General features: G+C 32.7%; 53 protein-coding genes (2 of these 53 only partly in view). 21 read left to right on the top strand and 32 right to left on the bottom strand.

Annotated features, from left to right (window positions below):
- On the top strand, window positions 1-37 hold the final stretch of the coding sequence (locus IHE43_RS19185) for an ABC transporter substrate-binding protein (RefSeq protein ID WP_192185394.1). The gene continues 764 nt to the left of window position 1, outside the view; 37 of the gene's 801 nt are visible here — the last part of the coding sequence; the start codon falls outside the window, past its left edge; the stop codon is at window positions 35-37.
- On the opposite strand, the gene IHE43_RS19180 is transcribed toward IHE43_RS19185, so the two are convergent.
- The 3 genes from IHE43_RS19180 to IHE43_RS19175 all read right to left on the bottom strand — a co-directional run bounded on the left by IHE43_RS19180 (window position 34) and on the right by IHE43_RS19175 (window position 2,084).
- Window positions 34-954, bottom strand: coding sequence for an AraC family transcriptional regulator (locus IHE43_RS19180; protein ID WP_192185393.1), 921 nt, complete (start codon window positions 952-954; stop codon window positions 34-36). The two genes, IHE43_RS19185 and IHE43_RS19180, sit on opposite strands and share 4 nt — an antisense overlap.
- A gap of 118 nt (window positions 955-1,072) precedes the next feature.
- Window positions 1,073-1,327, bottom strand: a complete 255-nt coding sequence (locus IHE43_RS23900) for an aldo/keto reductase (RefSeq protein ID WP_255513807.1) — start codon at window positions 1,325-1,327, stop codon at window positions 1,073-1,075.
- Window position 1,328: 1 nt separating this feature from the next.
- Window positions 1,329-2,084 (bottom strand): aldo/keto reductase, encoded by a 756-nt coding sequence (locus IHE43_RS19175; RefSeq protein WP_255513806.1) that lies wholly within the window; start codon window positions 2,082-2,084, stop codon window positions 1,329-1,331.
- 697 nt (window positions 2,085-2,781) lie between these two features.
- Here IHE43_RS19175 and IHE43_RS19170 point away from each other — a divergent pair.
- The gene (locus IHE43_RS19170) at window positions 2,782-4,275 is read left to right on the top strand and encodes a catalase (protein ID WP_192185392.1); all 1,494 of its coding nucleotides are present in this window, start codon (window positions 2,782-2,784) and stop codon (window positions 4,273-4,275) included.
- A 314-nt stretch (window positions 4,276-4,589) separates the two neighbouring features.
- Here IHE43_RS19170 and purU read toward each other — a convergent pair whose 3' ends face one another.
- The 4 genes from purU to IHE43_RS19150 all read right to left on the bottom strand — a co-directional run bounded on the left by purU (window position 4,590) and on the right by IHE43_RS19150 (window position 8,630).
- Complete coding sequence (gene purU, locus IHE43_RS19165) at window positions 4,590-5,444, bottom strand: formyltetrahydrofolate deformylase (protein WP_192185391.1); 855 nt, start codon at window positions 5,442-5,444, stop codon at window positions 4,590-4,592.
- Between the two features lie 91 nt (window positions 5,445-5,535).
- Entirely contained in the window at window positions 5,536-6,255 is a 720-nt protein-coding gene (locus IHE43_RS19160; protein ID WP_192185390.1) for a DUF4197 domain-containing protein, read from the bottom strand.
- 248 nt (window positions 6,256-6,503) lie between these two features.
- Window positions 6,504-6,923 (bottom strand): cytochrome c oxidase assembly factor Coa1 family protein, encoded by a 420-nt coding sequence (locus IHE43_RS19155; protein ID WP_192185389.1) that lies wholly within the window; start codon window positions 6,921-6,923, stop codon window positions 6,504-6,506.
- A gap of 108 nt (window positions 6,924-7,031) precedes the next feature.
- On the bottom strand, window positions 7,032-8,630 hold the full coding sequence (locus IHE43_RS19150; RefSeq protein ID WP_192185388.1) for a murein L,D-transpeptidase: 1,599 nt from the start codon (window positions 8,628-8,630) through the stop codon (window positions 7,032-7,034).
- Between the two features lie 293 nt (window positions 8,631-8,923).
- Here IHE43_RS19150 and IHE43_RS19145 point away from each other — a divergent pair, with 293 nt between their 5' ends.
- The 3 genes from IHE43_RS19145 to IHE43_RS19135 all read left to right on the top strand — a co-directional run bounded on the left by IHE43_RS19145 (window position 8,924) and on the right by IHE43_RS19135 (window position 14,358).
- On the top strand, window positions 8,924-12,364 hold the full coding sequence (locus IHE43_RS19145) for a methylmalonyl-CoA mutase family protein (RefSeq protein ID WP_192185387.1): 3,441 nt from the start codon (window positions 8,924-8,926) through the stop codon (window positions 12,362-12,364).
- A 260-nt stretch (window positions 12,365-12,624) separates the two neighbouring features.
- The gene (locus tag IHE43_RS19140) at window positions 12,625-13,998 is read left to right on the top strand and encodes a hypothetical protein (protein WP_192185386.1); all 1,374 of its coding nucleotides are present in this window, start codon (window positions 12,625-12,627) and stop codon (window positions 13,996-13,998) included.
- Window positions 13,999-14,358 (top strand): hypothetical protein, encoded by a 360-nt coding sequence (locus tag IHE43_RS19135; protein ID WP_192185385.1) that lies wholly within the window; start codon window positions 13,999-14,001, stop codon window positions 14,356-14,358.
- Between the two features lie 1,693 nt (window positions 14,359-16,051).
- Here IHE43_RS19135 and IHE43_RS19130 read toward each other — a convergent pair.
- Entirely contained in the window at window positions 16,052-16,375 is a 324-nt protein-coding gene (locus IHE43_RS19130; protein ID WP_192185384.1) for a hypothetical protein, read from the bottom strand.
- Window positions 16,376-16,587: 212 nt separating this feature from the next.
- Here IHE43_RS19130 and IHE43_RS19125 point away from each other — a divergent pair, with 212 nt between their 5' ends.
- The 5 genes from IHE43_RS19125 (at window position 16,588) to IHE43_RS19105 (ending at window position 21,088) form a co-directional block, all read left to right on the top strand.
- On the top strand, window positions 16,588-17,001 hold the full coding sequence (locus IHE43_RS19125) for a helix-turn-helix domain-containing protein (RefSeq protein WP_192185383.1): 414 nt from the start codon (window positions 16,588-16,590) through the stop codon (window positions 16,999-17,001).
- 201 nt (window positions 17,002-17,202) lie between these two features.
- On the top strand, window positions 17,203-18,573 hold the full coding sequence (locus IHE43_RS19120) for a hypothetical protein (RefSeq protein ID WP_192185382.1): 1,371 nt from the start codon (window positions 17,203-17,205) through the stop codon (window positions 18,571-18,573).
- Between the two features lies 1 nt (window position 18,574).
- A complete protein-coding gene (locus IHE43_RS19115; RefSeq protein ID WP_192185381.1) occupies window positions 18,575-19,030 on the top strand; it encodes a hypothetical protein in 456 nt (151 codons plus the stop codon).
- A 290-nt stretch (window positions 19,031-19,320) separates the two neighbouring features.
- Complete coding sequence (locus IHE43_RS19110; protein ID WP_192185380.1) at window positions 19,321-19,881, top strand: hypothetical protein; 561 nt, start codon at window positions 19,321-19,323, stop codon at window positions 19,879-19,881.
- Between the two features lie 4 nt (window positions 19,882-19,885).
- Complete coding sequence (locus tag IHE43_RS19105; protein ID WP_192185379.1) at window positions 19,886-21,088, top strand: hypothetical protein; 1,203 nt, start codon at window positions 19,886-19,888, stop codon at window positions 21,086-21,088.
- A gap of 78 nt (window positions 21,089-21,166) precedes the next feature.
- On the opposite strand, the gene IHE43_RS19100 is transcribed toward IHE43_RS19105, so the two are convergent.
- From IHE43_RS19100 to IHE43_RS19080, 5 genes are all read right to left on the bottom strand, one after another.
- Entirely contained in the window at window positions 21,167-21,547 is a 381-nt protein-coding gene (locus IHE43_RS19100) for a flagellar motor protein MotB (RefSeq protein ID WP_192185378.1), read from the bottom strand.
- 211 nt (window positions 21,548-21,758) lie between these two features.
- Window positions 21,759-22,145 carry a secretion protein gene (locus IHE43_RS19095; RefSeq protein WP_192185377.1) on the bottom strand — a complete coding sequence of 129 codons (387 nt, stop codon included), beginning with the start codon at window positions 22,143-22,145 and terminating at the stop codon, window positions 21,759-21,761.
- A 369-nt stretch (window positions 22,146-22,514) separates the two neighbouring features.
- Window positions 22,515-22,922, bottom strand: a complete 408-nt coding sequence (locus IHE43_RS19090; RefSeq protein WP_192185376.1) for a secretion protein — start codon at window positions 22,920-22,922, stop codon at window positions 22,515-22,517.
- A gap of 465 nt (window positions 22,923-23,387) precedes the next feature.
- Window positions 23,388-23,792 (bottom strand): secretion protein, encoded by a 405-nt coding sequence (locus tag IHE43_RS19085; RefSeq protein WP_192185375.1) that lies wholly within the window; start codon window positions 23,790-23,792, stop codon window positions 23,388-23,390.
- A 490-nt stretch (window positions 23,793-24,282) separates the two neighbouring features.
- Window positions 24,283-24,690: a T9SS type A sorting domain-containing protein gene (locus IHE43_RS19080; protein ID WP_192185374.1), complete on the bottom strand. Its 408-nt coding sequence runs from the start codon at window positions 24,688-24,690 to the stop codon at window positions 24,283-24,285.
- 450 nt (window positions 24,691-25,140) lie between these two features.
- On the opposite strand from IHE43_RS19080, the gene IHE43_RS19075 reads away from it, so the two are divergent.
- The 4 genes from IHE43_RS19075 (at window position 25,141) to IHE43_RS19060 (ending at window position 30,211) form a co-directional block, all read left to right on the top strand.
- Window positions 25,141-26,013: an AraC family transcriptional regulator gene (locus IHE43_RS19075; protein WP_192185373.1), complete on the top strand. Its 873-nt coding sequence runs from the start codon at window positions 25,141-25,143 to the stop codon at window positions 26,011-26,013.
- Window positions 26,014-26,124: 111 nt separating this feature from the next.
- Window positions 26,125-28,161 (top strand): M13 family metallopeptidase, encoded by a 2,037-nt coding sequence (locus tag IHE43_RS19070; protein ID WP_192185372.1) that lies wholly within the window; start codon window positions 26,125-26,127, stop codon window positions 28,159-28,161.
- A gap of 575 nt (window positions 28,162-28,736) precedes the next feature.
- Entirely contained in the window at window positions 28,737-29,606 is an 870-nt protein-coding gene (locus IHE43_RS19065) for an alpha/beta hydrolase family protein (protein ID WP_192185371.1), read from the top strand.
- An 89-nt stretch (window positions 29,607-29,695) separates the two neighbouring features.
- Window positions 29,696-30,211, top strand: coding sequence for a hypothetical protein (locus IHE43_RS19060; RefSeq protein ID WP_192185370.1), 516 nt, complete (start codon window positions 29,696-29,698; stop codon window positions 30,209-30,211).
- A 75-nt stretch (window positions 30,212-30,286) separates the two neighbouring features.
- On the opposite strand, the gene IHE43_RS19055 is transcribed toward IHE43_RS19060, so the two are convergent.
- Both IHE43_RS19055 and IHE43_RS19050 read right to left on the bottom strand, forming a co-directional pair.
- The gene (locus IHE43_RS19055) at window positions 30,287-31,255 is read right to left on the bottom strand and encodes a TerC family protein (protein ID WP_192188255.1); all 969 of its coding nucleotides are present in this window, start codon (window positions 31,253-31,255) and stop codon (window positions 30,287-30,289) included.
- 215 nt (window positions 31,256-31,470) lie between these two features.
- Entirely contained in the window at window positions 31,471-32,484 is a 1,014-nt protein-coding gene (locus IHE43_RS19050) for a glutamine synthetase beta-grasp domain-containing protein (protein WP_026981957.1), read from the bottom strand.
- A 428-nt stretch (window positions 32,485-32,912) separates the two neighbouring features.
- Between IHE43_RS19050 and IHE43_RS19045 the strand changes: the two genes are divergently transcribed.
- The 3 genes from IHE43_RS19045 (at window position 32,913) to IHE43_RS19035 (ending at window position 37,447) form a co-directional block, all read left to right on the top strand.
- The gene (locus tag IHE43_RS19045; protein WP_192185369.1) at window positions 32,913-35,102 is read left to right on the top strand and encodes a glutamine synthetase III; all 2,190 of its coding nucleotides are present in this window, start codon (window positions 32,913-32,915) and stop codon (window positions 35,100-35,102) included.
- 632 nt (window positions 35,103-35,734) lie between these two features.
- On the top strand, window positions 35,735-36,913 hold the full coding sequence (locus tag IHE43_RS19040; protein WP_192185368.1) for an AIR synthase related protein: 1,179 nt from the start codon (window positions 35,735-35,737) through the stop codon (window positions 36,911-36,913).
- A gap of 177 nt (window positions 36,914-37,090) precedes the next feature.
- Complete coding sequence (locus IHE43_RS19035) at window positions 37,091-37,447, top strand: hypothetical protein (protein ID WP_192185367.1); 357 nt, start codon at window positions 37,091-37,093, stop codon at window positions 37,445-37,447.
- A 160-nt stretch (window positions 37,448-37,607) separates the two neighbouring features.
- Here the strand turns inward: IHE43_RS19035 and IHE43_RS19030 are convergent, their stop codons facing one another.
- A complete protein-coding gene (locus IHE43_RS19030) occupies window positions 37,608-38,189 on the bottom strand; it encodes a hypothetical protein (RefSeq protein ID WP_192185366.1) in 582 nt (193 codons plus the stop codon).
- A gap of 189 nt (window positions 38,190-38,378) precedes the next feature.
- Between IHE43_RS19030 and IHE43_RS19025 the strand changes: the two genes are divergently transcribed.
- Window positions 38,379-38,987, top strand: coding sequence for a GNAT family N-acetyltransferase (locus IHE43_RS19025; protein ID WP_192185365.1), 609 nt, complete (start codon window positions 38,379-38,381; stop codon window positions 38,985-38,987).
- A gap of 136 nt (window positions 38,988-39,123) precedes the next feature.
- Here the strand turns inward: IHE43_RS19025 and IHE43_RS19020 are convergent, their stop codons facing one another.
- A complete protein-coding gene (locus IHE43_RS19020; protein ID WP_192185364.1) occupies window positions 39,124-39,747 on the bottom strand; it encodes a M949_RS01915 family surface polysaccharide biosynthesis protein in 624 nt (207 codons plus the stop codon).
- Window positions 39,748-39,924: 177 nt separating this feature from the next.
- Between IHE43_RS19020 and IHE43_RS19015 the strand changes: the two genes are divergently transcribed.
- The 3 genes from IHE43_RS19015 (at window position 39,925) to IHE43_RS19005 (ending at window position 43,149) form a co-directional block, all read left to right on the top strand.
- Complete coding sequence (locus IHE43_RS19015; RefSeq protein WP_192185363.1) at window positions 39,925-42,261, top strand: GH92 family glycosyl hydrolase; 2,337 nt, start codon at window positions 39,925-39,927, stop codon at window positions 42,259-42,261.
- A gap of 6 nt (window positions 42,262-42,267) precedes the next feature.
- Window positions 42,268-42,630 carry a hypothetical protein gene (locus IHE43_RS19010; protein WP_192185362.1) on the top strand — a complete coding sequence of 121 codons (363 nt, stop codon included), beginning with the start codon at window positions 42,268-42,270 and terminating at the stop codon, window positions 42,628-42,630.
- Between the two features lie 75 nt (window positions 42,631-42,705).
- On the top strand, window positions 42,706-43,149 hold the full coding sequence (locus IHE43_RS19005) for a hypothetical protein (RefSeq protein ID WP_192185361.1): 444 nt from the start codon (window positions 42,706-42,708) through the stop codon (window positions 43,147-43,149).
- 125 nt (window positions 43,150-43,274) lie between these two features.
- Here IHE43_RS19005 and IHE43_RS19000 read toward each other — a convergent pair whose 3' ends face one another.
- The 15 genes from IHE43_RS19000 to IHE43_RS18930 form a co-directional block, all read right to left on the bottom strand.
- Window positions 43,275-45,134, bottom strand: coding sequence for a peptidase M61 (locus tag IHE43_RS19000; RefSeq protein WP_192185360.1), 1,860 nt, complete (start codon window positions 45,132-45,134; stop codon window positions 43,275-43,277).
- 101 nt (window positions 45,135-45,235) lie between these two features.
- Window positions 45,236-45,514, bottom strand: a complete 279-nt coding sequence (locus tag IHE43_RS18995) for a DUF2805 domain-containing protein (RefSeq protein WP_192185359.1) — start codon at window positions 45,512-45,514, stop codon at window positions 45,236-45,238.
- A gap of 120 nt (window positions 45,515-45,634) precedes the next feature.
- Window positions 45,635-46,462: a sterol desaturase family protein gene (locus IHE43_RS18990; protein ID WP_192185358.1), complete on the bottom strand. Its 828-nt coding sequence runs from the start codon at window positions 46,460-46,462 to the stop codon at window positions 45,635-45,637.
- A gap of 96 nt (window positions 46,463-46,558) precedes the next feature.
- Entirely contained in the window at window positions 46,559-47,266 is a 708-nt protein-coding gene (gene aqpZ, locus IHE43_RS18985) for an aquaporin Z (RefSeq protein WP_192185357.1), read from the bottom strand.
- 24 nt (window positions 47,267-47,290) lie between these two features.
- Entirely contained in the window at window positions 47,291-47,647 is a 357-nt protein-coding gene (locus tag IHE43_RS18980) for a DoxX family protein (protein WP_192185356.1), read from the bottom strand.
- An 85-nt stretch (window positions 47,648-47,732) separates the two neighbouring features.
- Window positions 47,733-48,629, bottom strand: coding sequence for a DMT family transporter (locus IHE43_RS18975; protein ID WP_192185355.1), 897 nt, complete (start codon window positions 48,627-48,629; stop codon window positions 47,733-47,735).
- A 222-nt stretch (window positions 48,630-48,851) separates the two neighbouring features.
- Entirely contained in the window at window positions 48,852-49,982 is a 1,131-nt protein-coding gene (locus IHE43_RS18970) for a peptidylprolyl isomerase (RefSeq protein ID WP_192185354.1), read from the bottom strand.
- A 41-nt stretch (window positions 49,983-50,023) separates the two neighbouring features.
- A complete protein-coding gene (locus IHE43_RS18965; RefSeq protein WP_192185353.1) occupies window positions 50,024-51,100 on the bottom strand; it encodes a peptidylprolyl isomerase in 1,077 nt (358 codons plus the stop codon).
- A 16-nt stretch (window positions 51,101-51,116) separates the two neighbouring features.
- Window positions 51,117-51,824 (bottom strand): gliding motility-associated peptidyl-prolyl isomerase GldI, encoded by a 708-nt coding sequence (gene gldI / locus IHE43_RS18960; protein WP_192185352.1) that lies wholly within the window; start codon window positions 51,822-51,824, stop codon window positions 51,117-51,119.
- A gap of 6 nt (window positions 51,825-51,830) precedes the next feature.
- Window positions 51,831-52,835: a bifunctional oligoribonuclease/PAP phosphatase NrnA gene (locus tag IHE43_RS18955; protein WP_192185351.1), complete on the bottom strand. Its 1,005-nt coding sequence runs from the start codon at window positions 52,833-52,835 to the stop codon at window positions 51,831-51,833.
- 185 nt (window positions 52,836-53,020) lie between these two features.
- Window positions 53,021-54,502, bottom strand: coding sequence for a rhomboid family intramembrane serine protease (locus IHE43_RS18950; RefSeq protein ID WP_192185350.1), 1,482 nt, complete (start codon window positions 54,500-54,502; stop codon window positions 53,021-53,023).
- Between the two features lie 68 nt (window positions 54,503-54,570).
- The gene (locus IHE43_RS18945) at window positions 54,571-55,827 is read right to left on the bottom strand and encodes a chloride channel protein (protein WP_192185349.1); all 1,257 of its coding nucleotides are present in this window, start codon (window positions 55,825-55,827) and stop codon (window positions 54,571-54,573) included.
- 155 nt (window positions 55,828-55,982) lie between these two features.
- Complete coding sequence (locus IHE43_RS18940; RefSeq protein WP_056186290.1) at window positions 55,983-56,366, bottom strand: RidA family protein; 384 nt, start codon at window positions 56,364-56,366, stop codon at window positions 55,983-55,985.
- Between the two features lie 167 nt (window positions 56,367-56,533).
- Complete coding sequence (locus tag IHE43_RS18935; RefSeq protein WP_192185348.1) at window positions 56,534-56,839, bottom strand: chaperone modulator CbpM; 306 nt, start codon at window positions 56,837-56,839, stop codon at window positions 56,534-56,536.
- Window positions 56,832-57,671, bottom strand: partial view of a DnaJ C-terminal domain-containing protein gene (locus IHE43_RS18930; protein ID WP_192185347.1) — the 3' portion only. The gene runs 81 nt beyond the window's last position; 840 of the gene's 921 nt are visible here — the last part of the coding sequence; the start codon falls outside the window, past its right edge; the stop codon is at window positions 56,832-56,834. The genes IHE43_RS18935 and IHE43_RS18930 overlap by 8 nt, the downstream gene beginning before the upstream one ends.

Here is a 57,671-nt window from a genome sequence, read left to right as displayed (position 1 = left end):
TTATTTTAAAATTCTTCATGAAAGATTGAAAAATTAATTGAATGAACTCCTGAACTCTAAAGGGGAAACATTGGTTTTGCTTTTGAATAATTTATTAAAGGACTGTGGATATTCAAAACCCAATTGAAAAGCTGTTTCGCTAACACTTAAAGAAGTCGTTGTAAGCAGCTCTTTTGCTTTTTCTATTATTTTATTGTGTATATGATGCTGTGTGCTTTGACCTGTAAGCGCCCGTAGCATATCACTTAAATAATTAGGAGAAACATGCAATTCATCAGAAAGATATGCGACGGTGGGAAGTCCCAATTTTTGAACTTTATCTCCTTCAAAGTAATCAGATAAAATATTTTCAAGTTGACCTAACAGCGTACTATTGGCATTTTTTCGAGTAATAAATTGTCGGTTGTAAAATCGGTTGCAATAATTAAGAAGCAACTCGATATGAGAAATCATTACATCCTGACTAAAAGCATCAATTGAAGAACAATATTCCTGCTCAATATTTTTCATAATTCCCGTAATCATTATTTCTTCTTTTTCAGAAAGGTGTAAAGCTTCGTTCACAGCGTAGGAAAAATAACCATACTCTTTAATTTTTTTAGACAAAGCATAATTCTGGATAAAATCAGGATGAATTACTAACATTGCACCATAAACAGCACTGTCTACAGTTACCTCGGTTGAAATTACTTGCCCAGGCGACATAAACGTCATTACACCTTCATCAAAGTCATAAAAATTTTGGCCGTATTTCATTTTTCCTTTAAAGCCTTTTTTGATACATACCGTATAAAACGAATATACAACACTCTTAAGGTTATCATCAAAATGACATGTTATTTTACTTAAGTCTACAAAACTAACCAAAGGATGTTCCGGTTTTGGAATCTTTAATAAAGAATGCAATTCGGAAATAGACTGAATTTGATGTGGAATATAAACTTCTTTTTTCATTGTAAAAATATTTAAGAAAAAGTATATCAATTAAATATATCAGGAAATATATTTAGGAAAAGCTATCGTAAAGATAACTTTTCCTGTGGATTAATGATTTTCAAAAAGCCGATCCTGATTATTGATCAATACCAGCCATATTTGCTTCGTCATATCTGGCCCCGGTTGACGTGCCAAGAGGAATAATTTCTTCAAGTCGATTCATTTCTGCTTCACTTAAAACCATTTGCGCAGCAGCTATGTTTTGTTCTACATATTTGACACGTTTTGTTCCGGGAATTGCTAATATGTTTTTTGTAGCAATCCAGGAAAGTGCTAATTGAGAAGCGGTGATTTGTTTTTCATCTGCTAATTTTTTGATTTCATTTACCAATTCAATATTTTTTTTGAAATTGCTCTCCCTGAAAACGCGGAATCGTTTTTCTGAAATCATTATCAGGAAAGTCGTCAGGAGTTTTTATCTCTCCCGAAATAAAACCCCTGCCAAGTGGAGAATAAGCCACAAAACCAATCCCCAATTCTTTTAATGTATCTAAAATTCCAGATTCCTCTACATCTCTTTCGAATAAGGAATATTCCGTTTGTACTGCGGTTAAAGGATGTACTTTATGTGCTTTACGAATCGTTTCAGAGGAAACTTCAGATAAACCTATATAACCTACTTTTCCTTCCTTAACCAAATCAGCCATCGCTTGCACGGTTTCTTCAATAGGCGTTTTAGGATCCAGACGGTGTAAATAATACAAATCAATATAATCAGTTCCTAAGTTTTTTAAAGAACGTTCCACCGCTTTTTTTACATATTCTTTTCTGCCATTAAATTGCCAGGTAAGTTGTTCGCTATCGTCAATTTCATAACCGAACTTGGTAGCAATAGTATAAGCATTGCGATTGCCTTGTATGGCTTTGGCGATTAATCGTTCATTATATAACGGTCCATATAGATCGGCTGTGTCTAAAAAGTTGCCTCCTAATTCAAGAGAACGATGTATAGTTGCAATTGCTTCTTTTTCATCGGCTTTGCCATAAATATCCATTCCGGCAATTTGAGTCATACCCATACAGCCTAAACCAATATTGGGAACTATAAGTCCCTGATTTCCTAATTTAATTTCTTGTATCGTACTCATAATTTCTTTTTTAATTTTAGTTTGAAAATTATAAGGCAAAGTTCTGTTAATAATATTTTTGCAACGTATCTAAATCTCGTGTAGTTGTATCCAAAATGAGGTTTTGTTCAGATTTTCTGTGAACATAGTTTTAACACAGAGGTACACAAAGTTTACCACAGAGTTCCACAAAGTTTTTATTAAATAGCTCCGTGTCTCTCTGTGGAAGAAAACCTTAAAACTTAAACTTGAAACAAAGAGCGCAAAGTTTTTTTTTCCTGTAGAGTTGTCGTAAAACACACAGTTCACAAAGCTATCAGTTGATCTGGCTTTGCGAACTTTACCTTTCTTCTGAACATACAGTTATATAAAAAATCTTTGCGCACTTTGCGGTAAATTTATGTTCAAAGTAAAGTAAATTTGAAACAAAAAAAGAATGCCGGCATCTCGAAGACGCCGGCATCATTTAACTAACCAAAACCAAAATAATAAATAACCAGTTTATTACATGACAAAGATCTAACATATATCAATGTTTTGCTGTTAAGGTTTTGTTATTACTTTGTTGGACATAAGTTAAGATTTTTTAAGAGGTCATTTTGAGGATTTTATAGCTATATATTGATTTTGGTTATTAAAATATAATAACAATCAATTTTACTTATGAATATGCTAAGTGTTAGTTTGTATATTTGATAAAATATTAAATATCAGCAAGATGGATTCAAACAAAAAATTAACAACTGCAACCGGAACTCCGGTTCCGGACAATCAAAACATTCAAACAGCCGGGCCTCGCGGACCTGTTTTATTACAAGATTTTTGGTTTTTAGAAAAAATGGCGCATTTTGATCGTGAAGTAATTCCGGAACGACGAATGCACGCTAAAGGTTCTGGTGCATATGGGACATTTACGGTAACTCATGATATTACAAAATATACGAGAGCCGACTTATTTTCGGAAATTGGTAAAAAGACTGATATGTTTGTACGTTTTTCAACTGTTGCAGGAGAAAGAGGTGCCGCTGATGCCGAAAGAGATATTCGTGGTTTTGCCATGAAGTTTTATACCAATGAAGGAAACTGGGATTTGGTGGGAAATAATACGCCCGTTTTCTTTTTCCGGGACCCAATGAAATTTCCCGATTTGAATCATGCTGTAAAACGTGATCCAAGGACCAATTTGAGAAGTGCTGATAACAATTGGGATTTTTGGACTTTATTGCCGGAAGCCTTACACCAAATTACGATCGTTATGAGCGACAGAGGTATTCCGAGATCGTACAGACAAATGCATGGATTTGGTAGTCATACTTTTAGTTTCATAAATCATCAAAATGAAAGACATTATGTGAAATTTCATTTTGTAACACAGCAAGGAATTGATAATCTTTCTGATGAAGAGGCTGCTAAATTAGTTGGTGGTGACAGAGAAAGCCATCAAAGAGATTTATATGATGCGATCGAAGAAGGAAACTTTCCAAAATGGAAAATGTTCGTTCAGATCATGACAGAAGAACAAGCTGAGAATTATCGTTTTCATCCTTTCGATCTAACTAAAGTTTGGTTAAAAGGTGATTTTCCTTTGATTCCGGTTGGTGAGTTCGAATTAAATAAAAATCCGGAAAACTATTTTGCCGAAGTAGAACAAGCTGCTTTTAATCCGGCGCATGTACCCCCAGGCATTAGTTTTTCACCGGACAAAATGCTTCAAGCCCGCTTATTCTCTTATGGAGATGCGCACCGTTATCGTTTAGGTGTAAATAATTATCAGATTCCGGTAAATTTATCAAGATGTCCTTATAATACTTTTCATCGCGATGGCGCAATGCGTGTAGACGGAAATAACGGAAGCCGCAAACATTATGAGCCAAACAGTTTTGGAGAATGGCAGGAGCAACCTGAATTTAAAGAACCGCCTTTAAAACTTCATGGTGATGCCTACGCACATAATTTTAGGGAAGATGATAATGATTATTTTACCCAACCAGGCCTGTTGTTCCGTTTACTAACAGAAGAAAAAAAGCAATTACTGTTCAAAAATACTGCAGGACAAGTAGGAGGGGCGCAACCTTTTATTCAGATCCGCCACATTAGAAATTGCTACAAAGCCGATCCCGCATACGGAGAAGGTGTAGCACATGCGTTGGGATTAACAATGGAACAGGTAAATAACTTTAACGATCCAAGATTGTCGATTGTTGTTAGGTAAAGATTCTGAGGTTCTAAGCTTTTTTACTCAGAATAAAATAACAAACCCGACAGGTTTTAAAACCTGTCGGGTTTGTTCTGTGATATAAAAACAACTTAATTTATAAATCGTTAAATATTTTGTGTAAACCGGACTGAAGTCCAGTTTAATTTTTTAGGTCCTGAGTGAAAACCAGTGAAAACAGTTCAATCATTAAAATCCACCGTCAAATTATAATAGACAACAGCCTTTGCGAACTTTTTAAAGTTTAGGTAAAAACAAAAAGAATAACCTTCGCGCACTTTGCGGTAAAAAACTTTCGCGGTTAATAACGTCTAAGAAAAAACAACTGTTTTGTTACTATATACCATCGTCTTACGTTCAGCATGCAATTTGATAGCGCGAGCCAAAACAATACGCTCCAGATCACGTCCCTTCATGATGAAATCATCAACAGAATGAATGTGTGAAACCCTTGCAATATCCTGCTCAATAATTGGTCCTTCGTCTAATTCTGCTGTAACATAATGACTGGTAGCACCAATAATTTTAACTCCGCGCTTAAAAGCCGAATGATAAGGTTTTGCCCCCGGAAAAGCCGGTAAAAACGAATGGTGAATATTAATAATTTTATTCTCGTAAAGGGAAATCAATTTAGGCGTAATAATCTGCATATAGCGCGCCAGAACAATAAAATTGATTTGATATTTTTTCAGTAATTCAATTTGTTTGGCTTCACCTTCTTCTTTATTGTCTTTAGTAAAAGGTACGCAGTGATACGGAATATCAAAGCGTTCTGCAATAGATCGTAAATCGTTGTGATTGCTAATAATTACCGGAATTTCAACATTCAGTTCACCTGCGCTGTAACGCCCCAAAATATCAAACAAACAATGATCGTATTTCGATACAAACAAGGCCATTTTTGGTTTTTGTTCCTGATTGTACAAATCCCACGACATATTAAAGTCGGCTGCAATAGTTTGGTCAAAATCAGCTTTTAGTTCATCAATAGTGATGTGGCTATTGGTTAATTCGCATTCCAATCGCATAAAAAATACATTTTGCTCCACATCAACGTGCTGATCGATATAGGTGATATTTCCTTCTACTTTGGCTATAAAAGTGGTCACTGCAGCTATAATTCCTTTTTGGTCTTTACAGTGAATCAGAATAGTGATTTTTTGCATTTCGTTTTGTTGGTTAATCGGTTAATTGTTTTGTTGTTTAATCGTTTAAAAGCCTGACCGATAATTTCGATTAAACAGTAAAACATCAAATCTATTTTCCGTCCTGCATGGCAAAAACACTTTTCAATAAAGGAGTTGTTCTTGCACTGATATTATTACGGATTTCTTTTTCTTCAACGGCAATCATTTTAAAAACACCAGCCAAAGCCTGATTCGTTGTGTAATCAGTTAAATCTGGATTAACTTTTTTTACTAACGGAATAGTGTTGTATTTGGTTATGATTTTTGTCCAGACAGCATCGGCACCCACTTTTGCAAAAGAATTTTTAATCACGGGATTAAATTTTCCATACAAAGCCGTAGTCGTACTTCCTTGTAAATAACTTGTTGCAGCGCTGTCGTTTCCTAGCAAAATATTTTTAGCATCAGTAAAAGACATGTTCTTTACTGCCGAAACAAAAATCGGAGTCGCTTCTTTTACAGCATCTTCTGCGGCGCGGTTCAATACTTTGATTCCTTCATCAGCAAGAGAGCTTAATCCTATTTTTCTCAATGTAGCATCTACCTTTTGCAATTCGGAAGGCAATAAAATCTTTACGGCTTCATTTCTATAAAAACCATCAACAGCAGTTAGTTTACTTACTTGTTGGGTAATTCCTTTATTTAGGGCTTCCTTCAATCCGCCAGCAATATCTACACCGCCAACTCCCGGAATTTGAGATGAAATTTGTGGGAACTGATTTAATGTTTGTTGCATCTCAGCGCAAGATGTAAGCGAGAATGTAAGGGCTAATAATAAAATCTTTTTCATGATTTGGGTTTTATGAGTTTCAAAAATACTACTTATTCAAAAACAAAGCCACAATTTTATTTGGGGAGCAGTAACAATTTGTTTCAGAAATAACTTTTTTAAAAGGTTGTGAGGTTTTTAGATTTTTAGAATATAGAATATAGATTTTAGAATATAGAAAAAAGAGCAAAGAAGAAGGAAAATAAAAAATCGGCGTTTAATCTGCTAGAATCCGCGCAAATCTGCGTGAAAAAAATCTAGATGCAAACTTACTTAGCCAACAAATCAATTTGTTCCTCCGTAGCATTAATGTAAACCGACAGTTCACTGTATTCCCATTTTCCTTTTTTCTCGGCAACCACAAACACGGTTCCTTTGCCTTTAGATCCTTTTATCGGAATTTGTAAATCACAGTTTCCTGTATCATTATTGATGCTGATATTTCCACTCACCATCCCGTCAGACTCAATAGGAGTTCCAAGTCGGTCATTTACTAATTTATCGTGTTGTGCTATAGTCATTGCTCCTTTGTAGGCATCAGAATCTTTCATCATCGAAGTGACTCCGAAAAATATTCCTGCTATAAACAATCCAAAAAGAACTAAAAGACCTAAGCATCCCGTTGGTACAAACCATTTCCAGTTTCTGTCCCACCAGTTTTTTCTAACTTCTGTGTAATTATCTTCCATAATAAAAGGGTAATTTTAGATTTGAGTTTAACGTTTGAAAGATATTGTTTTTCTTCCAAATTCTAAATCAAATTCTAAGATTACCCTAATTCTAAAAAAGGTATTTTATTAATTGCTTACAAGAGTTTCCTGAGGGAAAAGGATTTTATTTAAATCTGCATCTTTATCATAGACATCCTGAAAGAAGCTTACTTCGCCAGATTCTTTTACCCATGTTGTAAAATAAGTAATATAGATCGGCACTTTAGTTGGCAGTTTAAAAGTTGTTTCTGCCTGGCCATCCATAGCTTTGTCGATTCGATCAGCAGTCCATTCCGGATAATCTTTCAACATTGCAATGGCAAGTTCTTTGGCTTTGCTTACATTAATACAACCGTGGCTAAAAGTTCTTTGTTCAAAATCAAATAATGTTTTGGCAGGCGTATCGTGCATATAGATATCATCTGGATTTGGGAAAATAAATTTTACTAAACCTAATGAGTTATCAGGACCTGGTTTTTGTCTTACCTGACCATTTACCATTTCCATATTATGTTCTGCCAAATAATTAGGATCTGACGCAATTTTAGATTTCAATTCGTTGTCAACTATACTTTGCGGAACTGTCCAGTAAGGACTAAAAACCACTTTTTCAATGTTTCCGTTAAAAATAGTAGTTTTAGTTAACGGAGAACCAACAAAAACTTTTGATTCCAATTCGATTTTACCGTTTTTTACATAAACTAACTCATAAGAAGGAACATTAATCATTATATATTCTGTATCCGTTAATAATGTTGGATAAATCTCTTTGCAACGCTCCATGTTAATGGTGATTTTTTTTATTTTTTCCTGTATTGACTCGTTCATATCTTTAATGTTAGCTTCAGAGATAATGTAATTTGGTTTTAAACCGTTACGTAATTTATATTTCATTACGCCATCCATTAATTCCTGATCATAAAAATCACTTTTAGAGTCATTTTGTAAATCTCCCATTACAAATAATCGGTTTCTGATCTGGGCCACAGTAACTGATTTTGCATCAGGTCTGATATCTTTATAAGGAGTTTCTACTTTTATAGGTGTCCAGGTGTTGTCTTGCTCTATTTTTTTATATTTTTTTAAAACATCCTGAAGTTTGTAGTATTGATCAAATTGTACTACTCTGGTTTTCTGCGCTTCTGGTTTTGTTTTTGCAGAAGCGGCTAAAGTATCACGTGATATTTTTTTCTTAGGTAATAACCATTCTGATTTTTTAACTGTTTCAATATCAACTCCTTCAAATGCATGATTAGCGTATATTATGTAAGCTGCACTTAAAAGCATATCAGAGTCTGTTTTTGAAGGTTTTTCTGTTGCTGTTTTATCGAAAATTTGATCAATCTCATTTTTATACGGAATTCCTACACCTTCATAACTAGCGTTATTCAATTTTGTATACAATAATTGTCCATATTGAGTCATTTTTCCATTTTCAAACCAAATAGTTCCATATGATCTGTTTTTATACAAGGAGATTACGTCGTTTTGATATTTTTTCAATTCAGTATATCTTTTGAAAAAATCACTTAAATGTTCACTATCTACTACATCATCATTTTTAGTAGAAGTGTAATTAGGAGTTAAAGTTTCTTTTTTGTTTAAATCACTTATATCAAGGTTATTAAAAGATGAAATAAAGAAACTCGTAACTAGAATTACGGCGATTGGAAATATTGTTTTCATTTTTTTAATTTTTACGTTATTACTTTAATAAGTAAGTTTTTTGGTAAAAATTTGGGGGCTTTCTACGATGCTAAATTACTTTAGTGTGCTGGTAAACATGTTGTTATATTTTATTTTAAAGTTGCGAAATTGCCATGTTTTGTAGGTTTATATAAATTATATAAGATAGTGTACCAAATTGTTACCCTCTGGAAGAAAAAACTATTCATTTTTTTGTTAACATAAAGCTATGAGAGTAATCAAATATTAAAATATTTTGTAAATTGCTCCCTTAAAATTATCATATTCATAAAATGGAACAACAAATACCATATATTCCTAAAAATAAAGTAAGAATTGTCACCGCAGCGTCTCTTTTTGACGGACACGATGCCGCGATCAATATTATGCGTCGTATTATTCAGTCCACCGGAGTGGAAGTAATTCATTTAGGTCACGATCGAAGCGTTGAAGAAGTGGTTAATACCGCTATTCAGGAAGATGCCAATGCTATTGCAATGACTTCTTACCAGGGCGGGCATAATGAATACTTTAAATATATGTATGATTTGCTTCATGAAAAAGGAGCGGGACATATAAAGATTTTTGGCGGCGGCGGCGGCGTAATTTTGCCAAGCGAGATTTCAGAATTACATGAATATGGTATTACCAGAATTTATTCTCCTGATGATGGTCGTTCTTTAGGACTACAGGGAATGATAAATGATTTGGTGCAACAGTCAGATTATCCAATTGGAGATAAACTAAATGGAGAAATCGATCACATCGAAAATAAAATTCCAACAGCAATTGCACGTTTGATTTCAGCGGCAGAGAATTTCCCTGAAATTGCAAAACCTGTTTTTGATAAAATTCACGAAAATAATACCGATTCTAAAATTCCGGTTTTGGGAATTACAGGAACGGGCGGAGCAGGAAAATCATCTTTGGTAGATGAATTGGTTCGTCGTTTTTTAATTGATTTCCCTGAAAAGACAATCGGATTGATTTCTGTCGATCCTTCGAAAAGAAAAACAGGAGGAGCTTTGTTAGGAGACAGAATCCGAATGAATGCTATTAATAACCCTCGTGTTTATATGCGTTCATTAGCGACTCGTCAATCTAATCTGGCGTTGTCTAAATATGTTGCCGAAGCGATTCAGGTTCTAAAAGCAGCAAAATACGATTTAATTATTTTAGAAACTTCGGGAATCGGACAATCAGATACAGAGATTATGGATCATTCTGATGTATCCTTATATGTAATGACTCCTGAATTTGGAGCGGCAACTCAATTAGAAAAAATCGACATGCTTGATTTTGCTGATTTGGTAGCTTTAAATAAATTTGATAAAAGAGGTGCTTTAGATGCCATTCGTGACGTTAAAAAACAATATCAGCGCAATCATAATTTATGGGATAAGAATCCGGATGATATGCCGGTTTTCGGTACAATTGCTTCGCAGTTTAACGATCCGGGAATGAATACGCTTTACAAAGCGATCATGGATAAAATTGTCGAAAAAACAGAGTCAGAATTACATTCTACTTTTGAAATTACCCGTGAAATGAGCGAGAAAATTTTCGTAATTCCTCCACACAGAACACGTTATTTGTCTGAAATTGCAGAAAGCAACCGAAGTTATGATGAAAGTGCGCTTTCACAGCAAAAAGTAGCACAGAAATTATACGGAATCTTCAAAACGATAGAATCAGTTTCTGGTAAAATTCCAGAAATCAATAAAGCCGGAATCGATGATGCAACTGTTTTACCTAGCGCAACCGAAGCACATGACGAAAACAGAATCTTTTTAAACCTTTTACTAAATCAATTTGATAAAGTAAAAATGGATTTAGATCCGTACAATTGGGAAATTATCCTGAATTGGGACGAGAAAGTAAACAAATATAAAAATCCGGTTTACACCTTTAAGGTCCGCGATAAAGAAATAAAAATCGCAACACATACAGAGAGTTTATCACATATACAAATCCCGAAAATTGCTTTACCTAAATATGAGGCCTGGGGCGATATTTTACGTTGGAATTTACAGGAAAATGTTCCTGGTGAATTTCCGTTTGCTTCAGGATTATACCCGTTTAAACGTGAAGGCGAAGACCCTTCAAGAATGTTTGCAGGAGAAGGCGGACCTGAGAGAACCAATAAACGTTTTCATTATGTGAGTGCAGGATTGCCGGCAAAACGACTTTCGACCGCTTTTGATAGTGTGACTTTATACGGAAACGATCCGGATATTCGTCCGGATATTTACGGAAAAATTGGAAATGCCGGAGTTTCGATCTGTTGTTTAGATGATGCCAAGAAACTGTATTCAGGTTTTGATTTAGTACATGCTTTAACATCAGTAAGTATGACCATCAACGGTCCAGCGCCAATGTTGTTAGGTTTCTTTATGAATGCGGCAATTGATCAGCAATGTGAATATTACATCAAAGCCAACGATCTTGAAAAAGAAGTTGAAGCTAAAATCAACAAAATATACAAGGAAAAAGGAACAGAACGTCCAAGATACCAAGGCGATTTACCGGAAGGAAACAACGGTTTAGGATTAATGCTTTTGGGTGTTACCGGAGATGAGGTTTTGCCTTTGGAAGTATATAATGAAATAAAAGTTAAAACATTATCACAAGTTCGTGGTACGGTTCAGGCCGATATTTTGAAAGAAGATCAGGCGCAAAATACCTGTATTTTCTCTACTGAATTTGCTCTAAGATTAATGGGTGACGTTCAGGAATATTTTATTACCAAAAACGTTCGTAATTTTTATTCGGTTTCGATTTCAGGATATCATATTGCAGAGGCAGGAGCGAACCCAATTACGCAGTTGGCTTTCACGCTTTCAAATGGTTTCACTTACGTGGAATATTATTTGAGCCGTGGTATGAGCATCAACGATTTTGGACCGAATTTATCATTCTTCTTCTCCAACGGAGTAGATCCTGAATATTCAGTGATTGGTCGTGTGGCACGTAAAATTTGGGCGAAAGCCATGAAAAACAAATACGGAGCCAACGAAAGAGCACAAATGTTGAAATACCATATTCAGACTTCTGGTCGTTCTTTACACGCTCAGGAAATTGATTTTAATGATATCAGAACCACTTTACAGGCTTTGTATGCGATTTACGATAACTGTAATTCATTGCATACGAATGCTTACGATGAAGCAATTACAACTCCAACAGAAGAATCAGTTCGTAGAGCAATGGCGATTCAGTTGATTATCAATAAAGAATTAGGTTTAGCGAAAAATGAAAACCCAATTCAGGGATCGTTTATCATTGAAGAATTAACAGATTTAGTTGAAGCTGCGGTTTTACAAGAATTCGACAGAATTACAGAAAGAGGCGGAGTTCTTGGTGCAATGGAAACCATGTATCAACGTTCTAAAATTCAGGAAGAAAGTTTGTATTATGAAACGTTGAAACACAATGGCGATTTCCCAATTGTCGGTGTAAACACTTTCCTAAGCTCAAAAGGTTCTCCAACGGTAATTCCGGCAGAAGTAATTCGCGCCACCGAAGAAGAAAAACAATATCAAATCACCATGCTTGAGAATTTGCATCAATTTCACGAAGCAAAAGTTAATGAGCATTTAAATAAACTACAGGAAGCCGCGATTAAAAACGAAAACTTATTCGACCATTTGATGGAAGCTACAAAGGTTTGTTCTTTAGGTCAGATTACTTCGGCGTTGTTTGAAGTTGGTGGGCAGTATAGAAGGAATATGTAAGTTTTACTGTTTTATAGATTTAAGAAACCTCTCAGAAATGGGAGGTTTTTTTGTTTAAATTATGTCAAGATATTTCTATACTGGTTTAAAATCGTAAATAAATTATTGTTAAATAAAATGTCTGATCTTGATGTTTTTTAAACTTTTAATGTCAAGTGTTTGGTTTTTAGAGTGATAATTTGGTTTTAATTAATTTAAAACCTTAAAATTATGAACCTTAAAATTAAATTTTAAAGAGAATAGCACTTTTCTTGTGTATTATGTTGCTTTCTACTAATTGTACAAATGATGAAAACTTAGAAAGACAAGGCGGGAATTCAAATGCTAAATTAAAAGAAACACAAAAGTGGTTTAACAAATATAAATCCGAAGGTAAGAATTATTTTTTGTTAGATAGTTTACAGTACAACTGGGATGAAGCAAAAATCACAAATTCAGAAGATGGCACAGAAACAACAATTGTACCTATAATTGAATCTAAAAAAGATGACAGGGAATTTTGGGAGCAAAGATTGTATATTTACAAGACAGGCAAGGAAGATTACAAGGCGTTAGTTTACGAAATTGCTACTAATAAATATGTTCCGTTAAGCAGTCATTCTATTGATGGCGGTAACTTTACTGGTTTTATTAGTGTTTGGGATTTAAAGACTGGTTTTGTTAGAGCAGCCAGATTTGAGAACAATCAAGTTATAGAAACTGGTGTTGTAGAAGTTATAGATTATACTAAGAGAAATTCAACAAATAAAGCTCCAATTGAAGCACCTTGTGTTTATGCTGATTTTGGTGATGGTGGATGTGGTGGTAAGTCAGGTGGTGATAATTCAGCACCAAATCTTCCTGGAACTGTATTAAGAGAAGTTCCTGTAAATGCTCCAAGTAAAGGGAATCCAGTTGAATATTACGGGCCACGTGGTCCTGTAATTGGTGGGGGTGATACAGGTGGCTATACTTCGCCTGGTGGTGGGGCAAGTAGTGGTTCAGCCACAACTATTCCAAACCTAGTAATCCAAGACCCTTCTTTTTCTAAGAACCCTTGTTTGTCTGGATTATTTGCTAAATTAGGAGGTTCCTCAATCTTTCAGAGTTATTTGAAAAAGTTTGATAATGATTTTTCAATAGCAGATTTAAAATTAGCAGCAACCAGCAATTTACCTGTCGATGTCAATGCTAAAACTGACCCGCCAATAAATTACCTTATTACAATAACTTTCAATGAAAACACCTTAAATAATAAGCCTGCTTTAGAAATTGCAAGAACTTTTATTCATGAAATGATTCATGCTGAAATGTTCAAAAAACTCTTATATATAGCATCAACTAAAGGCGAAATTGATAGCGATAAATTATATCAAGCTTTAACCAATAATGATTATCCAGAATTATATCGTTACTATGCAACATATGGTATAGACGGTATGCAGCATGAACAAATGGCAAATCAATATAGAGCAACGATAATATCATTTTTAAAAGGATGTGATAATAGTTTGACACAAGAACAATATGAGGCTATGGCTTGGATTGGGTTACAAGGAACCGAGGCATGGCAAACAAAGAGTACATTGGAAAAAATGATTATTTTAGATACTTATAATAGATGGTTATCCAAAGCTCCTAAAAATTGTCAATAAATGAAAAAGCTATTTTTATTAATCCTTGCATTAACAAGTTTAACTATTTTTTCTCAACAAAAAGATGATATTTATGTTTTTAAATTTAACAGAAAGATGGATGAAATTACGTACAGGGTAAAAGGTGATGAGCAAGAAATATCAGGTTTTAGAATATTAATAAATAAAAGAAAAATATTTTTTAGTTCTAGTTCTCTTATTGTTGGTAACGGAAAATTAGAAGTAAACATTGACAGAAATGATTTGAATAATATCATCAAAAATGATAATCCAAATAAACAAAATGTTTTTTATGTTTTTTTAGAAGACCAAAACCAATATTATCGTGTTGCATATATTTTTAGAACAATTTATGATTAAATCCCCCCTCTGGCGCGCGAGTCTCGCTCGTGCAGATTGTTAATCCAGAATATTAATATATTAGAGGATATTGAATGATTTTCTAATCCTTTAAACTAAAGTGGATTAACTGAAAACAAAAAACCTCTCAGAAATGGGAGGTTTTTTTGTTTAAACTATGTCAAGATGTTTCTATACTGATTAAAAATTGTAAATAATTTATTGTTAAAAAAAAAATATCTTATTTTAATGTTTTTTAAATTTTTAGTGTCAAAGTGATAATTTAGTTTTAATTAATTTAAAACCTTAAAATTATGAACCAAAAATTAAAATTTTAGGGAATAGAGTAAAATAAAATTGTATTTATGGAAATGGTAATAATAGACGATTTTAATATTATGCTATTTATATGGCAGATATTATGTATTATATTTTGGATAGCAGTAATATATTTATTGTATAAAATTTATAAAAAAAGTAAATAGATTTGAACTTTAAAATGGGAATATACACTCCAATTTTTGCTTTTATTTTATTGACCCCTGCTGTCGTGTGTCCAGCGCTAGCGGAGGATTTTACTTTTTTTAATGCATTCTTTTTGCATGAATATTATACAAGATTATGAAATACTTTATTTACACTTTTTTAATTTTAGGTATAGGACTGTTAATTTACGGCTATATTTATCCAACAGAATTTATGTTAGATATCAATATACATGACACCTATTATGCATTCACTTATACAGCAGTTGCAACATTTTTAATATTATTTTCTTTGTGCTTTTTGCAATAGATTTTTTATACAAATTAGTAAGGAATCATCAAAATAAATATTAGACCAATTCCCTCGTGTTGAGCATGCACTGTTGCGGAGTTTCTTCAGCTAGCATGAGTATTACTGGCACACAACTGCAGCAAATAATAAATTTATCTTAGACATACCAAAATGCAACATATGATTTAAGTTTTAATAATTGTTTTGATTTTGCTACTCATGTATTGAATATAGCCGGTATTTCAACTTCAGGATATATTGACACTCCAAACACTGTGGTAAATATATTAAACACTCTTCCAAATCATACTTCAGCATCCAATAACGCATCTAAATAAAAAAAATATGTCCTTAATAAAAATTCTAAAAATAGTAGCAATAATTTCATTTTTAATGCTACCAAGACTTAGTGAAAATGGAATTCCATATTTTGCTTTTTTATTATATTGTTTATGGCTATTCATTATGAGCATATTTGGTCATTTAGATCCGATATTTTGGCAAGGACTTTTTGTTGTACCTATATTGGCTACTTTAGTTGTTTTTTTTATTAGTAAAAACAATAAAATTTTACTTTTTTGCTTTTTAGGTTTATTAATAATACAGATACCTAGTTTAATAATTAATTATAAAAGAATCGATTTTTTGTTTTTATTTCTTTTTTTGACTTTTATAATATCATCAATAGGGGTTATAAAACTAAATCAAAAAAGATAAATCAAAAATTTTCGAAAAGTTTATTAATAATTAAAATATAGTATACAATAAGTATGATTGTTATTTTTGTTATAATTTAACTGTAAAACCTGTTCGTTAACTCGAGCAGGTTTTTTTGTTTCTAAATTAACATGCTGGTTTTAAAATATTTGTAAATTTATGATCCCCGCTAGCGCGAGCGTCCCGCTCGCGCCAGCCAATGAATATACGGTTATATAATTTAAGACTTTTCACCAACCATCTCCCCAACATAACTCAAAAACTCCATTTCATCCAAAGGAAACAGCTGTAAAACAGTTTCTAAAATCAAACTCACATTAATAGATTGTTTTTTCTTTTCTCCAACATTATGCATATCGTGATCGAGTGCCAAAATGCATAATTTTATCATATCGCTGATGATGCAACCCAACTCATAATAATTTAAAACATTAATTTGGGCGGTATAGGTTTTAGATTCGTCATTGGCAGGTTTTAAGGTGCGGAAATGTAAGGCAGTTAATGTTCTTAGTCTTTCTAAAGTTTCTGTTTCATTGGTTTTCATAAGGCGTATATTTTTAATTTGTATCTTGTTAAACGTTTTACAACTTGACTTTTATAATTTTATCGAAAGAAAAATCGTACTTTTGTTTAGCCCGGCGAAGAAAGCAATAGATGGTGCTGTACCCAATCATTTTTAGCCGTATTGTACAGTACTAAATATGTTTTTTACATTTTGCCGCTGAGGTTATTATACTTAATTATTATCTTTGAATTATGAGCACACTAACAAAACCAAACCATATAGGGCGAAAAATAAGCCGTATTCGTGAACTTCGTGATATGAAACAGGAAGCTTTGGCACAAGCTTTAGGAACAAACCAACAAGCTATATCAGCTCTGGAAAATAGCGAGACTATCGATGAGGCAAAATTGATTGAAGTGGCAAAAGCACTTGGTGTAACGGTAGAAGCAATTAAGAATTTTTCGGAAGAAGGAGTTATTAATTATTTCAATAGTTTTCATGAAGCTGTGAATAATAGCCATTTTGGAAATAATAATAATTGCACTTTTAATCCATTAGATAAGTTAATGGAAACAGTAGAAGAAAATAAAAAGCTCTACGAACGTTTACTTCAGGCTGAAAAAGACAAAATCGAATATTTAGAGAAATTACTAAAGCAGAAATAAAGATATTAATTCATAAACCTCTCAGAAATGGGAGGTTTTTTTATTTAAAATTATGTCAGGATATTTCAAAATTGGCTAAATATTGTAAATAATTTAGCGTTAAAAAAAATGTCTTATATTAATATTCGTTAATCTTTAAGTGTCAAGTGTTTGATTTTTAGTGTCATAATTTGGTTTTAATTAATCTAAAACCTTAAAATTATGAACCAAAAAATTAAATTTTTAAAGAGAATTACACTTTTCTTGTGCATTCTTATGCTGTCTGCTAATTGTGCCAGCGATGAGAACTTAGAAAAACAAGGCGGGAATTCAAACGGTAAATTAAAAGAAACACAAAAGTGGTTTGACAAATATGAATCCGAAGGTGAGAATTATTTTTTGTTAGATAGTTTACAGTACAACTGGGATGAAGCAAAAATCACAAATTCAGAAGATGGCACAGAAACAACAATTGTACCTATAATTGAATCTAAAAAAGATGACAGGGAATTTTGGGAGCAAAGATTGTATATTTACAAGACAGGCAAGGAAGATTACAAGGCGTTAGTTTACGAAATTGCTACTAATAAATATGTTCCGTTAAGCAGTCATTCTATTGATGGCGGTAACTTTACTGGTTTTATTAGTGTTTGGGATTTAAAGACTGGTTTTGTTAGAGCAGCCAGATTTGAGAACAATCAAGTTATAGAAACTGGTGTTGTAGAAGTTATAGATTATACTAAGAGAAATTCAACAAATAAAGCTCCAATTGAAGCTCCTTGTGTTTACGCTGATTTTGGCGATGGTGGATGTGGTGGTAAGTCAGGAGGCGATTCTTCAACATCAATAAATCTTCCAGGAACAGTATTAAGAGAAGTTCCTGTAAATGCTCCAAGTAAAGGAAGTCCAGTTGAATATTATGGGCCGCGTTCTCCTGTAAGTGGTGGTGGTGATACAGGTGGTTATACTTCGCCAAACGGTGGTGGGGCGAGTAGTGGTGGAAGTGGAACGGCAACTTCCATTGTTATTAACATAGAGGGACAGAAAGTTGACCCTAAAGAAGAAACAAAATGTTTTGATAAAACTAAACCTGCTGTATTAACTATTTATGTTCAACAGCCAAATGAGAACACAAGGGATAAAATGGGAGAAAACAGAGTTGGTCATGCCTTTATTGGTATTCAACAAGGGACAATACAACGTGTTTTGGGATTTTACCCAGACAGCCCAAACGCTTCACTTATATCTTCTCAAAACAGTGAACTACACGACAATAATAGTACTTTGTACCATGTAAGTATTTCGGTTGAAATTGATGCTGCTAAATTGGCAAATGTGATTAATTATATTAATAATTACTCTAAAACATATGACCTAAATAATTATAATTGTAGCGATTTTGCAATTGGAGCAGCTGAAAAAGGAGGCTTAAATTTACCAAAAACTACAGGTTCTTATAATGCTGTTATTGTAAATTTTAAAGGCCGAAATCCGGGGGATTTAGGTCAGGATATAAGAAATATGAGTGCTCCAAATGGAGTGAGTAAAAATATAACTAGAGGGAATGCCCCAAAAAAGAAAGGAGGATGTTAAAATGAAAAAATATAAATTTATTTTACTAGTCATAATGTTTTTATTAAAAACAATTGTTGCTGAAAGTCAGAACAAAACGAATGAAATGGTCATAAATCATTTTGTAAAAGCCGTTTTTTTTGAAAAGAATAATACAAAATTTATTGCCGATAACTATATATATTTTGAACCCATTAATAATACAAAATATAGTACTGAAGATAGAATAAAAATTCTTGATAAGCATTTAAAGAAAATAAAAAAGGAAAAAAGTTCTTTGATTAATCCAGCAAATTTTTCTGTCGTGCCGTATAATGAGTACAAAGGTGTTAAAGCTGTTTTTTCTAAAACATCTGATAATATTTTTATTTTGATAAGTAAAAATAATCCTGTAATGTATTTTTCTGTGATAAATGATAAGATATTTTCTTTTGATTATATTACTAAGGGAGATGAAAGTTTATTTATAACGTACTAATCTAAATATTCGAAAGTATTGAATAATTTTCGTCCTGCTGGCGCGAGCATGCCGCTTGTTCTGATCATTGCGTTCACGAACGGGACGCTCGCGTCAACGGTGTATTGTTTATTTGAAACTGATATTATTAATATCTATAACAGGAAAGAAGTAATAATTGATTTCTACTTGGCTATAAATGATAGGCCTATGTTTGATTGTACCACTGGTTGGTCTCATGATCAAATGCAGAAAGAACTCAATAACTTGAAATAGTTTGTTTCATGTTAAATTCGAAATAAATATTATCTATGAAAAGATATACTTTTATACTATTGATTGTTTGCTTGTTTGTTTTAGCTGGATGTTCTTCTCTTAAAAGGAAGTTACCAACTAATAACAAAGGGAGATATATGGTGATAGTAGGTAAAAATCGATCAAAATGCGAAAATGAAACTGTTAATTTCCGCGGACAAGTTTTTGATGTAGTTACTATACGCGGACATGTTTTTGACCTGAAAACACGTAAACCATTACAGTATGCAGTAGCAGAAGCAGGTTGTTTTAAATTTCTCACTACAGCCGATGGAGAATACTCTTTTAAAACTAGAAATCTTGAAGGAAAGTCTTTTCAAATAGATTTAGCCGCTATGTATTATCATACAATTGAGACGGATTTTATCGATATCCATAATAAAAAGGAAATTATTATTGATTTTTATTTAGCAGAAGATACCAGATCTTTTCCCGACTGGCGTGAGCATCCTATTTGTGCAAGCAAAGTTTGGTTTCGAGTATACAAGAAATATGTAATTTTGTTTTTTAAATTATATAGAAACCTCTCAGAAATGGGAGGTTTTTTTATATTTTAGTATTATGAAAAATACCATCTATTACATTCTGTTTCTTTTTGTTACGTTTTTGGGTTATGCTCAAAATAAGCAATTATTACAAACGGAAGTTATTATCGATTCGGTGAAAATTGCAACTGCTCCAACGGAATCTTATGCAATATATTTTCCTAAAAAATACGATGCTAAAACCCCATTGGCAGTTGTCTTTATTTTTGAACCTGCCGGGAGAGGTAAAAAAGGAATTGAGCCATTTATTCTGGCTGCAGAAACGTACAATTATATTTTGGTATGCTCTAATACTTCAAGAAATGGATCAACCCAAACTAATGTTGCTATTGCCAATAGATTATTTGATGAGGTATTGCAAACCTATGCTATTGATACTTCACAACTTTACATAGCAGGTTTTTCGGGTGGAGCAAGATTAGCTAGTTTTTTTGGCATATCCACGGGTGCTTTTCAAGGGGTTATTGCTTGTAGCGCTTCTTTTAATGGTATGGATAAGTTTATACCTCCTTCTAATAATTTCTCCTATGTAGGTATGGTTGGAGACAGAGATATGAATTATCAGGAAATGATAGAAAATAAAGATTGGCTGGATAATGTAAAGATTGTAAACACACTTTTTATTTCTCATGAAAACCATGTTTGGTCTAAACAATCTGAAATGCTTCGCGCATTTGACTGGTTGGAAATTCAGGCCTATAGAAAAAATATAAGACCAAAGAACGATACAATTATTAAAAGAATTTATCATGCCAATTTGAGAATAGCTGATAGTTTAAAGGCGAATAAAGAAATGATCCTTTCGGTGAATGCCTACGAAAAAGGAATTACATTTTTTAATACAAATGAAGACAATTTTCTAAGAGCTAAGATTGCCGAAATCAAAAAATCCAGAGTGTATAAAGATGAAATAGCAACAATGGAGAAAATAAAGATTTGGGAAAATGAAATTTTAGATAAACTTTCGCTTCGCTTTGACCAGGAATTAAAATCAGTTAAGAGTAATACTAATTTTAAGTTTTGGAAATCTGAAATTAAGGATTTGAATGCTATGAAGTTAGACAACAAAAATCTTTTAACCCGTAATATGGCTATTAGGGTATTATTTTGGTTTCAGGTTTCGGTTTACGAAACTGGGCAGGAAAATAAAAGAACCCAGCAAAATGACAAGTTTACTTATTGTGAAGAATTGTATAGAATTATTACTGAAACAAATTAAAGAAAAAACAAAAAATAAAAAGCAGGGCTTGAGCTGCTTTTATTTTTAGGAGAAGATATTCTGGAGTTTATACCAATTCTATTTTTTGTTAACCAACACTTTAGATTTTCGTTTCAATCTTTCAATTAGCGCATCGGCTTTTTCATTTTGAGAAATAAACCGCAAAGACTCTGCATATCGGTAATAATACATTTGATCTAAATCATAAGTCATGGCAAATAACTCGCCATACCATTTCGCTGCTTTATCCAGATTGCAAATAGCGTACGAAGAATTTCCTAATTTTTGGAATAGATCTATAGACTTATAGCCTTTTGCGGCAACTTTTTCATATGTTTTGGTTACATCAACATAAGCATATTTCTCGCCTATTCTTTTGGTTACGTAATTCTCATTTTGAGCAGAAAGCTCTAAACAAAAAAGGGTCAGTAGTAATAAAATGGCTTGCTTTTTTTTCATAAGTATATCAGGATAAATAACTTAGTTGTACAAATGTATTTAAATCTATTCATGTTTGATTGTTCTAACGGTTAAATTTTAGTTTAACTTGCCTAGTAACAGTTTGTTAAGATGATAATGATAAAACGAAAAAATTACATTATATTGTATGTAAACAAAAAAAGCAGCTCCTGATTTGAGCTGCTTTTAACTTTTTGGACAAAAAGAGTGATTAACGACGAAAAGCAGGACTTTCGTTTACCGATTCGTCTAATGCTGCTTTTTTTACTTTTTTAGCTATAACCTTAATGTCATGTTTGGCAACTTTGCCGTTTTCCTGTACTTCTAATACGTAAGTTCCGGCTGGAAAACCTTCTAAGCTTATTGTTTTAGAAATTTCTAATTTGTCTTCAGCAGAGTCTCCTTTATAAACCAAATTATGGCTTTCATCATAAATAGAAAATACTGATTTTTCAACGGTGTTTAAAGTAAAGCTAACTACTTTTCCGTTTCCGGTAATTATATTCAAAATATAATCTCCTTTTCCATCAATTGCGTAGGTAAAAATAGTTGTTAGAAATAAGGCTACAACTAAGCCGATTTGGGAAAATTTTGTCATAACTTTTTAAATTATTTAATATTAAATAGTGGAACGGTAAAACTAACGAAAAAAATTAATTTTGTGCAAAAAAATGCCGTTTTTAAACGGATAAGTTGCTGAATTAAAGATGTTTCTATGTTTTTCTTAAAGTATGTACGTAAAAACTTAAAGATTGGATGTTTTTTTGCTTTATTTTTTAAAAGTTTAAAAATCAGACTTTTAAAATTATTAAGAATAGTTTTCCAAAAATAATAGATTACTCAAAATTTTGCTAAAATTAAGGCATAAAAAAACAGCTCTATAACCACAAAGAGCTGTTTTTAAAACAATCACGTTTTATTTTACTAACTATCTAACTTTATTTTATACTATAGGAGTATAAACTTTTTAACGGGCTGCTACGCTTGTATTTTTATTGTAGAAACCTGCTTTGTAAACTGATGAAACTGCTTTTTTTGATAAAACAGTAGTTTCATCAGTAATAGTAATTTCATGTTTTACTTTTTTTACATTATCTTCAACTTCTAAATAGTAAGTTCCTTTCGGAAATTGTTCTAAATTAAAAGTTCTCAAAATTCCATCTTTACCTGAAGCATTTTCAGTATAAATTAGATCACCATCTTTGTCGTAAATAGCCAAGCTTGCTTTTTTTACCTGATTAAGGGCAAATGTGATAAGCCTTCCATTTGTTTTCAAAACATGAAGATTAAAATCTTCATTCCCGTCGATTGCATAAGTACTCACTCCGGTGAAAAGTACTGCACATACTAAACTCAATTTTAAAATCTTTTTCATGGCATTAGTTTTTAAATTAATAGTTCTAATTCTCTGATGCTAAATTACTTCAGTTATATGATTTTTGCCACAACTCTATTTTCTAATTTAGATGCTGTATTCTCATTTACGAAACCGTTATAGGTTAAAATTTAAATTATTTTTATCATTTTAGTTAATTCACTTATTATTTTTCAATGTTTTGTTTGAATTAAGATAATGTAAATTTGTCCGTATTTCTTACAAAAAAGATTGCTTTTAAATTTAACCGCAAAGGGCGCAATGAATAAAAAAACGCAATGTTCGCAAAGCTAAATAGTATTAAACTTTAAAAATAAACTTTGTGCCTTCGTGTCTTTGTGGCAAAAAAAGTAAGGCACAAAAAAAACAGCTCAATAACCACAAAGAGCTGTTTATAAACAATCACGTTTTTACTTTACTAACTATCTAACCTCATTTTTATACTTTATGAGAGTATAAACTTTTTTAGCGTACTACTACGCCTGTATTTTTTGCAGAGTCTGCTTTATAAACGGATGATATTGCTTTTGATGATAATACAGAAGCATCATCAGTTATTGTAATTTCATGTCTAACTTTTTTCACACTGTCTTCCACTTCTAAGATGTAAGTTCCTGCCGGAAATTCTTCAAAACTAAAAGTTCTTAAAATTCCATCTTTGCCTGAAGCGTTTTCATAATAAAGTACTGAACCATCTTTGTCATAAATAGTTAAACTTGCTTTCTTAACCTGGTTAAGAGCAAATGTTACTAGTTTTCCATTTTCTTTTAATACATGAAGGTTAAAATCTTCATTCCCGTCAATTGCATAAGTACTCATTCCTGTGAAAAGCACTGCACATACTAAACTCAATTTTAAATTCTTTTTCATGGCATTATTTTTTAAATTAATAGTTCTAATTCTCTGATGCTAAATTACTTCAAACCTACGTTTTTAAGCACAACTCTGTTTTCCGATTTCTATGCTATATTCTCATTTACGAAACCGTTATAGGTTAAAATTTGAATTATTTTTATCGTTTTGGTTAATTAGCGTATTATTTTTCAACGTTTGGTTTTAATTAAGAAAATGTAAATTAATCTTTTTTTCTTACAAAAGAGTGCTTATGAAGTTTAACCGCAAAGAGTGCAATGAAATAAAAAAAGTAAAGTTCGTAAGGGTAAATAATTAGTAAACTTTTTAATCTTCGAGCTTGATTTTAATAAAGAAACTTTGTGCCTTCGTGCCTTTGTGGCAAAAAAAGTAAGGCACAAAAAAAACAGCTCAATAACCACAAAGAGCTGTTTCTAAAACTATACAGTTTTTAAACTTTACTAACTATCTAACCTCATTTTTATACTTTATAAGAGCATAAACTTTTTTAGCGTACTGCTACGCTTGTATTTTTTGCAGAAGAGTCTGCTTTATAAACTGATGAAATTGCTTTTGATGACAATACAGATGAATCTGCTGTTATTGTAATTTCATGTTTTACTTGTTTAACACCGTCTTCAACTTCTAAGATATAAGTTCCTTCCGGAAATTCTTCAAAACGAAAAGTTCTTAATATTCCGTCTTTACCTGAAGCATTTTCATGATATAATACTGTACCATCCATATCGTAAATAGTTACACTTGCTTTTTTAACCTGGTTTAGAGCGAATGTTACCACTTTTCCGTTTCCTTTTAATACATGAAGATTGAAATCTTCGTTACCATCAATTGCATAAGTGCTCATTCCTGTAAAAAGTACTGCACATACTAAACTTAATTTTAAAATCTTTTTCATAATCATTATTGCTTTAAATTATTAGTTCCTTTTTCTGATGCTAAATTACTTCGGTTGTAGATTTTTTTTCACAACTCTATTTGCCGATTTATATGCTATATTCTCATTTACGAAACCGTTATAGGTTAAAATTTGAATTATTATAGGTGTTTTGGTTAATTATGGAATTATTTTTCAAACATTTTTTATTTTTTAACATTTTAAAAATATTCTAACATTCTTACAAAAATGATTTATGTATATAAAAACACGTAATTAAATACGATATATAAAAAAAATCACGGATAAAAATAAGGGTCTTGAAAAAAATGGCTTAATACACCTGTTTTTTACTTTATTGAGAAATAAAAAACCGTGATAAATTCTCATTTACGAAACCGTTATAGGTTAAAATTTGAATTATTTTAGGTGTTTTTGTTAAATTTGCTATTATTATTTAAAGATTTTATCATGAAGACTATTGCCCCAGCTCTTGAAGTGATATCAAACTCATACGGAAGTTCTTTTACCTACACTAAACACGCCGAAAAGTCCAATAGTAAAGCTCATTTATGGCATTATCATCCAGAGATTGAGTTGGTTTATATTAATGGAGGGGCAGGTAAAAGACAGATAGGAAGCCATGTTTCTTATTATACGAATGGTAGTTTGATGCTGATAGGTGCAAATTTGCCTCATTGTGGTTTTACAAATGAGCTAACAGGAAATGTAAACGAAACGGTTATTCATATTAAACCTGAGTTTTTAGGCAGCGACTTTTTTGTAGCTCCAGAGATGAGAAGGGTTCAAAATGTCCTGACTCAGTCTAAAGGAGGAATTGCCTTTGGAGGGAAAACTAAAAAACAAATTGGCGATAAAATCGAAAAGATGGAAAACCAGCTTCCGTTTGAGCGTTTGCTGACTCTTTTGAGTATTTTAGATGAACTTGAAGCATCAGAAGAATATACAATTCTTAATGCAGATGGTTTCTCACTCGAATTGAACACTCAGGATAATGACCGAATGAAGATGATTTTTAATTTTGTAAAAGATCATTTTCAGGAATCAATTGCTATAGATGAGGTTTCGAATCTGGTTAGCATGACTACACCATCCTTTTGCAGGTACTTCAAGAAAATCTCGAATAAAACTTTTACCGAGTTTGTCAACGAATATCGCTTGGTTCATGCCTCAAAACTTTTGGCAGAAAAACCAATTAGCATAAATGAGGTTTGCTATGAAAGTGGTTTTAATAACTTCAGTCATTTCAGTAAATCCTTTAAGCAATATACTGGTGTAAGTGCATCGCAATATCGTCAAGAACACAAGATTATAATTCGCTAAGGCATTTTTTATAAGGTTAAAAAATATATATTTACGTTGTTATTAGTTGTAAAATTTCACTAATAATCTCGTAAATATTGCTTTTTTATAACAACCAAATTTATAAACTGAATGAATTTATTAAAAAAACCTGTTGTACTCCTTATTATAGGAATGACCTTTTTTAGCTGTAACAAAAAAGAAACAGCATTTCCGGATCCATTAATTACCAATCGGGATACAACGATTAATCTGGCAACTGATTTTTTTAATTATGCCAATAATGGCTGGTTCAAAAAAAATCCGATTTCAAGTACGGACAGTAATAACGGTATAATGCGAACCGTTATCGATACAATCAACGGGCAGATTAAAAGCATTTGTGAAAAATCGGCAAATGATCAATCTGCAGTAAAAGGAAGTAATAAACAAAAAATTGGTGATTTTTACGCTTCCGGAATGGATACAATTGCCATTGAAAAAGCAGGTATATCTCCACTAAATTCCGAAATCAAAAAAATAAATGAAATTAAGGATGTTTCCGGGCTTGTTAATTCAATCGCACATTTACAAACCGTAGGAGCAGATCCGGCTTTTTCATTCTACGTTTCCCAAGATGATAAAATTAGTACTAAATATGCTTTGTTTTTTGTGCAGGGCGGTTTAGGTATGGGGCAAAGAGATTTTTATCTGGAAACAGATAAACGAAATACGGAAATTCGTAAAGCGTACCAATCACATCTTAAAACAATGATGCGATTTATGGGCGAAGAGGAATCAACCGCAGCAAAAAGTGCTGCAACGATTTTGAAATTGGAAACCGAACTTGCAAAAGCATCCCGAAAACTAGAATTACTTCGTGATCCGGTTAAAAACTACAACAAACTTTCAGTTGCTCAATTTAATACTCTTTCCCCTAATATTGACTGGAAAAAAGTAATTCCTCTTTTAGGAGTAAAAAATGCAGATTCGATAATTGTAGGTCAGCCTGAATTTTTCAAAGCATTAGATAAAACCTTAAAGAATTATTCCATTGAAGAATGGAAAACCTATCTTAAATGGAATCTTGTAAATTCTTATGCTTCCTATTTAAATGCAGCTATTGAAAAGCAAAATTTCAAATTTTATTCTACAGTGATGAATGGCGTTTCAACTCAAAAACCACGTTGGAAAAGAGTTGTAGAAAATACAGATCAATATTTAGGCGATTTAGTAGGTCAGGTGTATGTTTCTGATTATATGCCAAAAGGAGTTAAGGAAAAATTGCTGGAAATTGGAAACAATATTCGTGACGTATTTGCTTCGCACATTAAAAAGCTGGATTGGATGAGTGAGGCCACTAAACAAAAAGCGTTATTTAAACTAAGCAAAATTGTGATGAAATTGGGCTATCCCGATAAGTGGAAAGATATGAGCCAGCTTTCGATAGACAGAAAATCGTACTGCGGAAATGTCATGCAGGCAAAAATTTGGGATTATAACTATATGATTAACAAATTTGGAAAGCCAGTAGACCGAAATGAATGGGTTATGCAGCCACAAACCTATAATGCGTATTATAATCCGAGTAATAATGAGATTGTTATTCCGGCTTGTAATATCATAGTACCAGGTTATGAAGGCCGTATGCCAGACGATGCTATATTATATGGTGTAATTGGAGGTTCATTTTTCGGACACGAAATTACACACGGATTTGATGATCAGGGAAGCCAATACGATGAAAAAGGAAACCTGAATAATTGGTGGACCGCAGAAGATTTGAAAAAGTTTAAAGCTAAAACCAAGTTGATTGTTTCGCAATACAACAAATTTGCAATTTTGGGCAAAAATGTAAATGGAGATGCAACTCAGGGTGAAAATATTGCCGATTTAGGTGGAGTAGTAATGGGTTATGAAGCGTTTCAAAAAACCGAGCAATATAAAAAGAATGAAAAAATTAACGGACAGACTCCTGATCAGCGTTATTTTCTGGCGTATGCTTATTCCTGGATGGTGAATAGAAGAGATGAATCTAAAATCAATCAAATTACGACTGATGTTCATGCCCCGGAACAATTTAGAGTAAACGGACCATTGAGCAATATTCCTGAATTTTACAAAGCATTTAATGTCAAAAAAGGAGATAAAATGTATCAGCCGGATAGTTTGCGTGTTGTAATCTGGTAAGTAATAAATTTCCATAAAGTAAAAACCATTCGTTGCTGCGAATGGTTTTTTTGCCACGAATTTCACAAATTTCCACGAATTGATTTTATTATCGTTTGTGATAAGAAATAAACACAGATTTAAATTAGTGCAGATTAGTGTAATTCGTGGTGAACCTTTTTTATAATCTATATAAAATTTATCCCGATAGCTATCGAGAGAGGTAATTGGTAAGAAATAAATTTTCATAAAGTAAAAACCATTCGTTACAGTTTATGCAGCGAATGGTTTTTTGTTTCTGCCACTCCCGATAAGTCCCGGATTAAATATTGAAATGATTTTTTTCTGCCGCTAATTGCACGAATTTTTACTAATTAAATAGGTTATTTAATCTTCTTTTTTATCACAAACGATAATAAAATTAATTCGTGGAAATTCGTGGCAACCTTTTTTAGTAATCTGTAAAATCATTTTAATCTGTGGCAAAAAAAACACAACAAATAGCTAGTTCTACCGATAAAAAAATAGGTCGGATTTTTCATATGATTTATTTTGAAAAAACTATATTTACAATCCCTAATCAAAAAAACACCAATATGAAAAACTTTAAAAATTTAGTGTTTACAGCTTTTTTGTGCATCACCTCTATGAGTTATGCTGCAAAAGTAGATACTTTGCAAATTGCCAGTACAGCAATGAGTAAAACTTACAAAGCTGCAGTTGTATTGCCAAATTCTTATGCCAAAAGCAAAGCGGCATTCCCAGTGATGTACTTGTTGCATGGTGCTTACGGGCATTTTGGTGATTGGTTGAAAAATACACCAAATAAAAAACTAGTTCAGGGATTGTCTGACCAATACAATGTAATTATTGTGATGCCAGAGGGGGAAACTTTTAGTTTTTATCTGGATAGTCCGGTAAATAAGGAAAGTCAGTTTGAAACTTTTATTACTCAGGAAGTAATTCAGAAAGTAGATAAAACCTACCGAACGATTAGCAATAGAAATGGAAGAGTAATCACCGGACTTTCGATGGGCGGGCATGGTGCACTTTATTTGTCTGCCAAACATCCGGATTTATTTTGCGCCGCCGGAAGTATGAGCGGAGCTGTAGATATGAGCACAATGCTGAATCGTGAATCATCAGCTCAGGTTGTCAAATTAATGCAGCCTGTTTTTGGAGATAAAAGCGATAGCTCTGAAATGTATGTAAAATATGCTGTTATGAATATGCTGGATAAAATCAAAGAAAATAAACTGCCTTTGATTATAGACTGTGGTGTTGACGATTTTTTAATAGAACCAAACCGCGAATTACACCGAAGATTAGTTTATAATAAAGTAGAACATGATTATACAGAACGTCCGGGAGCTCATACTTGGGAGTATTGGGAAAATTCATTGCCTTATCATGTATTATTTTTTAACAAAATTCTGCTTAAGAATCAACTGGTTGCGAAAAAATAGTATTTTTTTTAAGAAAGAAGGGGGTTAAAATTTTTTTTGGTTTGATTTTTGAAATATCTTTATATATAACATTTTTAAAAATAAATACCATGAAAAAGATACTTACCCTTTTCGCAGTAGTTGGATTAATTGCATTTTCAAGCTGTGAAGGACCAGAAGGGCCTCCGGGACAGGATGGATCAATACCAGCAGAAGTTTACGAAGTTAGTAATGTTAATTTTACCGCTGCTAACGATTATAATCCTATAATTCCTCTAAATCCAGCTATTTTCGATTCGGATATGGTTGTTTTGTATAGATTAGCAGGAGTGGAAAATGGTCAGGATGTTTGGAAAATGACTCCTGAACTTTATTATTTTGCAAATGGAACATTCAATTTTGGTTACAATTTTAACTTTACAAAAAATGATGTTAGCATTTATTTGGATGGAAATGATTTAGCGAGTGTTCAAACTTCTTTTAGAACAAATCAAATATTTAGAATTGTAATTATCCCAGGTTATTTTAGTAATAAGTCTGTTAATAAGCCTGATTTCTCAGATTATAATGCTGTAATTAAAAAGTACAATATTGATGATAGTAATTTAAAAAAAATAAAACTATAATTATTATTCCATATATTCATAAAAAAAAGGAGATCATTTGATCTCCTTTTTTTTATGAATATATATGTCGGAAAATTAATCCAGATCTAAATCAGTAAGTTCTTTTTCTTTGCCAAATTTAAGAGAAACCATAATTCCCACTAAAAGCGATAGTGCAATAAATCCTAAAGAAGCCCATTCCGGTACGTGGATAAAATCGTGCAGCAGCATTTTTAATCCGACAAAAGCTAAAATAGCAACTAAGCTGTATTCTAAATAGCTGAATTTTGCCAGCATATTTGCCAGGAAGAAATACATAGAACGTAATCCAAGAATCGCAAAAATATTAGAACTAAATACTAGGAATGGATCAGAAGTAATAGCTAAAATTGCAGGGACACTGTCTACAGCAAAAAGCACATCCATAACTTCAATAACAATTAAGGCTACAAATAATGGAGTTGCGGCTTTTTTTCCTTTTTCAGTTAAAACAAAAAATTTCTCATGCTCCATGTGAGAGGTAATCGGAATGATTTTTCCAAGTGTTTTATATACAAAAGAATCTTTTGGCTGGAAATCTTCGTCTTCTCCGGAAAACAACATTTTTACAGCCGTAAAAATTAAGAATAAACCAAATACATAGGTAGTCCATGTAAATTTATTGATTAACATAACTCCGAAGAAAATCATCAATCCACGGAAAACGATTGCTCCTAAAATTCCCCAGAATAAAACACGGTGCTGGTATTTTTGCGGAATCTTAAACGATGCAAAAATAATGGCAATCACAAAAATATTGTCAACACTTAGAGAAAGTTCTATTAAGTAACCCGTAATAAACTTCATAGAAGCCACTGCAGGTTTTAGCTGATCTGGATTGGCAATGTAATCTGTAGTATAAAGCCAGTAAATTACTCCTGAAAAGGCGAACGAAAGTGTCACCCAAATCAATGTCCATTTGCTTGCTTCTTTAGTGCTAATAATGTGAGGTGTTTTATTAAAAACTCCCAGATCTAAAGCAAGAATAATTATGACGGCTAATAAAAAGAAAATCCAAACCATTATGATATTTTTTAAATGATTTACAAAGATAAGTTTTGAAGTTTAACTTAAAAATTAATTATTAGAAAATAACTTTCAAATTAAGGACAAGTTTCAATTGTTGGCGATTGAACTTTGTCAAAGTTTTAAACTTTGAGAAAGATTCTTAAATCAACACTCTTAAACAAAAAAAAGTGCCATCAGTTATGATGGCACTTTGAATATAATATGACTTTGAATTATAGCGCTGATTTTACAGTTTTGATAATTCTAGCAGCAATTTTGTATGGGTCTCCGTTTGAAGCTGGTCTTCTGTCTTCTAACCAACCTTTCCATCCTTTTTGAACAGTCATTAAAGGAATTCTGATAGAACATCCTCTGTCTGAAACTCCATAAGAGAAATCGTGGATAGAGGCAGTTTCGTGTTTACCAGTTAAACGTTGGTCATTGTAAGCTCCATAAACCGCGATATGCTCAGCAGTAACAGGACGGAAAGCCTCACAAATTCTTTCGTAAGTTGCCTGATCTCCACACGTTCTTAACACCTCGTTAGAGAAGTTAGCATGCATACCTGAACCATTCCAGTCTGTATCTCCTAGTGGTTTTGGGTGATATTCAATATAGTAACCATATTTTTCAGTCAAACGATCTAATAAGTAACGAGCAACCCAAATTTCGTCTCCGGCTTTTTTAGCACCTTTAGCAAATAATTGGAATTCCCATTGTCCGCAAGCAACCTCTTGGTTAATACCTTCAAAGTTAATTCCGGCAGCAATACATAAATCAGCATGTTCTTCAACTAATTTTCTTCCGTGAGTGTTTTTTCCACCTACAGAGCAGTAGTACATACCTTGTGGAGCAGGATAACCTCCAACAGGGAAACCTAATGGCAATAAAGTTTTAGTGTCCATGATGAAATATTCTTGTTCGAAACCAAACCAAAAATCTCCATCATCATCAATAGTAGCTCTACCGTTAGAAGAGTGTGGAGTTCCATCAGCGTACATAACTTCTGTCATTACTAAGTATCCATTAATACGAGTTGGATCTGGGTAAATAGCAACAGGAACTAATAAACAGTCTGAAGAACCTCCTTCGGCTTGTTTTGTTGATGAACCATCAAATGACCAGTTTCCAAGTTCTTCTAATGTTCCTTTGAAATTTTCGTGCTCTTCAACTTTAGTTTTACTTCTAAGATTTTGAGTTGGTTCATATCCATCTAACCAAATGTACTCTAACTTAATTTTAGCCATAATAATATAAATTTATTTTTTTGTTTTTTTTCGTTGGGTCAAATATAGATTTATTTTTTTAGTCCTAAAAATTAGGGGGCTATTTTGTTTTATGGAGTATAATTTTTTAGAGAAGCGTAATTTAGACAGGGGTATATTTTGAAAAAAGCAATTTTTAACACTATAAAAAAATAAATTCGTAATAATTACGAAACTTTTTTGAATTTCTGAGTTAAGGAATTATGAAAAAATGTTTATTTAATGAATAATACCGGTGTATTTTGTTACATTTCTTCAAATTGAATTAATTATTCTTTGAAAAAACGAGCTTCTATTGAAATATTACTACATAAATTTCGATAATTTATCTTTCAGACAGGCTGTTTTATTGCTTATATTTGTTCCTCTTTTTTTAGTGAAATTTATTACGAATCTTTAAACTTATATACATGTCAACATTACGTTTCCAAGCTTTAAAAGAAGCTTCTACAAGAAAGCCAGTACATTTTGAAGAAATTGATAGAAAGTCTAACATTTTTGGTTCAAATGTGTTTAATGAAAAAGCAATGAAGCAATATTTAACTTCTGATGCTTTAAAAGGAGTTAGGGATGCTATTCAGCACGGAACTAAAATAGAGAGAAAACTTGCAGATTATATCGCCATGGGAATGAAAGAATGGGCTTTGGCTAAAGGCGTTACGCATTATACACACTGGTTTCAGCCGCTTACAGGAACAACGGCCGAGAAACATGATGCCTTTTTTGATATTTCTTATGATGGAAGTGATCCTGTAGAGAAATTTGGTGGAGCACAATTGGTACAACAAGAGCCAGATGCGTCAAGTTTCCCGAACGGCGGAATCAGAAATACTTTTGAAGCCAGAGGTTATACAGCCTGGGATCCTACATCTCCGGCATTTATTTATGGAACTACCTTATGTATTCCAACCGTTTTTATAGCCTATACAGGTGAAGCCTTAGATAATAAAATTCCGTTATTAAGAGCATTATCTGCTATGGATGAAGCTGCAACTGAGGTATGCAGGTATTTTGATAAAAATGTCAAAAAAGTAACAGCAACTTTAGGCTGGGAGCAGGAATATTTCCTTATAGATAAATCATTAGCCAATTCCCGTCCTGATTTAATGATGACAGGAAGAACCTTACTAGGACATACATCTGCAAAAGGACAACAATTAGATGATCATTATTTTGGTTCTATTCCAACTCGTGCCTTAACGTATATGAGAGATTTAGAACAGGAATGTATGTTGTTGGGAATTCCGGTAAAAACACGTCATAACGAGGTGGCACCAAATCAATTTGAGTTGGCACCTATTTTTGAAGAAACAAATCTTGCGGTAGATCATAACTCTTTATTAATGGATGTGATGCAAAGAGTAGCAGAACGTCACGATTTTAAAGTTTTATTTCACGAAAAACCATTTAAAGGTGTAAACGGTTCAGGAAAACACAATAACTGGTCTTTGGCAACAGATACTGGAGTTAACTTATTAAGTCCGAGTAAGACACCGATGAGTAATCTACAGTTTTTGACTTTCTTTATCAATACGATTAAAGCGGTAAATGATTATGAAACTTTATTAAGGGCTTCTATCGCAACAGCAAGTAATGATCATAGGTTAGGAGCAAATGAAGCGCCACCGGCAATTATCTCTGTTTTTATCGGAGCGCAATTAACGAAAGTTTTGTCTGAATTAGAAAGTGTAACAACTGGTAAATTATCCCCGGAAGAAAAAACAGATTTAAAACTGAATGTTGTGGGTAAAATTCCGGACGTTCTTTTAGACAATACAGACAGAAACAGAACTTCACCTTTTGCCTTTACTGGAAATAAATTTGAGTTTAGAGCGGTTGGTTCGAATGCAAACTGTTCGAACGCAATGACAACTTTAAATGCAATTGTGGCCAAACAATTGAAAGATTTTAAAATAGAAGTTGATAATTTGATCGACTCAAAAGACATGAAAAAAGACGATGCTATTTTTAATGTTTTGAGAGAATACATCAAACAATCTAAAAAAATACTTTTTGAAGGTGACGGATATAGCGATGCCTGGGAAAAGGAAGCGGCTAAAAGAGGTTTAAGTAACTTTAAAACTACTCCGGAAGCGATTAAAGCTAAAGTTTCGAAACAAGCACTTGATTTATTTGATGAATTAGGAATTCTGAATCACGTTGAAGCTGAAGCTCGTTACGAAATTGAATTGGAAGAATACACTAAAAAAATTCAGATTGAAGGAAGAGTTTTAGGAGATATCTCGAGAAATCATGTTATTCCGACAGCCATTCGTTACCAAAACACTTTGATTGAAAACGTAAAAGGTTTAAAAGAAATTTTCGGAAAAGAATTTGAAACTATTGCTAAAGAACAAATCGTTTTAATTAAAGAAATTTCGGGTCATATTGAAGGAATTAATTCTAAAGTACTGGCGATGACCAACGAAAGAAAAAAAGCTAATCAATTGACAGATGCCCAAAAAATGGCTGAAGCTTATTGTAATAACGTAAAACCATATTTTGAAGATATCCGTAATCACTGTGACAAATTAGAGTTATTGGTTGACGACGAAAGCTGGACGTTAACAAAATACAGAGAATTGTTATTTACAAAATAATATTTTTAAAATACTTCTAAAAAAACCTGTCTTTAAGACAGGTTTTTTATATCATCTGAATTCTTAAAAAGTAAAAAAACTAACAAATAGCTTTTTTCCTATTAACAAAAAAGAGGAAAACAGTATTTGGTCGTAAAAATTTTGTATTTCATCGGAAAGGCATTAAAGCTCTAAAAAATAAATGTTTACAGCTGAAAATCTTTCGATAAGTTTTCTAATTTTGAAATATGAAATCAAAAAAAAAGAAAATTGGTTTTCACAATATCTAATTTCCTGCCCTGAATTTCCGCCCCAAAAGTATACCTGCATAATATAATGTGTTAATAACCATTTAAATATATTTATTATGAAAAACTTAATTATAGGAGCCCTTGCGTTGTTGTTTTTAGGTGCATCTTTTGTTTACTGCACACTTTGGAAGTCATCATACAGAAGCTAAATATATTTATTTTAAACTCCCTTAATAGGGAATTGAAGATAACCAGCAAAAACCAGAATAACCAAGATAATAAATCTGAGAAATCGGCAGTATTCAAATACTGCCGATTTTTTTTATGAATCAGACATACGAATCAATCAAAGAATTAAAAAAAGGGATTATCTTTGCACCACATCAACACAAACTAATTTTCATGAGTTCAGATTCTAGCAAAAGGTACGCACAAAGAGGTGTTTCAGCATCAAAAGAAGACGTACACAACGCCATAAAAAATATTGATAAAGGTTTATTTCCTCAGGCATTTTGTAAAATTGTACCTGATTATTTAACTCAGGACGATGAGCATTGCTTAATTATGCATGCTGATGGTGCTGGTACAAAATCGTCTCTGGCGTATATGTATTGGAAAGAAACTGGTGATATTTCTGTTTGGAAAGGAATTGCTCAGGATGCTTTAATCATGAATATTGATGATTTATTATGTGTTGGGGCAACAGATAATATCTTGCTTTCTTCTACTATCGGAAGAAACAAAAACTTAATTCCGGCAGAAGTTATTTCGGCAATTATCAACGGAACAGAAGAATTAATCAACGAATTAAAATCATTTGGCGTTACCATTCATTCAACAGGCGGCGAAACTGCAGATGTTGGGGATGTTGTTCGTACTATAATTGTAGATTCAACTGTAACGGCACGTATGAAACGCAGTGATGTTGTCGACAATGCAAACATTAAAGCCGGTGACGTAATTGTTGGTTTGGCTTCTTTTGGTCAGGCAACTTACGAGAAAAGCTATAATGGCGGAATGGGAAGTAACGGATTAACTTCTGCACGCCACGACGTTTTTGGAAAATATTTAGCTAAAAAATATCCTGAAAGTTATGATGCACTTGTTCCTGAAGAATTAATTTATTCAGGTCAGGTAAACTTAACTGATGAAGTTGAAAATAGCCCAATAAATGCTGGTCAATTGGTACTTTCTCCAACTAGAACTTACGCACCAATTATCAAGAAAATTTTAGATACTTATACTCCAAACGAAATTCACGGAATGGTGCATTGCAGTGGAGGAGCACAAACTAAAATTTTACATTTCGTTCAGAATTTACACATTATAAAAGATAATTTATTTCCGGTTCCGCCATTGTTCAAATTAATTCAGGAACAATCAAAAACAGACTGGAAAGAAATGTATCAGGTTTTCAATTGTGGACACCGTATGGAAATTTATGTTCCTGAAAACATTGCACAAGATATTATTGCGATTTCAAAATCATTTAATGTTGATGCACAAATAGTAGGTAGAGTAGAAGCTGCAGATACTAAGAAATTAACGATTACCAGCGAATACGGTACTTTTATATATTAAAAAATATTTTACCATATAAGTAATATAAGTTCATTTAAACTTAATGAAATAAATGTCAAGCTTAGCGAAGTCCAGGTAATCTAATTCCTTTACTTCGATGAGCTTGACGCCATTTTTAAATTAAGGAATGTAGATTATATTTCTTATATAACTTATATGGTTTATAAAACACAAGCTATGTACGAACTACTTTTTTGGAGATATTTAGATGAGATTTATTTAAATCATCACGAAGTTTACGAAGCGCTTCTTGAAAAAGAACAAGTTGAAGGTTTGGAAATACTTCCGGTTGAGGTTATTATGAATCGAATCAATTCTGTTTTCTCAGAATGGGAAAAAGTAGATGAAAACAGCTGGAAAAATAACTCTGGAAAAGGCGCCTTTCAAGTAATTTCAACCTCACAAAGCATCAAAATCGACTGTTACGGAACCGAAGGCAAAACCATGAATAAGTTAGTTGAACTGATGGAAGAATTCAAATGCCCGTTATATGACCCACAAGTACCGGAACGTTATGACGAAATGAGTGAATAAACGAGAAATACTAAACAAAAAACCTCTAATTAATTAGAGGTTTTTTGTTTATCATCAAAGAGGAATAGTTTTGCTATTTTCAACTATTTCCAAATAATATCGTTTTTCATGATTTTTAGTTTTGATATATAAAATTACAAATTTAAATATTAGTTTAGTTTTATATAATGTTAAAGTTTTCGCCTGAATCAAAACGCCCATTTTTGATTGTATTTTTTACATCTGTGTATTTTTGTACATGCACCAGCCTTCTTCCACTTTTAGAATGCGTACAATCAATTTGTAATTCCAGGTATTCTTTTTTTCCGTCCCATAGGTCTTCCAAATCTTCGTCAATTAACATCTGAACGCAATTATTGTGAATCTCTTTATTTTTTTTCCACTTGCCAGGAATATTTTTAAAATCATATCGTTTTAGTTTTAATTCTTTTCCGATAAAATTTTTACCACTTCCATGAATATAGTCTTCTATAAGTAATAGATTTATAGATACGTTTTCGATATCTGAATAAGTTTTGTTTATAAATTTTAAGTAATATCTGGTTTTTGTTTCACTATCAAAAGTTTCATTTTCTTTACAAAGAATACTACATGTTTTAATGTTGGGTTTAAATATGCGAAGTGCTAAATAAAATATTAAGCAAGATAATACTCCTGTAAATAAGGCAATTAATAAGTCATACCAAAAAGTATCTCCAAAATCCTTTTTTAATGCTATTTGCGAGGCTAATAAAATATTCAAAATCTTAATTTAAAATAATTGCAATAATACAAATAAAGAAAGAAAAATCTTATTTTAAAGTTGTTTTTTTTGAAAAATTAATTAGTGAATCAACGTAATTTTTTCTGTCAATTATTTTTTTTCAAATATCTTTACAAACCTCAGTCAATAGACACGAAAAATTTATAGAGAATTTAAAAAGAATAAAATATGAATCAAGAATATAATTTCAGTTTCTCAGACAATATTATTTTAGAAGACGATTTAGTTTTATTGCGTCCATTGCAAGAATCAGATGTTGAAAATTTATTAGAAATCTCAATAAATGAACCAGAAACCTGGAAATATTCTTTAGTAGGAGCAGACGGAAAAGAAAACCTGATCAACTATATTCAATCTGCCATAAAAGCAAGAGACGAAAAAAGAGAATTTCCGTTCATTGTTTTCGATAAAAAATCTCAAAAATACGCTGGTTCAACGCGTTTTTATGACATTCAGCTTTCCTATAAAACATTACAGTTAGGCTATACCTGGTACGGTTCTGCTTTTCGAGGAACGGGTCTTAATAAGCATTGTAAATTCCTATTACTTCAATTTGCTTTTGAAACTCTCGGATTAGAAAGAGTAGAATTCCGCGCTGATAATAACAATGAAAGAAGTATTGCTGCAATGAAAAGTATAGGCTGTAAAGTTGAAGGCGTTTTAAGAAGCCACATGCCAACCTCAAACAGTGAAGTTCGTCGTGATTCTATTGTTTTGAGTATTCTTAAAGACGAATGGTTTGAAGAAGTAAAAGAAAATCTAAAGCGCAAGCTGTAAAAAAGAGCCGTAGGCTCTAAAATATTGTAGGGCTGGACTTCAGTCCAGTTTAGAGAAGCGAAAAAACATCAGTTTTTTTATATGACATTCATCAATTGAAGTTTGGAATTTGGAATTTTAAAATTGGAATTTAGACCTAACCATCTTTCAATAATAGCCCCTGATCTTTTCTTATTTTTTCGACTAATTTATCTACATTGGTTTTTATTTTCTGCGGCAATAAATTCCAATTTGCATCTTTTTTAAAACTTCTGCAATAATCTAAATCGCATTCGACAGCGCGAATCACATATTTTTTGTTTTTGTAAACAGTAATGATTTTAACGCGACTTATTTCATCATTTTCATTTCTTGTTCCATAAACTAGTATAGGATCAATATAACCGTCTGTGTCAATGTCTTTCGTACTGCAATATTTTGTCCAGAACCAAATATTGGTTTCTTTTGGTTCTGTAGTTTCAAGAAGATCATTTATACGCCATTTTTCAAGAAAACCACCATGATCATTTATCGTACAGATGGCTTGGATTTTTGTGTTTAGAGTATCTTTTTTGCTAATTGTTTTTTGATTTTCGCATAAAAGCAATTCATAAACACCGCCTTTATCCCAATATTCAAACGCTTTATAGATTGGAAAATCTGTTGTGCCATCCAGTTCGCGTTCTATAATTTGTTCTTTTGTCAGTCTGTAACTTTCTATTTTTTGAGCATAGATAAATGTTGTAAAAAAAAGAACCAGAATGAAAATATAATTTTTCATAATTGTATAGCATTTTTAGTCAATCAAAGGTATCTAAAACCTTTTTAGCTCAGGGAAATTTATATTTTTTAAAAAGCATATTTTATTGTATTTTTCTAACCTAAAAATATTGATAAAACGTTTTAGTAAATACTTGATAGAGTTCTGTAAACAGAATAAATAATTAAAAAATATCTGATGAATAAAATAAATTATAAAAATTTTCTTTTAGGGTTGTCATTTTTAATGCTAGGATACGCTACCAATGCACAGAAAAAAATAACTGAAAAACGGAACTTGATTCAGTATGTAGATCCAATGATTGGGACTGCAAAAATGGGGCACACTTATCCTGGTGCAACGGTTCCTTTTGGAAGTGTACAATTAAGCCCTGAAACCGATACGATTGCCTACGGATTAAATGGAAAATATAATGGTGAAGTCTATAAATATTGTGCTGGATATCAATATGAGGATAAAACAATTGTAGGTTTTAGCCACACCCATTTTAGCGGAACAGGTCATTCTGATTTAGGTGATTTTTTAATCATGCCAACAACTGGTAAACTGCAATTGAATCCAGGTACGGCTTCAAAACCACATTCAGGTTATCGTTCGGCATTTGCGCATTCTACAGAAAAAGCAGAACCGGCCTATTACAGTGTCCTTTTAGAAGACCATAATATTAAGGCAGAACTTACTGCAACAACGCGTGTCGGAATGCATCAATATACTTTTCCAAAGTCAGATGAAGCGCATATAATTCTGGACTTAACTTCAGGAATTTACAATTACGATAAAAAGAATGTGTGGACATTTGTTCGTGTTGAGAACGATACTTTAATTACCGGATACCGTCAGACAAATGGTTGGGCGAGAACGAGAACAGTTTATTTTGCCATGTCTTTCAGTAAACCAATTAAAAGCTACGGACAGGCAGCGCAGGAAAAAAGTGTGTACAGAGGTTTTTGGGGAAGATTTGATCAAACCAAAAAATTCCCTGAAATGGCAGGTCAAAACTTAAAATTATTTTTTGATTTTAATACCGAAGATGGAGAGAAAATCAAAATAAAAATGGCATTGTCGCCTGTAAGTTCAGCGGGAGCATTAGAAAATATGAAAAAAGAAGTTCCGGGCTGGGATTTTGAAAAAGTAAAAAAACAAAGCCAGGAAGTGTGGAATAACGAGCTTAACAAAATTCAGATTGATGCTATTCAGAAAGAAGATTATGTGAATTTTTATACCGCAATGTATCATGCTTTTTTAGGTCCGACAGAATATATGGATCTTGATGGAAATTACAAAGGTTTGGATATGAATGTTCATAAGGCTGAAAACTTTAAAAATTATACCAGTTATTCGCTTTGGGATACCTATAGAGCATTGCATCCGTTTTTTAATATTGTACAACCGACAAGAAATTCAGATATGGTGAGTTCGATGTTGGCGCATTCAGATCAAAGTGTGCATAAAATGTTGCCAATCTGGTCACATTATGCCAATGAAAATTGGTGTATGATTGGTTATCATTCGGTTTCTGTCGTTGCAGATGCCATTGTAAAAGGCAATACCAATTTCGATTCTGAAAAAGCACTTCAGGCTTGTGTTAACACAGCAAAAGTATTTTATTATGACGGATTGGAATATTATATGAAAATGGGTTATGTTCCAGAAGATAAAAATGGTTCTTCGGTCTCAAAAACTTTAGAATATGCTTATGATGACTGGGCGATTGCCCAGGCTGCGAAGAAATTAGGGAAAACCGAAATTTATAATGAATTCATCGAAAGATCTAAAAATTACAAAAACGTTTACGATGTAAAAACAGGTTTCATGCGCCCTAAATTAAATGATGGAACTTTCAAAAAAGAATTTGATCCATTAGATACGCATGGACAAGGTTTCATCGAAGGGAATTCATGGAATTATAGTTTGTATGTGCCTCAAGACCCTGCCGAAATGATTAAAATGATGGGAGGAAATGATAAATTTAATGTTCGATTAGATTCGTTGTTCAACATGCATTTGCCGGATAAATATTTTGAAAATACAGAAGATATTACCAGAGAGGGAATCATCGGGAATTATGTTCACGGAAATGAACCTTCGCATCATGTGGTTTATTTATACAATTGGACAAATTCACCATGGAAAGCACAGGACAAAATCAGAATGATCCTGAAAAAGATGTACCGAAATGGTGCCGACGGTTTAGGAGGAAATGATGATTTCGGACAAATGAGTGCCTGGTATATTTTTAGTAGTTTAGGATTTTATCCAGTAGCGCCAGGTTCTGATGAATATGCGTTGGGAAGTCCGTTGGTTAAAAATGCTGTTTTTAATTTAGAAAACGGAAGGAAATTTGAGGTGGAAACGGTGAATCAATCTGATAAAAATGTGTTTGTGAGCAAAGTGCTTTTAAACGGAAAACAACTTTCTAAGCCTTTCCTGAAACATTCGGATGTTATAAATGGAGGAAAGATTACTTTTTATATGACTAGTAAACCGAATAAGAAGAATTTTATTCGTAGTTAATTTCAAATGGAAAAGGAAATTATAATTGAAAATGTTGGTGTTTGGATGGATGGTGGAACTGTCACATTAAAAATGAAAAAGGATAATTCAATTTTTTATGAAATTGATTTTGTACAAAAAGTTATTTTAGACAAAGGCAAAAGAGAAATTGAAAATAGCCTCATTCCAGGGAGTCTTTTGTTAAACAGAAAGGAAGTCGGGATACTATTAGAGAAAGAAATACTTTCAGAAATTAAAGCTGCTAAATTCGGAACAAAAATATCTAAAAGTGAAAAAGATTCCTTGAGTCGAATAATTTTAGAAGCTATAAAATTTGTTGAATCAGAAGATTATTTAATAGTTGCTCAAAAAGTTGGACGAATAAAATAATTAATAAAAAGAGAAACATACCTAACTTTATAAAAACTTCACGAAATTTGCACTTCAAAATTTAATTAAATCCATATGAAAATAAATCTAAAATCAGGAATTGATAAATTGCTTTTCGGAATGAAGCAAAATGATGTTACGGCTGTTTTGGGCAAACCTGATAAAAATTATATAGACGAAGATGATAATGTTATTTTCGTGTACAATTCACATAAAATCAGATTGACATTTTATCAGGAAGAAGAATTGAAATTAGGTTATTTAGTAGCATCAAGCAATGATCTTGAAGTTTTCGGATTCAAGATAATCGGAAGAAAAATTGCCGATGTAAAGAAAGATTTAGCAACAAAAGGTATTACAAAATACAATCAGGAAACTTTTGATACTTTCGAGAATTACTTCAATGAAGATAACTGGTTTATTCTTCAAACCGAATTTGATGAAGTGGTGAAGTTTGAAATTGGTGCTATCATCAATGACAAAGACGAATTCGACTGGAAATTTCCAGTTAAGAAGTAAGATTTAATATTTGTCAGACTGAGCGAAGTCGAAGTTTCGTAATGTGAGTAAACGAATAACAGAGTCAATAAATCATAAAAAAAGCCGACAATCACTTGTCGGCTTTTTGCGTTCTAAAAGAATTATTATCCTTTCAACCATGCATTTTTAAGCTTTTCTTTTGAAACATCTGTAGCTTTAAAAGTTTCTGTTTCTTCAAATGGTACTTTTACAGTTCCTTTAATGGTTTGTTCAGCACCAGCACGTTTTATTTTAACTGTAATCAGATCGTTTTCTTTCCAGTTTTCACTTTCTCCAATTAAATCATAAATATTGTCTAAGTTGTAAGCTTTATCGTTAATAGCAACAATTCCATCACCAGCTTTAAGATTTAAATTAGTAAAGAATACGTTTAAGTCAATATCAGGGCGCACACTTATTGCTTTAGTTGCCTTGTCAACGCCAATATAAGGAGTTTGTCCTTTAATGAAAATTGATCCTGCTTTTTTCTCAGAAGATTTGGTTACACCAACTTTAGCCAAATAAAAATCGTAAGGAATTGGCGTTGTTCCGGCAACATATTTAGTTAGGAATTCACCAACTTCAGGATAAGTCAATTGTGTGATTTTTGCGAAAAGTTCGTTGTCATTAAATGGTTTTTCGATACCATACTCATCAGATAATTTATGCATTAAATCAAGAATTCCTCTTTCTCCGTTGCTTTTTTCTCTGATGATAATATCAATACACATACCGATTAAAGCTCCTTTTTGGTATACATTTAAATACTGATCTTTATATGGCTCTTGTAAAACATTAGCACTCATTTTTGTAAATGACATAGTATCATCTAATCTTTTTGCCTGCTCAATTTTATCAGCAATTCGAGTGTAAAATTCCTCTTCATTAATTAATCCCTGATTGATTTGGAAAAGGTTTGCAAAATATTCTGTTACACCTTCATACATCCATAAATGTTCAGACATTTTTGGATCATTGTAATCAAAAAACTGAATTTCTTTTGAGTGAATAGTTAATGGGGTTACAATATGGAAAAACTCATGAGAAACCACATCTTTCATAGACTCTACCAATTTTTCTTTTGGCATCGATTCTGGCAAGACAACAGTTGTAGCTGTTGGGTGCTCTAATGCTCCAAAACCATGTGCATCATCTTTAGCCATGCTTGATAAATACAATAAAACGGTATATTTTTTAGTAGCATTTACTTTTCCTAAAAAGTTTTTCTGAGCTGTCATCATCGTTTTCATCTCAGGAGTAATGCTTTCTGCAGTAAATTTTCCTGTTGGAGAATATACAGCGATCAAAATATCCATTCCGTTAACGTTGAATGTGGTGTAATCCGGTTTAGAGTACATAATTGGATTCTCAACCAAAACAGCATAACGAGGCGTTGTAAAAACGTCACTTGTTTTGCTTGCATCTTCATCGTTCATTGAAGTTGCTCCAAATAATGTTTCAGGATGTGTCACAGTAACTTTGTAGGGAACATCCAGTTTATCTTTAAAATAACCTACAAAACCATGAGTATTCACCATGAAATTAATTCCTGCGTTGATGTTAGTCCCAGCCGGAGAAAAAACATCTCCTCCTCCAAAACCAGCTCCTTTTTCAGTGTCAAAAGTATCTCCAACTAAATAGGTGATCTTTTTTAATGTTTTGGCATTGGCAATTGACCATGAATTATCATCAATTCTTTTTACAGTTAATTCATTTCCTTTAGCATCAAAAGCTTTAAAACCATCTGAATATTTACCATAATTATCAGTAGAGTAAGTTCCGGGAACTGTTTTTGGGATACTGTAGATAATTTCGTCTGTTTTAATTGCTGGTGGAGTAACAGTTACCAAAACTTTATCGTCTTTTACATCGACAAGATTAATGTTTACATCTACGGTATTGCTTTTTGCAGCTCCTGATGTACTACCCGTTTTACAGCTCCATAGTGTTACAGCTAGAGCTAAGGTGTAAATTATTTTTTTCATTTGTTCGCGTTTAATTATTTGTATTTGACTGATAAAATATGAAATTGTTACAGTGCAGATATAAATATAAAAAAAAACTCCTGAATTTCAGGAGTTCTATCTTAGTCTAGTTTGTTCTTTATGTAATATTTGCCATCCAGATCTTCATCAAAATCATCTATTTTAACGGGTTTTGGTTTTGGTTTATTTGCTACAGCCTTCTTCTTCCACATTTCAAATTTTTCAAGCGGCATTTTCTTTTTCATGATTTCCAAAACTTCTTTTTCTGCCAATCCAAATTCTTTTTTTATAATTTCAAATGGATTTCTTTCTTCCAAGGCTAGCGAAACAAGTTTTTCCGTTTGTTCCCAGCTCAACTCTTTGCGGTTACTCTTTTTCATCACGTGAAAATTAATTCAAAATAGGGGTTAATGATTAATAGATTGATTTTCAATTTAAGTATCAATATTAATAAAAAAAATAATTACTTGGTTCGATCTGTGATATTTTTTTTAATGATTTTAACTGTTTTTTATTGATTTTGAATTTTGAAACGGAATTTGCAGTAAATTTTTCAATTTGTTATGCTCTTCAGGTGCCATATGTGTATCAACTCCGTAAATTAATTCTTCTTTGGGCAATGTGGTAAAAGTGCCAAAAAGACGATCCCAAACAGAAAAAATATTTCCATAATTACTATCCGTATAAGGCAAAACATAATGATGATGTACTTTATGCATGTTGGGAGATACTATGAAGTAACTCAAAAAAACATCTAATTTACCAGGTAGTGAAATATTGGCATGATTAAACTGCGAAGCTACAACAGATAATGATTGATATAGAAAAACCATCCACATCGGACTTCCCACAATTAAAACACCCGCAGTTGTAAATAAAAAACGAATGATACTCTCGCCTGGATGGTGTCTGTTTGCTGTTGTAGTATCAATCCAGGTATCAGTATGATGAATGAGATGAAAGCGCCAAAGCATCTTTACTTTGTGTTGAACAAAATGTGCCAGATATGCCCCAATCAAATCTAACAGAAGTAATCCAATAATGGTGTACAACCAAATGGGTAGTTCAGGCAGCCATTCCAGAATTCCGAAATGATTTTCAGTCGTCCAGGCTGCGGTTTTAATTAAGATAAAGGCCAAAACAAAATTGACGATAATCGTAGTAAATGTCAGGAAAAAGTTGATTCCGGCATGATGCCATTTTTTGTATTGCATCTGGAATAACGGAAAAGTGTTTTCGATTAGCCAAAAAATGGTAATTCCTCCCACCAAAATTAAACTGCGGTGAGAAGACGGAATCGTACTGAAATAAGCAATAATTTCATTCATGGCAATGTAATTTTACAAAAACAAATCAATAAAAAAGAGAAAATCAAATATAAATATATCTGATTTTCTCTTAAAATTTTATAATTGATAAAAAAATTATGCCTCGTCGTGATTCTGTAGTAATGATTTATAAATAAATCCGGCAACTATTGCTCCTAAAATAGGCGCAACCCAGAATAACCAAACCTGAGATAAAGGCTCACCTCCAACAAAAACAGCTTGTGATAACGATCTTGCAGGATTTACAGATGTATTGGTAATTGGAATACTAATTAAGTGAATTAAAGTCAAAGCCAAACCTATAGCAAGTCCAGCAAATCTTCCGTTTGCAAATTTATCAGTTGCTCCTAAGATTATCAATAAGAAAAACAAGGTTAGAACAAATTCAGCAATAAAAGCTGATGTTAGTGAATATCCATCTGGAGAAAATGCCCCAAAACCATTAGATGCAAATGCCCCTGCTTTAGTATTGTCAATGACAAAACCGGCTTTTCCTAAAGCAATGGTGTACAAGGTTCCCGCTGCCGCTACTGCGCCAACACATTGAGCAATGATGTAAGGAATAAGGTCTTTTGCTGGAAATCTTCCACCTGCCCATAAACCAAACGATACAGCAGGATTAAAATGTCCGCCTGAAATATGCCCAACAGCGTAAGCCATTGTTAATACGGTTAAACCAAAAGCTAAAGCTACACCTGCAAATCCAATTCCTAATTCAGGAATTCCGGCAGCAAAAATGGCGCTTCCGCAACCTCCAAATACCAGCCAATAGGTTCCGAAAAATTCTGCAAATAATTTTTTCATAATAAAATAATTTAATGGTTAATGTTAGAATGTATATTGGTAAGCCCAATAAATCAAAATAATTTGTAAGGGCAAACGTACAAATAAAATCCATCTTGGCAGACCAAAACTTGCTTTTTTATTTCGATACATAAATAAATTGGCTGGAAATACAGCAATTAGCAATGCTATAATTCCCCATGCAGCAATTTTTTTTGAAAAAGGAAACATCAGGAGAATACCTAAAAGTACTTCGGCAACTCCACTTAAAGTATTTATTAATTTGGGGTTTTTGAATAGGGGAGGAATGATCCTGAGATACATTCCGGGTTTTATAAAATGATTAATTCCAGCAATTATATATAGAGAAGCCATTAAATATAAATGCCAGGGTGAATTCATGATATTATTGTTTATCACGAATTTATAAAAAAATTAACAATTATAACATTACAAGAAGCTTTTTTTTAAGTCTATGTAAAATGAACTAGTTTTTACGTTTAAAATTTACATTCATAATAATAATGGCCAAAATAATTAAAACAATTCCAACCCATTGTAAAAAGATCACTTTTTCATTTAAAAGTACATAAGCCATCATTACAGAAACAGGTAATTCTAAAGCAGAAACGATACTTCCTAAACCAATTCCGGTTAACGGAAAACCTGCATTCATAAGCATTGGCGGAATAATAGTTCCGAATAAAGACAGTACAATTCCCCATTTCATAAAAATTTCCAGATTGAATGGTGTTACCTGAGTAACAAATGCGAATGAAAATACAATTACAGCACCACCTAACAGCATATATAAACTTCGTTGTGCTGATGAAATTTCAGTTGCAACACGATTTGCGGTGAACATGGTTGTAGTAAAAGAAGCCGCGGCCATAACGCCCCATGCAATTCCTCTCCAATCCAATTTTATATCGTTATTGATGATATTAGTAGCCAAAACAGTTCCAACAAGGACAATAAAAACTGCGATTACTTTTTGTTTTGATGGTAATTTTTTTTCTAAAATCATCTCAAGTAAAACACCCATCCAAACCGTTTGCATTAATAAAACGATACCAATTGAAACCGGAATGTATTTTACAGCCAAGTAATAAAACAAACTTGTCATTCCTAAAGAGGTTCCAGCCAGCATTAAGTTAAAAATATTTTTTGGAGTAGCTTTTACAACATTGTCTTTGTGCTTTATTTTTTGGAATGCATTGATTAGTAGAATTCCAATAATCCCCAAAACAAATTGAGAGGTTGTTACTTCGGCAGTTGTGTATCCTTCAGAATAAGCCATTTTTACAAAAGTGGCTAACATTCCATAAGTTGTAGCTCCTAAAGCAACTAAAAATACTCCTTTTAATACATTGTTTTGTGACATCTAAATTTATTTTTTAAAAAATTAAAGCCGGCAAAGGTAACGTATTTTGTTTGTGATTTATTATAAAATCGAGGAAAAGGTTATTCTTTATCTATTTTTATAGGTCTGATTAAAGTGCAAATTGAAGATTTATCAGAATATTAAAAATCGGTTAAAACAAAAAAGCCAACAAATCTGTGATTTGATGGCTTTGTATTTTTCACTTAAAATAATAAGAATTAATTACTTCACTGGTTGATTTGTATAAGTTTCAATTTCAAAAATCAAAGTAGCGTTTGGTGGAATTACACCTCCGGCGCCTTTTTCACCATAAGCTAAATTGGCTGGAAGAAAGAAAATTGCTTTTTCGCCATCAGTCATCATTCCAAGAGCTTCGATGAATCCTGGAATCATTCCGTCTTTTTTACCCACAGTAAAAGGAAAAGCTTTGTATCCACCTTGTGCATCTCGGTTGGCGTCATATTTACCATATGCTTTAGCTACACTTGGCATACTGCTGTCAAAAAGAGTTCCGTCTTCAAAATAACCGGCATAATGAAAATAAATGTTAGAACCTTCAGCACCTTTTACACCAGTTCCTTTTTGTGTTACTACATATTTTAAACCAGATGCTGTTATAGTTGCTTTAGCTTTTGTTGCTGCAAAATAAGCAGCTTTATCCTTAACCACTTTTTGAGATTCTGATTTTTTTGCTTCGTCTTTTTTAGCGTCTTCAGTTAAAACTTTTACGGCGTCAAATTTTTTAGCAGCTGTCCCTTTACGTGTAATGGTAATTTTTGTCATGATATCATCCTGAACAATTTTATTAACATTATCCATTCCGGAAACGACATGTCCAAAAATAGTATGTTTTCCATTTAACCAGGGTGTTTCTTTATGCGTAATGAAGAATTGGCTTCCATTAGTTGCCGGGCCAGAATTTGCCATTGCCAGAATACCGCCTTTGTCAAATTTTAATTCTTCTGTAAATTCATCTTTAAATGAATATCCAGGTCCACCTGAACCATTTCCGTCAGGATCTCCACCCTGAATCATGAAATCATTAATAACTCGATGGAATTTTAATCCGTCATAAAATGGCTTTCCTTTTAATTTTTCCACTTTTACATTAGGATTTTTACCTTCTGCCAAAGAAATAAAGTTAGCTACAGTAACAGGAGCTTTTACATATTCTAAAGAAACAACAATGTCTCCTTTTGTTGTAGAAATAGTAGCAAAAATACCATCATTTGGATCTGCTTTAGCGACTGTTTTTGTTGGTACAGCTTTTGGTTTTGCAACCGGTTTTTTTGTTGTCTGAGCCTGAATATTTACTATTGCCAGGCAAAATAAAAATAGAAATTTAAATTTCATCGTATTCCGAATTTAAGTCTATGATAGGTTTTTAAATATATTTATTGTGGTTTTTCTAATAATTGAATTTCGAAAACAATATTAGCGTTTGGAGGAATAACGTTACCAGCTCCTGTTGCGCCATAAGCCAAATGAGATGGGATAAAAATAACCGCTTTATCTCCAAATGAAAGTTGTTCAATTCCTTCAATAAACCCAGGAATTAAACCTGATTTACTTCCGGCTGTAAAAGGAATCGGTTGATATCCTTTTGCTTCAGCTCTTGCAGGGTCATATTTACCAAAAGTTTTAGATACCTCTTCTACACTTGAATCAAAAAGGGTTCCGTTTTCTAAGAAACCTGAGTAATGAATGTAAACCTGAGTTCCATTTGCAGGTTTTTTGCCTGTTCCTTTTTCTGTGATTACATATTCTAATCCAGTACTTGTTTTTGTTGCTTTTGCTTTTAAGGCAGCAAGTGCATCCACTTTTTCTTTTTGAACTCCTGCAAATTTGCTTTGTTCTTTTGCTATTTCCGAAAAATAATCATGAAATATTTTTACGGCATCAAACTTTTTAGCCGCTTCACCATTTCTGATGATAGTTACAGAAACAATTTTATCGTCTTGTTTTACCTGATTTACTACTTCCTGTCCTTTTTCAACTACATGACCAAAAATAGTGTGTTTTCCGTCTAACCATGGAGTCTCGACATGTGTAATAAAAAATTGGCTGCTGTTTGTTCCGGGACCATTATTAGCCATAGCCAAAACACCTGCTTTATCAAATTTTAAATCAGTGATCTCATCTTTAAATTTATAGCCAGTGTCTCCAGAACCAGTTCCTTCGGGATCTCCGGTTTGAATCATGAATTCTTCAATTACTCTGTGAAATTTTAGACCGTCGTAAAAAGGTTTGCCTTTAAGATATTCTTTAGTTACAAATTCGTTTTTACCTTCAGCTAAGGTTACAAAATTTGCTACCGTAATTGGTGCTTTTTTATAATCCAGTTCAACAATAATATGCCCTTTGTTTGTTTCAATGTCAGCATACAAACCATCAGGCAAATTGCTATGCTCGTCTTTACAAGAATAAAATGAGGTAACGGCTAGTAGTAATAATAAAATACTCTTTTTCATTTTTAAAATGTTGTTTTTATGGGGTTATTGTATCTTTTTTAATTGGAGTTACTGGTTTTACCGCTGCAGGTTTTGATGTTGCCGGTTTTGGAGCTTGTCCTGTCGCTGTTGTTGTTGGAGCTGCTGTTTGACCTGTTGGAACTTGTGCTGCTGGAGCTGCTGGTTGTGGAGCTGCCGGATCCGGAACAAAATTACGTAGTGTAACCGTACACATTAAGGATTCATTGGGGCCAATTTTTTTATTATCGCCATGATATCCGTATGCAATATGTGATGGAAATAAGAAAGTTACGGTTTCGTTTTTACGCATCAGTTTGATACCGTCACGCAAACCCATCATGATGTCTTGTTTGTCTACATAATAGGTTTGTGGACCAAGATCAGCTTCTGAATAGATCACATTGCCTTTCATGTCTTTTACTTCCAAATTGAAATAAGCAATATCTCCTTTTCGGGGCGTTTGCGTTTCGTTTAAATTTCTTTCGTCATAAGAAAGCCAATAGCCCTTTCTTGTAGCGTAATATTTTACCTTTGGATTGCTTTTGATGATTTTCTTAATAACATTTTCTTCGTCTGCTATTAATTTTTTGTTACGGTCAACTGACTTTTTCATAAAAGTCCCAGAAGCTCTTGAAATAGGTCTTCTGGCATCTTCATGTTGTTTACAGCTAACCAATAAAACAGCAAAAAGGAGCGTGTAAATGCTTAGTTTTATGTAGTTCATAGTAGGTTATATTTTTAGTTTAGTTACTAAATCTTCGAATTTTTTCAAAGTTTCTTCCATCGAAACGTCTGATCTTCCGCCAGCTGCATTACTATGCCCGCCACCGTTAAAATGATCTCTTGCGAACTGATTCACATCAAATCCACCTTGCGAACGGAAAGAAATTTTGATAATTTTCTCATCTTTATTTTCGATAAAAATAGCGGTAAAAACAATACCTTTTATACTTAGTCCGTAATTTACAATTCCTTCAGTATCGCCTTTTACATAATCAAACGAGTCCAGCTCGTCCTGAGTAAGGGATGTATATGATGTTTTATGTTCTTCCAGAACTTTCATATTCTGTAAAGCACGCCCTAATAATTGTAAACGACTGTATGAACTGTTATCAAATAATAAAACTGGAATCTGAGTATTTTCAACTCCTAAATCAATTAATTCTGCAATGATTCTATGTGTATTTCCTGTAGTTCCCGGAAAACGGAATGAACCTGAATCAGTCAGGATTCCGGTATAAATGCAAGTTGCAATGGTTTTATCTAAATCTTCTTTTTTGTTTAAGAAAGAAATAAAATTATAAACCATTTCGCAAGTTGATCCAAATGATGTATCGGAGTAAGTGTAAGCAGCATAATCATCAGGTTTTTGGTGATGATCAATCATAATAAATGGAGCAGTCAGTTTTGCTAAAGTATGTTCCATTTCTCCTGTACGGTGAAAAGCATTAAAGTCAAGTGTAAAAATTAACTCTGCTTCTTCTAATATTTTGGTACAGTTTTCAGTATCTTTTTCAAATATTTTTACAGTTTCTGAACCTGGAAGCCAGGCTAAAAAATCAGGAAAATCATTAGGAGCAATCACGGTTGGATGGTGATTGTTTTTTAATAAAAAATGGTATAAACCTAAAGTAGAACCCATAGCGTCGCCATCAGGTCCTCTGTGCGGTATAATTGCAATTTTCTTTGGAGTCGCAAGCAACAATTCTATTGCCTGAATATCTTGTATTTTCATAGTGTGCGAATTTACATTTTTTTAATGTAATGCTGAAAACATTTTGGAGATTAACACACTTTTATAAATTATGAGTTAGGAGTTATAAGTTATGAGTTATAGTGAATTTTATTTTTAAAATTTAGTATTTGGGATTTGAGGGAAATTATTTTGTTTTATAATAAGAGTGAAATTCCAAATTTAATTTAAGTCTTGGATTTTGCTTTACTAATCTGATTCATAATACTTGATATTTTGAAGTCTAGAGCAAGCATTTTTTCATCATATAAAGTGCTGTTTTCCACGATTTTTTTATAAGCAAGTTCATAAAAGCTAATTCTCAATTTGCAATATTCGATTAATCTTTCATTTTGTTCATGAATTTCTTTTGGGAGATATAATTTATCCAGTTCAGTCATCAAAGTAATGTTTTCGTTCCAATAATAAATGCCTCGGTCTTTAATTAGATACAGAGTACTTTCTTTATTTTCAGAATATGAATTGCCATATTGAACACTATAAGCTTCTAAAGCCATTTTTTCCATGTCAACAAACTCTTGCATTCTTTTTTCATATTCCATTATCTGATAAATATAAACTTGAGAACTTTTGAAATTTATATAAAGGCAAATGATTGAAATTAAGGCTACTGAATAAATTGAGGCAAGTCCAATTTTTCTTTTTTCACCTGAAATAAAAACAGTTATGCCAAAAACAATTCCTGCAAGAAATCCGCCAATATGAGCTGCACTGTCAATTCCATCACTAAAGCTGTAACAAATGTTTAGAACTACCAAAAAGACAATTTTAGCAGTTAATTTTGTGTCTATTCTTTTCCCTAGAGCAGCAATTAACAAAACACCAAACATTCCAAATATGGCTCCCGATGCTCCAGCACTTACAAGATCCTTATTCCAATACAAACTACTTAAGCTCGCCAGGATTCCGCAGAACAAATACGTAATTAGAAAACTCCATTTTTTTAGATAGGATTCTAAAATCAATCCAACATAAGCCAGCGTAATACAATTAGCTACTAAATGAAAAAATCCAATATGTATAAAACAAGCTGATAATAGCCTCCAATATTGGTTTTCATAAGTAAGAGGACCATAATTTCCTCCCCAGTCAATTATTTCCTGAACTTCTGGAGCGAAAAAATGGACCCCTGAAAATATCATTATCAGAAAATATATAATATTTAAATAGATTATAATTGGCGTGATCAAATAGCTTTTTGTTGGGATAAAAATTGAAAAAACGGAATAAAATGAAGTAATGTTTTGCTCTGTTTTTTCCAGTGTTAAAAGGTTTTTCTGCTCTATTTTAATTTGTTCCTGAAAAGCATCCTGACTCAAATTTAGATTTGAAATTTCTTTTAATTCTTCGAAATAAAGGTTTAAAAAATTGTCAGTGTTTTTTTTATTTCGGCCTCGATCGTAAAATTGATTTCCGTTTGATGAACTGGTAACAATTGCGATATTCTCCTCATCAAATGCAATGGCAATAGTTTCGTTCCAGGTGTTTTTTTTGTTTTTGGAAAATGCGAGAACTCCGTTTTCATTAACAGAAATCAAATTCCAATCTAGTTTTTTACAAATGCTGATTGTAACCAATATGAAAGCCGATTGTGACAAATTGTTTAACGGAATTAATTCTGAAAAGTTAGCTGGGAATCCAAATGCCATTGTAGTAAGATTTGATTTAGGAAAACAATACTACAAAAAAAGTCTTAATTATTAGAAAAAATATTTGTCTACAAATGTTCCAATTCTTTTTTCTGTAATTTCTGGTACAATTTATATTTTGCACCCTTTACAAGCTGCGATTTATAGATTCCAACAGAACCTGAAGAAAAATAGGCAATGACGCACGCAATGGCAATGAAAATTCCGGGTTGAATTCCAAATAATTCCATTCCCATTATGGTGCAGGCGATAGGAGTGTGGGTCGCGCCCGAAAATACAGCTACAAATCCTATTCCGGCTAAAAGAGCGATTGGCATTGGAATAACTGCTGATAAAGCACTTCCTAAAGTTGCTCCCACAAAGAACAATGGTGTTACTTCTCCGCCTTTAAAACCAGCTCCTAAAGTAAAGCCTGTAAACAATATTTTTAGTAAAAAGTCATACCATTGATTTTGGTTTGAGAAAGAATCTATAATAACCGGAACGCCTAAACCCGAGAATTTTGTAAAGCCGAAACCAGCAATTGCAATGGCTAAAATAATTCCTCCAATAAAAGGTCGCAACGGAGGATATTTAATATTTTTTGAAAAAAGAGAACTCCAAAAATGAGTGCTTCTTGCAAATAATAAAGCGGCTAATCCTGATAATAGTCCTAAAATTACGGTATAAAATAAAGTGCTGGACACTAGTTTTGGAACAATAGGAATGATATAATGTGTATGTTTTACCTGCCAGAACTCGACAGTAAAGTAAGCCACATAGGCCACTAAAAAAGATAAAATAACGCTTTTGATATTGATTTTACTAAAATATAAAACTTCTAAAGCAAAAATAGCACCCGCCAAAGGAGTTCCAAATACAGAAGCAAATCCCGCACTGATTCCGAGAATAATCAATATTTTTCTTTCGGAATTATCTAAGTTGAAGAATTTGGTGAATTGGTCTGCGATGGCGCCCCCCATTTGTACAGCAGTTCCTTCACGGCCTGCAGAACCTCCAAATAAATGGGTAACTAAAGTTCCTAAAAGTACTAAAGGAGCCATTTTAAACGGAATCACTTTTTTTGGATTTTCGTATTCTTCCAACAATAAATTATTGCCTTTTACGACAGATTCTCCCCAATAATAATAACTAAATCCGACAATTAATCCGCCGAAAGGCAAAAGCCAAATGATCCAGTCGTGCTGAATTCTAAATTGTGTAACCCATTCTAGTGAAACCAAAAAAAACGCCGAAGCCGATCCTGAAAATATACCTATCAAAAAACAGATCAAAATCCATTTGAAAGTGTTCAGGAATATTTCTTTTAGTTTTTGAGAGGTCATTAATTATAAAAAGTTTTTTGCCACGAATTTCACTAATTTTCACGAATTAATAGCTTTTAAATTGAGAAAAATTAAAAGAAATCTTTTTAAATTCTTTAATCTGTGGCAAAAGAATAATTAGTGAAAATTCGTGTAATTAGTGGCTAAAAAAAAAATTACTGAACAACAGCTGTAAATTCAATTTCAACTAAATATTCGGGAGCAACCAGTTTACTGATTTCATAAAAACCGGTTGTAGGTTTTACGTCTTTAAAGAATGCGGAGTGTGCTCTTGCAACTTCTTCAAAAGTTGAAATATTTGTAGTGAAAATTCGGGTTCTGATGACATCTTTCATTCCAACATTCAAATCTTCCAGTACTTTTTCAACACGTTCTAAAATATTATAAGTTTGAGCATAAGCATCATCAGCTTTTACTTTATCGCCATCAACAATAGCCACAGTGCCCGAAACTTCAATAATATTGCCAATTCGTACCGCACGGCAATATCCCATTTTGTCTTCCCATGGTGATCCTGTCAAGATGTTTTCTCTTTTCATTTCTTCTGTTTTTTTGAATTATTTTTTAGCAATTTTTAAAAACAATTCCGGTTAGTTAATACGGCTGCAATTTATAAAATATGTAACTGAAAAGAGTATAGATTTATTTGAAATCAATCTGTAAAATATTATTTTTTGTGATATTTAAAGACTCAAATTTTGAATGATTATTCAATTTGATAGTGTTCAAAAAGGCGAAGTTTATTTTGGGTTGCCGTTAAATTTTGTTGCAAAACTTCAATCTTGTTTAGCAGATGATAAATAGCGTCAATTCCCTCTAAATTTATTTTGAGATCATAATGCATGCGAATCATTTTTTCAATGGCCGGCAATTGTTCAGGTTGTAAATATTCATCTTCTTCCTGAATAATAATTTCCACTAAACCATAATTATTCAGTTCCGTTATAAAGGTGTTTTCAATTTCGTGATACAAACAAAACTGTTTTATCTGGATTAAGTTTTTACTACTCATGATTTCTTAGTTTAGCTAATTCTTCAAATAATTCTTTCTCTTTTTGAGACAATTTCGTTGGCGTTTTGACATTATAAGTAATGTATAAATCGCCAAACTGATTCTCTTTTTTGTATACTGGAAATCCTTTTCCTTTTAATTTTACCTTCGTTCCGGTTTGGGTTTCAGCGGGAACTTTCACTTTTACTTTTCCATCAAAAGTATTCACGAAAACTTCACCTCCTAAAATGGCAGTATAGAAATCAAGATCAACATCAGAATATAGGTTATTGCCTTCTCGTTTAAAGTCTGAGTTGTTTTCGATATTAAAAGTGATATACAAATCTCCGTTTGGCCCTCCGTTGGCCCCGGGGCCGCCATGTCCGGGAATTTTTATAATCTGACCATTTTCAACACCGGCCGGAATTGTAATACGGATATTTTTACCATTTACAGTTAAACTTTGTTTGTGTGTGGTGTAAGCCGAAGCTAAATCCAATTGTAATTCGGCATTGAAATCCTGCCCACGGTATTTCGATTGCGATCTTGAACTTCTTCCTCCACCATACATCGAATTGAAGAAGTCAGAAAAATCACTTCCCGAAAAATCTCCTCCAAAACCAGAAAAATCCTGATTACTTCCTTGCTGTTGTTGTCTTGAATATTGTTGTTGATTCGGGTCGTAACCTGCTTTTTCGAATTCATCAGCATGTTTCCAGTCTTTTCCGTATTTATCATACTTTTTACGATTCTCCGGATTGCTCAAAACTTCGTTGGCTTCGTTAATTTCCTTGAATTTTTTCTCTGCTTCTTTATCATTCGGATTTAAATCGGGATGGTATTTACGAGCCAG

Source organism: Flavobacterium sp. MDT1-60, from assembly GCF_014844035.1.
Taxonomy (GTDB): domain Bacteria; phylum Bacteroidota; class Bacteroidia; order Flavobacteriales; family Flavobacteriaceae; genus Flavobacterium.
Note: the sequence above shows the minus strand (reverse complement) of the source record. Positions and strands in the feature narration are given on the sequence as shown.

What these genes read in the sequence shown, in the direction of transcription:
- IHE43_RS19180 (WP_192185393.1), bottom strand. Translation starts at nt 954, where the DNA reads ATGAAAAAAGAAGTTTATATTCCACATCAAATTCAGTCTATTTCCGAA.
- IHE43_RS19175 (WP_255513806.1), bottom strand. Translation starts at nt 2,084, where the DNA reads ATGAGTACGATACAAGAAATTAAATTAGGAAATCAGGGACTTATAGTT.
- IHE43_RS19170 (WP_192185392.1), top strand. Translation starts at nt 2,782, where the DNA reads ATGGATTCAAACAAAAAATTAACAACTGCAACCGGAACTCCGGTTCCG.
- purU (WP_192185391.1), bottom strand. Translation starts at nt 5,444, where the DNA reads ATGCAAAAAATCACTATTCTGATTCACTGTAAAGACCAAAAAGGAATT.
- IHE43_RS19160 (WP_192185390.1), bottom strand. Translation starts at nt 6,255, where the DNA reads ATGAAAAAGATTTTATTATTAGCCCTTACATTCTCGCTTACATCTTGC.
- IHE43_RS19155 (WP_192185389.1), bottom strand. Translation starts at nt 6,923, where the DNA reads ATGGAAGATAATTACACAGAAGTTAGAAAAAACTGGTGGGACAGAAAC.
- IHE43_RS19150 (WP_192185388.1), bottom strand. Translation starts at nt 8,630, where the DNA reads ATGAAAACAATATTTCCAATCGCCGTAATTCTAGTTACGAGTTTCTTT.
- IHE43_RS19145 (WP_192185387.1), top strand. Translation starts at nt 8,924, where the DNA reads ATGGAACAACAAATACCATATATTCCTAAAAATAAAGTAAGAATTGTC.
- IHE43_RS19140 (WP_192185386.1), top strand. Translation starts at nt 12,625, where the DNA reads ATGTTGCTTTCTACTAATTGTACAAATGATGAAAACTTAGAAAGACAA.
- IHE43_RS19135 (WP_192185385.1), top strand. Translation starts at nt 13,999, where the DNA reads ATGAAAAAGCTATTTTTATTAATCCTTGCATTAACAAGTTTAACTATT.
- IHE43_RS19130 (WP_192185384.1), bottom strand. Translation starts at nt 16,375, where the DNA reads ATGAAAACCAATGAAACAGAAACTTTAGAAAGACTAAGAACATTAACT.
- IHE43_RS19125 (WP_192185383.1), top strand. Translation starts at nt 16,588, where the DNA reads ATGAGCACACTAACAAAACCAAACCATATAGGGCGAAAAATAAGCCGT.
- IHE43_RS19120 (WP_192185382.1), top strand. Translation starts at nt 17,203, where the DNA reads ATGAACCAAAAAATTAAATTTTTAAAGAGAATTACACTTTTCTTGTGC.
- IHE43_RS19115 (WP_192185381.1), top strand. Translation starts at nt 18,575, where the DNA reads ATGAAAAAATATAAATTTATTTTACTAGTCATAATGTTTTTATTAAAA.
- IHE43_RS19110 (WP_192185380.1), top strand. Translation starts at nt 19,321, where the DNA reads ATGAAAAGATATACTTTTATACTATTGATTGTTTGCTTGTTTGTTTTA.
- IHE43_RS19105 (WP_192185379.1), top strand. Translation starts at nt 19,886, where the DNA reads ATGAAAAATACCATCTATTACATTCTGTTTCTTTTTGTTACGTTTTTG.
- IHE43_RS19100 (WP_192185378.1), bottom strand. Translation starts at nt 21,547, where the DNA reads ATGAAAAAAAAGCAAGCCATTTTATTACTACTGACCCTTTTTTGTTTA.
- IHE43_RS19095 (WP_192185377.1), bottom strand. Translation starts at nt 22,145, where the DNA reads ATGACAAAATTTTCCCAAATCGGCTTAGTTGTAGCCTTATTTCTAACA.
- IHE43_RS19090 (WP_192185376.1), bottom strand. Translation starts at nt 22,922, where the DNA reads ATGAAAAAGATTTTAAAATTGAGTTTAGTATGTGCAGTACTTTTCACC.
- IHE43_RS19085 (WP_192185375.1), bottom strand. Translation starts at nt 23,792, where the DNA reads ATGAAAAAGAATTTAAAATTGAGTTTAGTATGTGCAGTGCTTTTCACA.
- IHE43_RS19080 (WP_192185374.1), bottom strand. Translation starts at nt 24,690, where the DNA reads ATGAAAAAGATTTTAAAATTAAGTTTAGTATGTGCAGTACTTTTTACA.
- IHE43_RS19075 (WP_192185373.1), top strand. Translation starts at nt 25,141, where the DNA reads ATGAAGACTATTGCCCCAGCTCTTGAAGTGATATCAAACTCATACGGA.
- IHE43_RS19070 (WP_192185372.1), top strand. Translation starts at nt 26,125, where the DNA reads ATGAATTTATTAAAAAAACCTGTTGTACTCCTTATTATAGGAATGACC.
- IHE43_RS19065 (WP_192185371.1), top strand. Translation starts at nt 28,737, where the DNA reads ATGAAAAACTTTAAAAATTTAGTGTTTACAGCTTTTTTGTGCATCACC.
- IHE43_RS19060 (WP_192185370.1), top strand. Translation starts at nt 29,696, where the DNA reads ATGAAAAAGATACTTACCCTTTTCGCAGTAGTTGGATTAATTGCATTT.
- IHE43_RS19050 (WP_026981957.1), bottom strand. Translation starts at nt 32,484, where the DNA reads ATGGCTAAAATTAAGTTAGAGTACATTTGGTTAGATGGATATGAACCA.
- IHE43_RS19045 (WP_192185369.1), top strand. Translation starts at nt 32,913, where the DNA reads ATGTCAACATTACGTTTCCAAGCTTTAAAAGAAGCTTCTACAAGAAAG.
- IHE43_RS19040 (WP_192185368.1), top strand. Translation starts at nt 35,735, where the DNA reads ATGAGTTCAGATTCTAGCAAAAGGTACGCACAAAGAGGTGTTTCAGCA.
- IHE43_RS19035 (WP_192185367.1), top strand. Translation starts at nt 37,091, where the DNA reads ATGTACGAACTACTTTTTTGGAGATATTTAGATGAGATTTATTTAAAT.
- IHE43_RS19025 (WP_192185365.1), top strand. Translation starts at nt 38,379, where the DNA reads ATGAATCAAGAATATAATTTCAGTTTCTCAGACAATATTATTTTAGAA.
- IHE43_RS19020 (WP_192185364.1), bottom strand. Translation starts at nt 39,747, where the DNA reads ATGAAAAATTATATTTTCATTCTGGTTCTTTTTTTTACAACATTTATC.
- IHE43_RS19015 (WP_192185363.1), top strand. Translation starts at nt 39,925, where the DNA reads ATGAATAAAATAAATTATAAAAATTTTCTTTTAGGGTTGTCATTTTTA.
- IHE43_RS19010 (WP_192185362.1), top strand. Translation starts at nt 42,268, where the DNA reads ATGGAAAAGGAAATTATAATTGAAAATGTTGGTGTTTGGATGGATGGT.
- IHE43_RS19005 (WP_192185361.1), top strand. Translation starts at nt 42,706, where the DNA reads ATGAAAATAAATCTAAAATCAGGAATTGATAAATTGCTTTTCGGAATG.
- IHE43_RS19000 (WP_192185360.1), bottom strand. Translation starts at nt 45,134, where the DNA reads ATGAAAAAAATAATTTACACCTTAGCTCTAGCTGTAACACTATGGAGC.
- IHE43_RS18995 (WP_192185359.1), bottom strand. Translation starts at nt 45,514, where the DNA reads ATGAAAAAGAGTAACCGCAAAGAGTTGAGCTGGGAACAAACGGAAAAA.
- IHE43_RS18990 (WP_192185358.1), bottom strand. Translation starts at nt 46,462, where the DNA reads ATGAATGAAATTATTGCTTATTTCAGTACGATTCCGTCTTCTCACCGC.
- aqpZ (WP_192185357.1), bottom strand. Translation starts at nt 47,266, where the DNA reads ATGAAAAAATTATTTGCAGAATTTTTCGGAACCTATTGGCTGGTATTT.
- IHE43_RS18980 (WP_192185356.1), bottom strand. Translation starts at nt 47,647, where the DNA reads ATGAATTCACCCTGGCATTTATATTTAATGGCTTCTCTATATATAATT.
- IHE43_RS18975 (WP_192185355.1), bottom strand. Translation starts at nt 48,629, where the DNA reads ATGTCACAAAACAATGTATTAAAAGGAGTATTTTTAGTTGCTTTAGGA.
- IHE43_RS18970 (WP_192185354.1), bottom strand. Translation starts at nt 49,982, where the DNA reads ATGAAATTTAAATTTCTATTTTTATTTTGCCTGGCAATAGTAAATATT.
- IHE43_RS18965 (WP_192185353.1), bottom strand. Translation starts at nt 51,100, where the DNA reads ATGAAAAAGAGTATTTTATTATTACTACTAGCCGTTACCTCATTTTAT.
- gldI (WP_192185352.1), bottom strand. Translation starts at nt 51,824, where the DNA reads ATGAACTACATAAAACTAAGCATTTACACGCTCCTTTTTGCTGTTTTA.
- IHE43_RS18955 (WP_192185351.1), bottom strand. Translation starts at nt 52,835, where the DNA reads ATGAAAATACAAGATATTCAGGCAATAGAATTGTTGCTTGCGACTCCA.
- IHE43_RS18950 (WP_192185350.1), bottom strand. Translation starts at nt 54,502, where the DNA reads ATGGCATTTGGATTCCCAGCTAACTTTTCAGAATTAATTCCGTTAAAC.
- IHE43_RS18945 (WP_192185349.1), bottom strand. Translation starts at nt 55,827, where the DNA reads ATGACCTCTCAAAAACTAAAAGAAATATTCCTGAACACTTTCAAATGG.
- IHE43_RS18940 (WP_056186290.1), bottom strand. Translation starts at nt 56,366, where the DNA reads ATGAAAAGAGAAAACATCTTGACAGGATCACCATGGGAAGACAAAATG.
- IHE43_RS18935 (WP_192185348.1), bottom strand. Translation starts at nt 56,839, where the DNA reads ATGAGTAGTAAAAACTTAATCCAGATAAAACAGTTTTGTTTGTATCAC.